General features: G+C 35.9%; 41 protein-coding genes and 7 pseudogenes (2 of these 48 running past the window's edge). 15 read left to right on the top strand and 33 right to left on the bottom strand.

Annotated elements, in window-relative coordinates:
- From ACFIM1_RS03020 to ACFIM1_RS03000, 5 genes are all read left to right on the top strand, one after another.
- Positions 1–766, top strand: the final stretch of a protein-coding gene (locus ACFIM1_RS03020; protein WP_375609212.1) for a BID domain-containing T4SS effector. Its footprint begins 890 nt before the window's first position; 766 of the gene's 1,656 nt are visible here — the last part of the coding sequence; its start codon lies off the left edge, out of view; it ends in the stop codon at positions 764–766.
- Between the two features lie 778 nt (positions 767–1,544).
- A complete protein-coding gene (gene murJ, locus ACFIM1_RS03015; protein ID WP_375608076.1) occupies positions 1,545–3,116 on the top strand; it encodes a murein biosynthesis integral membrane protein MurJ in 1,572 nt (523 codons plus the stop codon).
- A 60-nt stretch (positions 3,117–3,176) separates the two neighbouring features.
- Positions 3,177–4,247 carry a tryptophan--tRNA ligase gene (gene trpS, locus ACFIM1_RS03010; protein ID WP_375609211.1) on the top strand — a complete coding sequence of 357 codons (1,071 nt, stop codon included), beginning with the start codon at positions 3,177–3,179 and terminating at the stop codon, positions 4,245–4,247.
- A 62-nt stretch (positions 4,248–4,309) separates the two neighbouring features.
- The gene (locus ACFIM1_RS03005; RefSeq protein WP_375607238.1) at positions 4,310–4,801 is read left to right on the top strand and encodes a universal stress protein; all 492 of its coding nucleotides are present in this window, start codon (positions 4,310–4,312) and stop codon (positions 4,799–4,801) included.
- Between the two features lie 59 nt (positions 4,802–4,860).
- Entirely contained in the window at positions 4,861–5,439 is a 579-nt protein-coding gene (locus tag ACFIM1_RS03000; protein ID WP_375607237.1) for a NifU family protein, read from the top strand.
- Between the two features lie 444 nt (positions 5,440–5,883).
- On the opposite strand, the pseudogene ACFIM1_RS02995 reads toward ACFIM1_RS03000, so the two are convergent.
- The 3 genes and pseudogenes from ACFIM1_RS02995 to ACFIM1_RS02985 form a co-directional block, all read right to left on the bottom strand.
- Positions 5,884–5,966: pseudogene (locus tag ACFIM1_RS02995) on the bottom strand (DUF4102 domain-containing protein); the annotation flags it as partial.
- A 1,052-nt stretch (positions 5,967–7,018) separates the two neighbouring features.
- The gene (locus ACFIM1_RS02990; RefSeq protein WP_375607236.1) at positions 7,019–7,354 is read right to left on the bottom strand and encodes a zinc ribbon domain-containing protein YjdM; all 336 of its coding nucleotides are present in this window, start codon (positions 7,352–7,354) and stop codon (positions 7,019–7,021) included.
- Positions 7,355–8,632: 1,278 nt separating this feature from the next.
- Positions 8,633–10,261 carry an alpha-D-glucose phosphate-specific phosphoglucomutase gene (locus ACFIM1_RS02985; protein WP_375609210.1) on the bottom strand — a complete coding sequence of 543 codons (1,629 nt, stop codon included), beginning with the start codon at positions 10,259–10,261 and terminating at the stop codon, positions 8,633–8,635.
- 216 nt (positions 10,262–10,477) lie between these two features.
- Between ACFIM1_RS02985 and ACFIM1_RS02980 the strand changes: the two genes are divergently transcribed.
- Positions 10,478–11,002, top strand: coding sequence for a peroxiredoxin (locus ACFIM1_RS02980; protein ID WP_375609246.1), 525 nt, complete (start codon positions 10,478–10,480; stop codon positions 11,000–11,002).
- Between the two features lie 551 nt (positions 11,003–11,553).
- Here ACFIM1_RS02980 and ACFIM1_RS02975 read toward each other — a convergent pair.
- The 3 genes from ACFIM1_RS02975 to pyrF form a co-directional block, all read right to left on the bottom strand.
- A complete protein-coding gene (locus ACFIM1_RS02975; RefSeq protein ID WP_375608074.1) occupies positions 11,554–12,099 on the bottom strand; it encodes a replication protein in 546 nt (181 codons plus the stop codon).
- A gap of 1,117 nt (positions 12,100–13,216) precedes the next feature.
- Positions 13,217–14,710, bottom strand: a complete 1,494-nt coding sequence (hisS, locus tag ACFIM1_RS02970) for a histidine--tRNA ligase (protein WP_375609209.1) — start codon at positions 14,708–14,710, stop codon at positions 13,217–13,219.
- Between the two features lie 513 nt (positions 14,711–15,223).
- Positions 15,224–16,069: an orotidine-5'-phosphate decarboxylase gene (gene pyrF / locus ACFIM1_RS02965; protein ID WP_375608072.1), complete on the bottom strand. Its 846-nt coding sequence runs from the start codon at positions 16,067–16,069 to the stop codon at positions 15,224–15,226.
- Positions 16,070–16,589: 520 nt separating this feature from the next.
- Between pyrF and ACFIM1_RS02960 the strand changes: the two are divergent.
- Positions 16,590–16,739, top strand: a pseudogene (locus ACFIM1_RS02960) (transcriptional regulator); the annotation flags it as partial.
- A 444-nt stretch (positions 16,740–17,183) separates the two neighbouring features.
- Here ACFIM1_RS02960 and ACFIM1_RS02955 read toward each other — a convergent pair.
- Both ACFIM1_RS02955 and ACFIM1_RS02950 read right to left on the bottom strand, forming a co-directional pair.
- Positions 17,184–17,374 (bottom strand): annotated as a pseudogene (locus ACFIM1_RS02955) (helix-turn-helix transcriptional regulator).
- Positions 17,375–17,471: 97 nt separating this feature from the next.
- Positions 17,472–17,603: a hypothetical protein gene (locus ACFIM1_RS02950; RefSeq protein WP_375609208.1), complete on the bottom strand. Its 132-nt coding sequence runs from the start codon at positions 17,601–17,603 to the stop codon at positions 17,472–17,474.
- Positions 17,604–18,467: 864 nt separating this feature from the next.
- Here ACFIM1_RS02950 and ACFIM1_RS02945 point away from each other — a divergent pair.
- Both ACFIM1_RS02945 and ACFIM1_RS02940 read left to right on the top strand, forming a co-directional pair.
- Positions 18,468–19,131: pseudogene (locus ACFIM1_RS02945) on the top strand (lysozyme).
- Positions 19,128–19,354: pseudogene (locus ACFIM1_RS02940) on the top strand (hypothetical protein). The pseudogenes ACFIM1_RS02945 and ACFIM1_RS02940 overlap by 4 nt, the downstream one beginning before the upstream one ends.
- Before the next feature lie 636 nt (positions 19,355–19,990).
- Here the strand turns inward: ACFIM1_RS02940 and ACFIM1_RS02935 are convergent.
- Positions 19,991–20,275 (bottom strand): annotated as a pseudogene (locus ACFIM1_RS02935) (integrase); the annotation flags it as partial.
- A gap of 332 nt (positions 20,276–20,607) precedes the next feature.
- On the opposite strand from ACFIM1_RS02935, the gene ACFIM1_RS02930 reads away from it, so the two are divergent.
- Together ACFIM1_RS02930 and ACFIM1_RS02925 are read left to right on the top strand one after the other, a co-directional pair.
- Positions 20,608–20,787 (top strand): hypothetical protein, encoded by a 180-nt coding sequence (locus ACFIM1_RS02930; protein ID WP_375608070.1) that lies wholly within the window; start codon positions 20,608–20,610, stop codon positions 20,785–20,787.
- A 180-nt stretch (positions 20,788–20,967) separates the two neighbouring features.
- Entirely contained in the window at positions 20,968–21,240 is a 273-nt protein-coding gene (locus ACFIM1_RS02925) for a hypothetical protein (RefSeq protein WP_375608069.1), read from the top strand.
- Positions 21,241–21,579: 339 nt separating this feature from the next.
- On the opposite strand, the gene ACFIM1_RS02920 is transcribed toward ACFIM1_RS02925, so the two are convergent.
- The 3 genes from ACFIM1_RS02920 to ACFIM1_RS02910 all read right to left on the bottom strand — a co-directional run bounded on the left by ACFIM1_RS02920 (position 21,580) and on the right by ACFIM1_RS02910 (position 26,497).
- Positions 21,580–21,777, bottom strand: a complete 198-nt coding sequence (locus ACFIM1_RS02920) for a hypothetical protein (protein ID WP_375608068.1) — start codon at positions 21,775–21,777, stop codon at positions 21,580–21,582.
- Positions 21,778–23,100: 1,323 nt separating this feature from the next.
- Complete coding sequence (lldD, locus tag ACFIM1_RS02915) at positions 23,101–24,252, bottom strand: FMN-dependent L-lactate dehydrogenase LldD (protein ID WP_375608067.1); 1,152 nt, start codon at positions 24,250–24,252, stop codon at positions 23,101–23,103.
- Between the two features lie 1,156 nt (positions 24,253–25,408).
- Positions 25,409–26,497, bottom strand: a complete 1,089-nt coding sequence (locus tag ACFIM1_RS02910) for a 2'-deoxycytidine 5'-triphosphate deaminase (RefSeq protein ID WP_375607382.1) — start codon at positions 26,495–26,497, stop codon at positions 25,409–25,411.
- Between the two features lie 278 nt (positions 26,498–26,775).
- Between ACFIM1_RS02910 and mutL the strand changes: the two genes are divergently transcribed.
- Entirely contained in the window at positions 26,776–28,629 is a 1,854-nt protein-coding gene (mutL, locus tag ACFIM1_RS02905) for a DNA mismatch repair endonuclease MutL (RefSeq protein WP_375609206.1), read from the top strand.
- A gap of 109 nt (positions 28,630–28,738) precedes the next feature.
- Positions 28,739–28,975 (top strand): DUF2093 domain-containing protein, encoded by a 237-nt coding sequence (locus tag ACFIM1_RS02900; protein ID WP_375608064.1) that lies wholly within the window; start codon positions 28,739–28,741, stop codon positions 28,973–28,975.
- Between the two features lie 19 nt (positions 28,976–28,994).
- On the opposite strand, the gene lpxK is transcribed toward ACFIM1_RS02900, so the two are convergent.
- From lpxK to ACFIM1_RS02870, 6 genes and pseudogenes are all read right to left on the bottom strand, one after another.
- Entirely contained in the window at positions 28,995–30,035 is a 1,041-nt protein-coding gene (gene lpxK, locus ACFIM1_RS02895; protein ID WP_375609205.1) for a tetraacyldisaccharide 4'-kinase, read from the bottom strand.
- The gene (waaA, locus tag ACFIM1_RS02890) at positions 30,025–31,347 is read right to left on the bottom strand and encodes a lipid IV(A) 3-deoxy-D-manno-octulosonic acid transferase (RefSeq protein WP_375608062.1); all 1,323 of its coding nucleotides are present in this window, start codon (positions 31,345–31,347) and stop codon (positions 30,025–30,027) included. The genes lpxK and waaA overlap by 11 nt, the downstream gene beginning before the upstream one ends.
- Before the next feature lie 675 nt (positions 31,348–32,022).
- Positions 32,023–32,586: pseudogene (locus ACFIM1_RS02885) on the bottom strand (integrase); the annotation flags it as partial.
- Between the two features lie 1,032 nt (positions 32,587–33,618).
- Positions 33,619–33,864, bottom strand: coding sequence for a DUF4170 domain-containing protein (locus ACFIM1_RS02880; RefSeq protein ID WP_375607340.1), 246 nt, complete (start codon positions 33,862–33,864; stop codon positions 33,619–33,621).
- A gap of 45 nt (positions 33,865–33,909) precedes the next feature.
- Complete coding sequence (locus ACFIM1_RS02875; protein WP_375607339.1) at positions 33,910–34,713, bottom strand: 3'(2'),5'-bisphosphate nucleotidase CysQ; 804 nt, start codon at positions 34,711–34,713, stop codon at positions 33,910–33,912.
- The gene (locus ACFIM1_RS02870; protein ID WP_375607338.1) at positions 34,700–36,031 is read right to left on the bottom strand and encodes a TldD/PmbA family protein; all 1,332 of its coding nucleotides are present in this window, start codon (positions 36,029–36,031) and stop codon (positions 34,700–34,702) included. Before ACFIM1_RS02870 ends, ACFIM1_RS02875 begins: the two co-directional genes overlap by 14 nt.
- An 802-nt stretch (positions 36,032–36,833) precedes the next feature.
- Here ACFIM1_RS02870 and ACFIM1_RS02865 point away from each other — a divergent pair.
- Positions 36,834–36,959 (top strand): hypothetical protein, encoded by a 126-nt coding sequence (locus tag ACFIM1_RS02865; RefSeq protein WP_375617358.1) that lies wholly within the window; start codon positions 36,834–36,836, stop codon positions 36,957–36,959.
- A gap of 184 nt (positions 36,960–37,143) precedes the next feature.
- On the opposite strand, the gene ACFIM1_RS02860 is transcribed toward ACFIM1_RS02865, so the two are convergent.
- The 3 genes from ACFIM1_RS02860 to ACFIM1_RS02850 form a co-directional block, all read right to left on the bottom strand.
- Positions 37,144–37,593: a hypothetical protein gene (locus ACFIM1_RS02860; RefSeq protein WP_375608061.1), complete on the bottom strand. Its 450-nt coding sequence runs from the start codon at positions 37,591–37,593 to the stop codon at positions 37,144–37,146.
- Positions 37,594–38,137: 544 nt separating this feature from the next.
- Complete coding sequence (gene rsmD / locus ACFIM1_RS02855) at positions 38,138–38,704, bottom strand: 16S rRNA (guanine(966)-N(2))-methyltransferase RsmD (RefSeq protein ID WP_375607336.1); 567 nt, start codon at positions 38,702–38,704, stop codon at positions 38,138–38,140.
- A complete protein-coding gene (locus ACFIM1_RS02850; protein ID WP_375607335.1) occupies positions 38,685–40,085 on the bottom strand; it encodes a pseudouridine synthase in 1,401 nt (466 codons plus the stop codon). The genes rsmD and ACFIM1_RS02850 overlap by 20 nt, the downstream gene beginning before the upstream one ends.
- Before the next feature lie 269 nt (positions 40,086–40,354).
- Here ACFIM1_RS02850 and ACFIM1_RS02845 point away from each other — a divergent pair, with 269 nt between their 5' ends.
- Positions 40,355–40,801, top strand: a complete 447-nt coding sequence (locus tag ACFIM1_RS02845; protein WP_375607334.1) for a nucleoside deaminase — start codon at positions 40,355–40,357, stop codon at positions 40,799–40,801.
- A gap of 648 nt (positions 40,802–41,449) precedes the next feature.
- Here ACFIM1_RS02845 and ACFIM1_RS02840 read toward each other — a convergent pair.
- The 12 genes from ACFIM1_RS02840 to mutM form a co-directional block, all read right to left on the bottom strand.
- A complete protein-coding gene (locus ACFIM1_RS02840; protein WP_375608058.1) occupies positions 41,450–41,935 on the bottom strand; it encodes a hypothetical protein in 486 nt (161 codons plus the stop codon).
- A 177-nt stretch (positions 41,936–42,112) separates the two neighbouring features.
- On the bottom strand, positions 42,113–45,028 hold the full coding sequence (ileS, locus tag ACFIM1_RS02835) for an isoleucine--tRNA ligase (protein ID WP_375607332.1): 2,916 nt from the start codon (positions 45,026–45,028) through the stop codon (positions 42,113–42,115).
- Between the two features lie 249 nt (positions 45,029–45,277).
- Entirely contained in the window at positions 45,278–47,068 is a 1,791-nt protein-coding gene (locus ACFIM1_RS02830) for an outer membrane beta-barrel protein (RefSeq protein WP_375609204.1), read from the bottom strand.
- Between the two features lie 1,239 nt (positions 47,069–48,307).
- Positions 48,308–48,436 carry a hypothetical protein gene (locus tag ACFIM1_RS02825; protein ID WP_375609203.1) on the bottom strand — a complete coding sequence of 43 codons (129 nt, stop codon included), beginning with the start codon at positions 48,434–48,436 and terminating at the stop codon, positions 48,308–48,310.
- Between the two features lie 343 nt (positions 48,437–48,779).
- The gene (locus tag ACFIM1_RS02820; RefSeq protein ID WP_375609202.1) at positions 48,780–49,658 is read right to left on the bottom strand and encodes an outer membrane protein; all 879 of its coding nucleotides are present in this window, start codon (positions 49,656–49,658) and stop codon (positions 48,780–48,782) included.
- A 183-nt stretch (positions 49,659–49,841) separates the two neighbouring features.
- Positions 49,842–49,973 (bottom strand): outer membrane protein, encoded by a 132-nt coding sequence (locus tag ACFIM1_RS02815; RefSeq protein WP_375608053.1) that lies wholly within the window; start codon positions 49,971–49,973, stop codon positions 49,842–49,844.
- Positions 49,974–51,028: 1,055 nt separating this feature from the next.
- On the bottom strand, positions 51,029–51,874 hold the full coding sequence (locus ACFIM1_RS02810; RefSeq protein WP_375608052.1) for a porin: 846 nt from the start codon (positions 51,872–51,874) through the stop codon (positions 51,029–51,031).
- A gap of 337 nt (positions 51,875–52,211) precedes the next feature.
- On the bottom strand, positions 52,212–53,045 hold the full coding sequence (locus ACFIM1_RS02805) for an outer membrane protein (RefSeq protein WP_375608051.1): 834 nt from the start codon (positions 53,043–53,045) through the stop codon (positions 52,212–52,214).
- A 969-nt stretch (positions 53,046–54,014) separates the two neighbouring features.
- The gene (locus tag ACFIM1_RS02800) at positions 54,015–54,344 is read right to left on the bottom strand and encodes a hypothetical protein (RefSeq protein ID WP_375608050.1); all 330 of its coding nucleotides are present in this window, start codon (positions 54,342–54,344) and stop codon (positions 54,015–54,017) included.
- 782 nt (positions 54,345–55,126) lie between these two features.
- Entirely contained in the window at positions 55,127–55,747 is a 621-nt protein-coding gene (locus tag ACFIM1_RS02795; RefSeq protein ID WP_375608049.1) for a ribonuclease D, read from the bottom strand.
- A complete protein-coding gene (locus tag ACFIM1_RS02790) occupies positions 55,740–57,134 on the bottom strand; it encodes a M20/M25/M40 family metallo-hydrolase (protein ID WP_375608048.1) in 1,395 nt (464 codons plus the stop codon). Before ACFIM1_RS02790 ends, ACFIM1_RS02795 begins: the two co-directional genes overlap by 8 nt.
- 85 nt (positions 57,135–57,219) lie before the next feature.
- On the bottom strand, positions 57,220–57,671 hold the 3' portion of the coding sequence (gene mutM, locus ACFIM1_RS02785) for a bifunctional DNA-formamidopyrimidine glycosylase/DNA-(apurinic or apyrimidinic site) lyase (protein WP_375606811.1). Its footprint extends 424 nt past the window's final position; 452 of the gene's 876 nt are visible here — the last part of the coding sequence; the start codon falls outside the window, past its right edge; it ends in the stop codon at positions 57,220–57,222.

Here is a 57,671-nt window from a genome sequence, read left to right as displayed (position 1 = left end):
TTATGGCAATCGTCATACTTTGCGGGAAAGAATTGAGATGATCCATGAAAATCATACTGAAGGAGAACAACTCTCCTATCAAATTTCCACCTCCCCCCAATCTATTTCTAAGCTTTCTGGTAGCAATGTATTTGGCATAAAAAACAACGCGCGCGCCCATGCTGAAGCAAATATTTTGCCCCTCTGTAAAGCCATTGATCGTTATATCAATATTTCTAAACAAACAGAAAGAGACATTCTCCATACCCATCATGTAAAACAAAGGCGGTGTGAACAGTCGGTAGAAATACCTAAAGCTTGGATAACAAATCTCTTTTCCGTGTCAAAAACACAACAGCAAGAAACGTTATCAAACTCTCCCGAATTAAGGGGGGAGATAAGGACTTATATCAAAAAAATCAATGAGCGCTTATCCTCAAGCGAGCATGAAGCTATAAAAGAAAATAATCCTGAAAGACTTGCGAAGAGTCTTGGCACATCAACCATCAAAGCAAAAGAGATTATGGAAATAGTCAAGCAGATAAAAGAGATAGAACAGCATATACAACCCATGTATTTTTATAATCATAAATTCGATGAGCGTTTCGCACCAAACCAGCATCAATCTATAAAGAAAAACAATGAAAAAAAATGTTCCAACACTCTTGATAAAGAGGCAATTAAAGTGCAAAAAATGACAGAAAACGTCAATCAGAATCCCAAAAGACAAGAAAATATTCAACCTCACAAAACGGCACACGCAAAAGCAATGGCAATGAATGTCTAAAAGGTTCATAAACTTTAACTTTTTCGCCCCCTCTGGTAAAAATGATAGCCTTTATCCCCCTTGCCTTCATCGGCAAATCAATCGCACCTCAAAGAGAATGGAAACCATGAGAGAGTAATTTTTATCTTATTTCCTCAGATTTTATCCTCATCAACTGTGAAAAGAAACCTGAACAGGAAAAATGCTGTTGAAAGATCATGTCTTCCTATCCTCTTGTTTATGTAATCTCTAAAATGGGAGGGCCGGCAAATTTGGGGAAAACATAAAGCCGTAAAAGTGAAAACCAATCACCAACTTTACCATTACCTTTTAGCTCAGCCTTACGACTTTTTAAAAGATCTAAAGCGCTGTTTTCTTAATAATGAATAAATAATGGAAATGGCGCATTGCTCCACGCTTTTATTTTATTGGAGTTCTTTTAATAGGGTCACACCCCTCACATAAAACAGAACGGTATTGGCTTACACTATTCACGATATCACACCATAAAGGGAAATGATCATTATATATCCCTTCAAACTGTTATGATATCACTCGCATATTTCAGTTTGAAAAAGAAATTTTAATTATTTTATGGCAACAATAAAAATTTTAATGCAACAGTAAACAAGGAGCATAAAAAAGTCTTCAAGCACCATTGTTGACAGAAAGATAAACACCGTCGTAAAACGCTTTCAAAAAGTCTCCTTGATTAGGATAGAGATCAGATTTTTACGATTTAAAACAGTTTATTTCTCCTGTCATCGCTTCTCTTTTACAACAAAGTTGATATATCTTTATGACATTGATTAAAAAAATTGCGACAGTTGCTTCCGGAACCCTCATGAGCCGTATTTTTGGCTTCGTACGCGAAATGCTTATGGCAGCAGCCCTAGGGACAGGTCCTGTTTCTGATGCCTTTAACGCTGCTTTTCGTTTTCCCAACACATTTCGTCGTTTTTTTGCTGAAGGTGCCTTTAACGCTGCTTTCATTCCTCTTTTTGCAAAAAAAATCACTGAAGAAGGCCACGAAACGGCATGCAAATTTGCAGAAGAGGTCTTTGGCGTTCTCTTTTCACTGCTCTTACTGTTAACGATTGCGATGGAACTCAGTATGCCTTTTTTGGTACGAACCATTATTGCTCCAGGTTTTACAGAAGATGTAACAAAATTTAACGCTACAATTCACTTTACTGCAATCATGTTTCCCTATTTAACCTGCATGTCGCTTGCTGCCATGATGGGGGGTATGCTTAATGCTCTACGACGCTATTTTATTGCCGCCATTGCTCCACTCTTTTTAAACATTGTTCTGATTGGTGTGCTTGCCTATGCTTGGATCTATAAACTTGACGCTTGGCATATCGGTTTAAATCTCTCTTGGGGTGTGTTGGCAGCAGGGCTTCTTCAACTCACCTTAATTGCCCTTGCTTTACGTCAAAGTGGAATGAAAATTTCCTTCCGCCAGCCCCATTTTAGTCCTAATGTTCGCAAGCTGTTAACTTTAGCATTTCCAGCAGCCATCACGGGTGGCATCACGCAAATTAATTTGCTCATTAATACCAACATTGCTTCTAGTCAATCAGGTGCTGTTTCTTCTTTAATGTATGCGGATCGTCTTTATCAATTGCCTTTAGGCGTAATCGCCATTGCCGTTGCAACGGTTCTTTTACCAGAGTTAACACGCGCTTTGCGGAGCAAAAAGCATAAAGAAACCCACCATTTACAAAACCGCTCTATTGAATTAACATTGTTGTTAACACTTCCAGCATCCATCGCTTTTTTGCTGCTCTCCACTCCCATTGTCAGTTTGCTCTTTGAACGAGGACAATTTACCAGTCAATCAACACACCATGTTGCACAATTACTGGAGCTTTATGGACTAGGACTTCCAGCTTTTGTTCTTATTAAGGTCTTTATTCCTAATTTTTTTGCCCATGAAGATACCAAAACACCGATGATTTTTACAGGTATTTGCGTTTTTATCAATATCGGTCTCGCCTTAACATTATTTCCTATTCTATCTGCACGAGGCATTGTTATTGCTGAAATTACCTCTGGATGGGCCAACACCCTGTTGCTGTGGAGTGTCCTTATCAAACGCGGTTATTGGAAATACGACTTCCAACTAATAAAGCGAATATTATGTCTCATGATGGCAACTCTTTTGAGTGCACTAGCCGTCTATTACGGATTGAATGTATTTAGTTTTTTGTCTTTTCCTTTATCCTCACAAGCATCCTTTTTCTTGCGCGCGATCACCTTAGCTGGGATCATGATTGGCATATTTTTGATCTATTTTAGTACCTATTTTTTATTCAACACCCGTTCCTTTTTTCACACGCTTAAAAATTTGAAAAAACGCTCATAATATCTATACTTTGTCAAAAACAATAAAATGAATAACCTTAATTGAAGAAAGAGCACTCCTATGGATACCTTCACACCACTTGTCTTTTCCGGCGTACAACCGAGTGGTCATTTACATCTTGGCAATTATCTTGGAGCCATTCAGCGTTGGGTTGAACTGCAAAACTCTCATCACTGTCTCTATTGTGTTGTGGATATGCATGCGCTCACAGTCAACCCAGATCCCCTTACTTTACGCGAATCCACCAGAACAGTGACAGCAGCTTTTTTAGCCGCCGGTATTGATCCTCAAAAACACATTATTTTTAACCAATCACGTGTTTTTCAACATGCTGAACTCGCCTGGATTTTTAATTGTGTTGCCCGTATCGGCTGGCTTCAACGCATGACACAATTTAAAGATAAAGCGGGAAAAGATCGCGAAAAAGCATCCATCGGGCTTTTTGCTTATCCCACTTTGATGGCTGCTGATATTTTAGTCTATCGTGCAACCCATGTTCCAGTAGGCGAAGATCAAAAACAGCATGTTGAACTCACACGCGATATTGCACAAAAGTTTAACAACGACTATGCACAGCGTATTGCCGAATTAAATTTTGGCGTCTCTATGCAAACGGATGAAGAAAAAAGACAAGGCTTTTTTCCTCTTCCAGAAGCACTGATTGGAACAACAGCCACACGCGTTATGTCTTTGCGCGATGGGACGAAAAAAATGTCAAAATCAGATCCTTCAGATTTTTCACGCATTAATTTGACCGATGATGCTGATCTTATCGCAAAAAAAATACGTAAAGCCAAAACGGATTCGGCCCCTCTTCCCGATACCCTTGCCGCTTTAAAAGAACGACCAGAAGTAGATAACCTGCTTGGTATTTATGCCGCCTTTGCCAAAGTTAGCAAAGAAAAGATTCTTTTAGAATTTTCTGGTCAACAGTTTTCGCATTTTAAAAAAGCTCTAGCCGACCTTGTTGTCCATAAGCTTGCCCCTATAACAGAAGAATTACGTCGCCTTCATAAAGAAAGCGGTTATATCGACTCTGTTTTGCATGATGGCGCTAAACGTGCTAGTATGCTTGCAGAAGAGAATATGAAAAAAATTCGTGAAATTGTTGGATTTTTGCACGATACATAAAAATAATAAAACTAAAAACTGTAGAGAGCAAAAAAATCGTTTGTACAAAATAGAGAAAGTGCATGATTTCCAAACCCCAAAATCCGAAAAAAGAACCAAAGAAAAAAAACTTAGTTATTATCGATGAAACACCAGAGTGTCGGCGTGCCGTTGCGTTTGCCGCACAGCATGCCCAAAATACCAGTAGAACATTGGTATTACTTTGTGTCGTTGATAGTGTAGAATTTCAACATTTTCTGGGTGTAAACAACCTTATGCGTACAGAATCAAAGCAAAGTGCTCATAAAATATTAGGAGACATTGCCAGTGAAGTCCGCACCACCCATGCGCTTGAAACAGAAATAGTAGTGCGTGAAGGAAAAAAAATTGATGAGATTTCTAAACTGATCGACGAAGATAAAAGGATTGCACTGATTGTTTTAGCAGCCAGTGGACATACAGAAGGACCAGGACCCCTTGTTCAATTAATCGGGAATAAAGGGACAGCTTTTTCAATCCCTGTCATTGTTATTCCTAGCAATCTTGCCGATGAAGATATTAGATCTATTGCCTAAAAAATATAATTTTCTACAATGTAAGATCTTCCCAAGCCTTCATTATAAAAGGAGAATCTATGTTTATTCAAACTGAAACCACCCCAAACCCTGCAACACTTAAATTCCTGCCAGGACGCGTGGTTCTTTCTGAGGGCGTATTAGAATTTCGTGACCGTGAAGAAGCAGCTAAAAACTCACCTTTAGCGGCTAAACTGTTTAATATTCCCAATATCAATGGTGTCTTTTTAGGCTATGATTTTATCACCGTGAGCAAAAAAGAAGGAGAATGGCAACATCTTAAGCCCGTCATTTTAGGCACAATTATGGAACATTTTCTATCCAATGAGCCAGTGATCACCACCAACGCCACAACACAAGCACAAACCCATGCCCTTAACGAAGAATTTTATGACGAAAAAGATGCTGATATTGTCTTAACCATTAAAGAGCTCCTTGAAACGCGTATCCGCCCCGCAGTTGCCAATGATGGTGGAGACATTACTTTTCGTGGATTTGAAAATGGTATTGTTTATCTCAATATGCGCGGCGCCTGCGCTGGATGTCCCTCTTCAACGGCAACCCTCAAACATGGTATTGAAAATCTTTTACGTCATTTTATCCCTGAAGTTTTAGGCGTTGAAGCCATGCCACAATAAATATTGACCTCAATAGGTAAAACAACCACATTGATTGCCCTTCTTCAACAGCGCTCAAACATGGAGTGCAAAAATCTTACATCATTTTATTCCTGAAATTTTAGAAGTGAGCTATGCAGCCATAAAAATACAGTACTGTAAAAAAATCTAAACAAAATGATCCCTTCGCTCACCTTTCACCTCCACATATGCCTTAAAAAGCTTTCTGCCCCTTAAGAGCATAAGTTGTTTCAATAAACCAATCGCATAGACAGAAATAGAACGCATAGGGATGTGCATTTTAAATTTATTTTGTTTCATAATCTTGTCATGCAATTTTAACTAGGAAAACACGACCTCGTTACAAAAAAAGAAAACCCCAAAAAAAACATTGCAAGATAGAGTGCCCATTTGCTTCATCTTTCTCAGCTCTCCCAACGACAAAATCATGCAAAATACTTCTTGTAGCAAACCGGCACCATCATTATATCTGCCAGCCCCCAATGTTGCGACAGCCCTTGGCACTTAAGACGATTCATAAGAGCCATTTTTAATCCTTTCTTGTACAGTTTTTACCCACACGCCAGCCCCACTTGTGGTGTGCAAATAAGTGATTTTAATTGATTCAACATGGAACAGATTTGAAATGAGAGAATCCACGTTATTCGGGATTCTAATTCAATATGAATAACGCTAATTTATTATTATAAATCAATATGTTGTAGCATAAAATTGACAAAGATCATATTTTGCAACTTGAATGAAAATTCTGACATTCTTCTTATTTCAATTCTGTTTTTATTGCATCAATGAAAATCGTCCGCTTACACAGCACAAACTGGATAATAACAAAAACTATTTTTAATAGCGCTTATAAACACTTTTAAATATAAGAACTGTTGCAACATTGAGAGCTGGAAAAAAATGCATGATGATGCTACCTTATCAGTATCTCGTACCGATCTTTTCCTATTTTTGAGTCAAAAATTCCCCTCTAGCACCTTGAATCTGATCTCCATAAATATAGCGAGGAAGGTGTGTACAAATACTTGTAAAAATAAATAAATGTAAAATCAGATCTATTATGGTTGTTTTGGAAGTCATTTGAGAAAATGTGGGAATATTTTTTCAATTCAGCAGAAATAAGTTTGTTACTTTACGGCATCGTTCTCTTCATAAAGCGCATACCTTTATTGTTGCTTGTAAATCAACATCTACCCCTTCTCATCACAATATGTTTAAAAGAAAAGACAGTGTCAGTATTTCTCTACTATATATATTTTTCCAACCCTCAAGGTTGCAATAGCCCTTGGCACTTGAGATGGTTCATAAGAGGCCTTTTTACTACTTTCTTGTACCATGTCACTCCACACGGATCTCCCCGCCTGTAACATGCAAGAGACATGATTTTGATTGATTCAACACGGAACAGATCTGGAGCTCTCATTCAACATGCAAAATAGTGAATTATCTTTATAAATCAAATTATTGCTGTACGTATCTTTTATACCCCAATAAGGGCATATATTGCATCTATCTGATTGGCATAATCAGTGAAATAAGAAAAGAAATACAAAAACAATTGCAATAGGATAAACGTCTAAACTTTTTTCACAAACTCCGACTTTAAACTCATCTGCCCAATCCCAGGAATTTTGCAATCAATATTATGATCCCCATCTACCAAGCGAATATTCTTTACCTTCGTCCCCCCTTTTAAAACAGATGAAGCGCCTTTTACTTTCAGATCTTTTATCACCATAACAGTATCGCCATTTGTCAAAATCTGACCATTGGCATCATAAACAGTATCGGAAAGAACAGCGGCATCGTTCTTTTGTGGCCATTCATGTGCGCATTCAGGACACACAAAATTTTCACCATCTTCATAAGTATAAAGACAATCACAACGAGGACATTTGGGATATTGGGTCATAAATTCCCCTTTTTTAGAAAAATCATTCATTATGACGGTCATAAAACAAGAAATGCTTATTGTCCATTATTTTAGAAAAATACGTCCCTTTGTTTCATTCCCCATCTGCCAACTATGTTTGTCAATGCGATCACCACAGACAAGACGTTAATTTATAAGAATGATTTATCATTGTACACCTTAAATAAGCCCCTACCTATCATAAAATTTACTCCCTTCATTCTCTCTTATAAATCAATCAAAATCATTTTCTTATCCGTCACAAATGAAATTAACGAATGGATAAAAAATGAAAAAAGGAACATCTCTTAATAAATTCTCTCAAAGAGCGAAGCACGATTGAATATTGCGAGAAAAGAAAGTGATGCCTTAACTTGACCTTTTATTTTAAGTAAAAATAACGGTTATAATATTAGAGAATATGTTGATTTATAATCATCATCAATGGTTTTGTATGTTGAATAGAACACCCGAATATTTTAAGATTTTCTTATTTCAAATCCTCTTTTATTGAATCAACCAAAGCCTTGCTCTTGCATGTTACAAGTGGAAAGATGCATATTGGGAACTAGTCAATAAGTGTGATGGAGCTGGGCTTACTATCTCATAAAAATGGTGGTGCTCAATGTTGTCACTGCCCTTGGCACAAAAGATGATTGATTCATAAGAGGTGTTTTTAGTTCTTTTTTGTACAGTTTTTATCCACACGGCTCTCCCCGCTTGTTATGTGCAAATGAATGGTTTTAATTGATTCAACATGGAATAGATTTGAGATGAGATAATCTTACAATATTGGAAAGCTCTCATTCAAATTGAATAATACTAAATTATTATTATAAATCAATTTATTATCCAATATATATCGACCATTATATTCTTCACGAGGATTTACCGTTATCTCCTACATGAACAGCATTCCATAAAGAAGGGCGTAAGTGTATTGAGAGAGGCTTTTTAAATTAAGCATATGAAATGCGCAATAACGACAGTGTTCTGTTTTGCATGAGGAACATCATCCTATTAAACAAACACTTCTATCAAACCATCAGAAACCATTGGGCATAAATGCTCCGATTATGCTGGATTATAATTGCCTACAGCATTCGGTTTTAAGAAGCACGCAGTTTTAGGAATCGGATCGATATGTAAAGGTGAAAAAAACAAAGCGAGCTTGAAAATGGAGTTAAGCTCTTCCTTATGGCAAATAAAATCATGCCCCTAAAAACATACCCCATGTGATCAATCATCATACCTTTACAAAAAAACATTCCAATGATCTTAGGTAATAATATCAGGGTGGTCTCGTCCCAATACTTGTTGTATGTTTAGTAGTTTTAGTGCCACCTGTTGCAAAGGTTGGAGAACTTCTTGCGGATTAAAATTGTGTTTGCGTGGATCACTTTCATACTGTTCAAAATAAAGTCGTAAAGTAGCACCCAGTGTTCCTGTTCCCGACAAACGGACTACCAACCGTGCTCCATTCTTGAAAAAAATACGGATACCTTGCCGCGTGCTAACGCTCTGATCAACAGGATCATGATATGTAAAATCGTCTGCTTTTTTGACGAAAAATCCAGAAATTTCAGTTCCTGAATGTGGTAAGTGTGCACGCAAATGTTCTATAATTTCCAAAGCTTTATCGGCTTCGATTTCTTCATAATCATGCCGTAACGTGTAAAAACGCCCATAGGTGTACCAATGCTGTTGAACAATTTGTGCGACAGTTTTTTCTGTTACCGCTAAAAGATTTAACCAAAATAGGACAGCCCATAAACCATCTTTTTCACGGATATGATGAGACCCAGTTCCAAAGCTTTCTTCACCACAAAAGGTTACTTTCCCCGCATCCAAAAGCGTTCCAAAAAACTTCCATCCCGTTGGTGTTTCAAAAAATTTTAATCCTTTTTTTTCCGCAACCAGATCAGCAGCACGCCCCGTCGGCATAGAACGCGCTATCCCCACAACACCTTTTCTATATCCTTTAATGAGGTGTGCATGTTCAGCCATAATAGCCAGAGAATCTGACGGCGAAACAAATTGCCCACGACCAATAATGAGGTTACGATCTCCATCACCATCAGAGGCTGCGCCAAGATCTGGTCCTTTCTCTGACATCAATAAATCATAAAGAGCCTTAGCATAAACCAAATTGGGATCTGGATGACCACCTCCAAAATCTGGCAAAGGAATACCATTAACCACCGTCCCTTCAGAAAATCCTAAGCATTTTTCAAAAATTTCATGAGCATAAGGCCCTGTTACCGCATGCATGGCATCAAACCGTAAAGTAAGACCTCGAGCAACAGCCTTGGCAATACAGTCAAAATCAAAAAGCTCCTGCATCAAAGCAACATAATCAGCGACAGGATCAATAATATCAATCCGCATGGCTCCCATAAAGATCGTACCTTGCCTATCTAAATCAATATCTGGTGCTTCAAGAATTTTATAAAAAGAAAGACGTTGCGATGTTGCAAAAATAGCATCACATAAAGAATTAGGAGCGGGTCCCCCATTAGAAATATTATATTTAATACCACAATCTCCTTCTGGACCACCAGGATTATGGCTTGCAGAAAGAATAAGTCCACCATGGGCATGAGTTTTACGAATAAGATGCGAAACGGCAGGTGTAGAAAGAATACCGCCCCTTCCCATTTTAATAAGAGAGACACCATGCGCCGCTGCCATCTTCAACACAATCTGAAGGATAGTACGATTAAAAGTGCGCCCATCCCCCCCAAGAATCAACATTTTCCCTTCAAGAGGCCCAATGTTATCAAAAAGAGACTGTATAAAATTTTCCACATAATGAGGTTGTTGAAAAACAGACACTTTTTTGCGCAAACCAGATGTTCCCGGTTTTTGCCCCTCAAAAGCAGTGGTCAAAACTGTCTTTATGGTCATATCCATACCTTTATATTCTTTCCTATAATTTTAAGGTGAAGAGTATCCAAAGTCGACCATTAATTCTACTTGACGGAAGTGTGAAATATTTGCACACTCGTTAGAAGTAAGAATTTTTTAAGAAGCCCTTTTATTTAAAACGCTTTTTCCCATATGTTTTAAATACGAAGGCTGTTTTAAAACAAAATTTTCGTAAAAGAATACAGGAGCATCATGATGATGAAAAAAACAGTTCCCAATGTAACATTCCACACACGCGTACGCGATGAATCAATGGCTGGAGACAATCCTTATCGGTGGCAAGAAGTTAGCAGCGATGCTTACTTTAAAGGAAAGCGTGTTATCCTGTTTTCTCTTCCTGGAGCTTTTACCCCTACTTGCTCAACCTTTCAGCTGCCTGACTTTGAAAAACTCTATGATGAATTTAAACAAGCTGGTATTGATGAAATTTATTGCCTTTCCGTCAATGATGCTTTTGTCATGAATGCTTGGGGAAAAACACAAAATATCAAAAACGTGAAATTAATTCCCGATGGCTCTGGTGAGTTCACACGCAAAATGGGTATGCTGGTTGCAAAAGACAATGTTGGTTTCGGCATGCGATCATGGCGCTATGCAGCTGTTATTAATGATGGTGTGGTTGAACAATGGTTCGAAGAAGCAGGTTTTTCAGATAATTGTGCAACAGATCCTTACGAAGTTTCTTCACCACAAAATGTTTTAAAAGCTTTAAAAAGCTAATTTCAACCAAAAGTTATATATTTAAATTCTACGACACAAATTCCTTTTAGAGAGGGGATTTGTGTTTTTTGTATCTCTTGAAACATCTATTCGACATTTTAATTTACATAGCGTTTTTCAATTTGAATTAGCCCCTTGAATATCGTAATATTCCTTTATTTCAAATTTTTCTCTACTGAATCAATTATGATTACTTGTTTGCACATCATAAGCGGGTGTGGCGTGTAAGTAAAAACGCTTAAAGCACTAAAAACGCTTCTCCTAAGCGCTCCCGAATGCCAAGGCATTAATAATCCAAGGTTCACAAAAGCATCAAAAGAAAAAATACAGATCAAACATTTATTTAAAAAGGCACACACTTGAAATTGAGTTATGTCTCATAAAACAATCGAATATAGCATAAAAACTGCTCTGGATAAATAACCGTTGAGGAAAAGAATTGAATCAAAACAGATCCCGTAAACATTCCAGTTCACATACCATAAACAGACTCATTGCTGTTCTCATAGCAATTTATTCTAAGCTTTTATTTTTCTCTAAGAGAAAAACGGTTAAAGAAGTCGTTTATTTGGATATTCTACCATAAAGTGTGTTTTCATTTCTTCCTCTTCTATCTCTTCCTCTTCATCGAGCTCAAAATCTTCATCACATTCAGGAAGACCAAAAATATCTGGATTGATGAAATAACAATCTCTTTTTGTCCCCTTCGCTACAATTTTATTCTTTTCTAATTCTTTGATACCTTCTTTAAAACTTTCAAAATTAAGATATTCTGGTTCTTGAGTTGAAAGATCGCAAGTCAAAAATTCCTCAAGAATATCATGATCCAATGTTATCTGATCAAACCATAAATCCACATCATCTTCATCTGACATTTTCCCTACTTGCCACAACATCACAAAAAAAGCTTTCATACCACTAAATGATAGTGCAAAAATCATACGTCGACACGACGAGGCGCCTGAAAAAGTGATTTGCGGAAGATCTTCAAATCCAAAATTTGAAGGAGGAAGTTTAAATGACTTTCCAATCTCTTCAGGTTTTTTCAAAATAAAGGGATTTCTTTCATGTAACACTGTAAAATCATATTTGGCCATTTTCATTTCTCCGTAAAAAATTTATTTGTTATAATAAATGAATAATTTCAAATGGTTGTCACTATAATTTCTTATAATGCCTCTCATATTTTCCCTTTAAAAATTGTCTGATTTAAGTTATTCGTTGTTTCTGAAACTAAAAAAATCTTCCAAAATAAAACTTTTGAGATCTCTTTCATCTCTCATGGATGTGAGATTGCAGACTGTTGACAATAAAACAGTAGAAAATATGATACCAGCAAATGAGAATTCAAAAATTAAATCTATATGAATGATCAATATTTCTATAGACTAATGGATTTTTATAAACCTATTGGTCATCAATTTTTCTAAACATGGTTGCGCAAGTCCTCAAGCACTTCACTTTCCAGTGTTTTTCTTCACGAAGATGTTCCCATCAAACCCTCAAAAAAATGCATTTTATCGCCTTCAAAAACATTCATTTTATTGAATACAAAATGTTTTTACCTTTTAAAAGAATTTTCTTTTTATGCCATACGAACTTAAAAAATAACGCAATTTGTTGCTTTTCAGTTTCTAGATATGCGTTAAAATGAAATGATTTATTAGGTATTAATTCATTAAAATTGTACAGACAAACAGAAAATTTCTCTTTTTTTTGCTTGTCATTTTTTTAATTCTCTGCGAATTCCTCCAACACTTTCAGTATTCACAAGTCCAGAAGAGATGCATTCATCCATTAATTAGGTACCTAAAAAAGTCCTAAAATGTGAGTTTTCATATTTAATTACATCTATTTTAATTTTATCGTTCGCTTTTATTTTTTATTGAATCACCCAATGTAGCTCCTATTACAAACCTCTATCGAGAGCGGAGAGCTGTTTTTTTAATTGTCTGGTGTATTTTTTCCTGTTCCTAAGATTTTAATTAAGTACCATGTTTTATCTTTTTTAATGCGTTTAATACCATTTGTTTTCACTAGGTACTCTAAACCTTTCAACGATTTCAAAAAAAGTCACGCAAAGCTGTATAAACTGTTATGAAAAGAACACGACCATTATCAAGATAAAGATATATCTAAACAAGTAAAAGACAAATTCTGAAAATTGAAGAAGAAAATTTCAAACTTTTCCCCGCAATCGCTTTCACAAAACTTTTACCATACCCCTTTTTGGGCTGCCAAAATATCTTGTACTGTTTGAACCAATTGCTCTTCATCAATCATCACTTGCGCAGGACGGCTTTCACGCCATGTTTGATTATCCTTAATTTCATGAGACAAACGCGCCCCTTCAATCAAATCTTTGATCTGTATTTTTCCACTCTCACGTTCTTGTGAACCTTGGATAACCACACAAGGAGCTTGGCGACGATCTGCATATTTCATCTGCGCTTTAATTCCCGATACTCCCAAATAGAGTTCAGCACAAATTCCCGCATTTCGCAATTTCATCACCATTTTTTGATAGCGCGCAACAGCTTCTGGCTCTTTATCCATCATCAGCACCACAACGGGTCCAAGAGTATTTTTTACCGGCAATTTTCCAAGGTTTTGCAAAGCAGCGATCAAACGTGAAACCCCCATTGAAAAACCTGTTGCCGGAATATTTTCCCCACGAAAACGCGCAACCAACCCATCATAGCGCCCGCCCCCACCAACAGAGCCAAAAACAACTTTTTGCCCATCATCATTGAAAACATCAAAAAGCAATGCCGCCTCAAAAACAGGTCCCGTATAATATTCCAATCCGCGGACCACCGAAGGGTCAATTTTAATGCGATTATGATAACCATTAGCGGCAAAGATTGCTTGCATTTCTTCAAGCTCGCGAACCCCTTCTAGCCCTTGAGCACTCTGACCAACAACTTGTCTGAGAGCATCAAGCGTTTCTTCTGCTGTTTTAGCATTTACCGTGAGTAAGGAAAGAATACACTCAATCTCTTTATCCTTAAGCTCGGCCCCTTTTGTAAAATCACCACTGTCATCCAAACGCCCCTTACCTAAAAGCAACCGTACGCCTTCAGGACCAAATTTATCAAGCTTATCCATTGCTCTTAAGACAGTTAAGCGCTTTTCAATCTGCTCTCCTTCATCTAAACCAATCAACTGCAAAACACTTTCCAGAATTTTTCGGTTATTCAAACGAATGGCATAATCATGTTGCTGAATTCCTAATTTTTCCAAACTATCCGCTGCCATCATGCAAATCTCAGCATCTGCCGCAACGGTTGGTGTTCCAACAATATCAGCATCAAATTGCATAAATTGCCGAAACCGCCCCGGTCCAGGCTTTTCATTGCGAAAAACAAACCCCAACCGATAACTGCGATAAGGTTTTGGTAACGTATCAAAATTTTCAGCAAAATAACGAGCAAGAGGAGCAGTCAGATCATAGCGCAAAGACATCCATTGTTCATCATCATCTTGTAGCGAAAAAACCCCTGCATTGGGACGATCTGAATCAGGTAAAAATTTCCCCAACACATCCGTATATTCAAAAATTGGTGTTTCAAGCGCTTCAAAACCGTAAAGTTCATAAACTTCACGAATTTGCGCAATCATGGTTTCAGTTGCATACAATTGTGCACTTGTGCGATCAACAAAACCACGCGGTAAACGGGCTTTGGTTTTTTCTTTTTTCAATGACATGTTATTCTCTAGCAACAATCTGTGTTCACAGATAACCATTATCCCATAGAAACAAACGCTGCAATGACTTTATCAACCTAGAAGCTTTTAACAACATGTTAGAGGTTTTTATTTTACAAAAGCACTACCCTTATCAGGCAATAGTCTAAAAAAATTTCCCTTTAAAGGAATCAGAGCCATAAAACGAAAACACTCTCTAAATTCTCTTAAGCCTCATTTTAGCACGGTTAGCGTCCTTTTTATATTTTCTTGCCTATCTTGTCTTCTTAAAACAATTATTCATATATTTTCCAAAGTTTCTGCATTTTCTTCAAACACTTGACTTAGGTATTTGATCCCCCAATTCCAACAGAAAATGAGAAATATATTGTGCCTCTTTTTGAGAAGATAAAAAGCAACTCTTGGCTTTGAGATAAAGCAAAGTCACTTCTTGAAAGCAGTGTCTTCCTTAAAATTTGATAAGCCTCCCCTTCTTTATAAGAGCTTTCTCTCTTTGATGGCTTAGCAAAAAAATTAAGACAGAAGTGTATTTTTAGATTGCTCAGCAAAGTTATGAATGACACTTTTTAAATTAACACTATTTCGGCCCGCTTCTGTAATAGATCTTGAAATTGAAGGAATAATATTTTGCCATAACCTTTGAGGAAACTGTTGAGTTAATTGTGTTATTGTTCCCCCTTGAGCACCAATGCCAGGAACGAGAAACAAGCTATTTTCTAACTGTTCGATTGTATCTTTTGCTTCATGACCCAATGTTGCCCCAATAACTGCCCCGATAGGGCCAACCTGATGAGACTGACTTAAAGATTGGTTATTATATTCAAAAATACGCTGCGCCAAATGAACCGAAACAGTTTGATCACCAATGCGCGCATTTCGAATTTGCTTTCCCTCTGGATTAGAAGACTGAACAACCATAAAAACGGCTGTTTTTGTTTCTTCTGCAATCTTTATCAAAGGAATGAGAGCATCAAATCCTAAAAAAGGATTGACGGTTATGGCATCCGCTTTGAATGGACTATTGGGGCCAAGCCAAGCTTTACCATAAGCTTCAGCGGTAGAACCAATATCTCCTCTTTTTGCATCAACGAGAACTAATAAACCTTGTTCGTGCGCATTTTCAATGAGTTCTTCCAAAGCTTGAAGCCCTTCCGCCCCATATAACTCAAAAAATGCGGCTTGCGGCTTTATTATCCCCACTTTGCCCACAACGGCTGTTAAGAGAATATTACAAAAATCTTTTAGACCTTTATAATCACAGCTTAAATTCCATGATTGCAAAACTTTATAACTCGGATCAAAACCAACACAAAGGGGTCCATATTTTTCACTATTTTTCAAAAAAACTGAACAAAACATTTTATATCCTAACATAGCCTCTCTTTAAACTTTCTAATACAATCAAAAAAAAGCATTTGTCAAAATAATACAATACTGAACAGTGACACAGCAACTATCGAATTTTTGTGATAAAAACGTATCATGAACTGTTAACATGATAGCTGCTTTTCATTCCATTTGAACGTTTACATGCATTATAATGTTTGCATCATAATTTGCTTTTATAGTCTGTTCTATACACGGCAATCTTTTATAAAAAATGGTCAATTGAATCATGCATAAAAGTGTGAATTCTAAAGGAATTTATATAAAAATAAATTGATTCAACCTACTAATTTTATTGCATTTTTATGTAAAATTCTCCTATGCTAAATTGATAGCCTTTTAAAGCCGATATCAAAGCAAATGATCTTGTCTTCTCGGCGTCTCATTTCCCCCAACCCGCTCGTACCAAAGCATTTCCTGTAAAAATTGGTATAAACTCTTTCAGGACAATGCTACTCTCTTCTGTCGTCATCTTGCATTCGCAGAATGAGTGGCAGAGCTTTATAGAAAGTTGCAAGAGCGTGTTCAAAATATCAACGATATGGAAGAAGTAAAGCTTACTTTGCCTCTTCTAAAATTGCATTTAAAGTGTCAAATAGAGACTGAAAATGCACATCTACAAACGACACAAAACGCGGCTTAATTCCCCTAATATGCAAAATGAAAGTGGAAGACTTTTTACATGAAAATTATACAACCATTTGATTTATAAGTATATATTTCATCAAAAAATAGATAATCACCAACAAATGAAAATCTTTTTTGCTTTTTGGATCATTTGGCGTTGATTTTGATGCAAGACTTCACTTTTTGTTTAATTTTTCTCACAGGGTCTTCAAAGATGATTTTCTGGGCTTTCAAAGCATTTTCAAAAACCTTTCAAAGCTTTCTCTTATTTTACCATTGAAACGCTCTTTTTTTTGATTTTCGGTAATTTTTACAATTTTAGATGACAAAATCTAATTTGAAAAAACGAGCATTTAATGGTAAAAATTGTGCATAAAAATAACCAATTAACAAATAATCCCCCTAATTTCACCTCTTTCCACATACTTGTCACACTAGAATAATTTTACCTAATTTGCTCTCATTTATCCCATATTTTTTCTTTAAAGTACGTGCTAAAATCTCTTTTTTTACACTTCACTGCTTTACCTATCCTATACGGTTTTGGATATAGTCCTTGAAGAACCAAGTTGCGAATTATTGTTGTGGATACGCTAAAAAGCTGTGCACATTCATGGTTGCGATATATCTATCGCTATTATTAAAAATCATCTCATTTAGCTTTAGTGAAGGACTTTTTCCTTATTTTTCTTTTTTTATATTACATAAATGGGTGGAAATGCTGGGAGGACAAAGCCTCCCCATAACTTCAAGCGGATTTCGTCAAAATTCTTTGCGTCTCTTCTGCTATTGCTCCTAAAAAGATTTCAACAGCTTGATTGATTTGTTTAAGATGTTGCGAAAAGGTAGCCAATACAACACCAGACAAAGATGCCACCATTGTCCCCGCACGCTCCACAAAACACTTCATATGAAGAAGACGAAGGCGTTATTCATATGAAAAAGAAAATACATGAAACGGAACTCATCGTTCAAGTTTATTACAAGACAATATTCTTTACAAAACTATCAAATAGCATTGGTCTATATGTTGAATATGCTCTAATGATATATTGTTTCAGTTAGAAATAGACTACTAAGAGAGGGAGAAAATATTCATTATGTTTTATGTAATAGTTTATTTCACATCCTTCATAAAGGTATGTTTTTAAGTAAATTAAGCAATTAGAGAAAAAAATAAAGCATAATTAAATTAACTATAGCTTTTTTGATTAAACATGTATAATATATTATGTGTTAAGTATTGTTGTTATCTAAGATAATTGGTAGATGTATAACGCTTGATTATAATATCTCTTTTTTTATAAAAATTTCTACTACGTAAGTTATAGATTATATAATTATTTAAAAACCAATATCTATTATTTTTTCATTATTACATTTCTTATTTTTATTGAAAAGAACTTGCCTTCACTAGAAATATTGGAAAATATTGATTTTTTCAAGTAAGATTCCTTTAAATCATTCTAGATCAACTATTAGAGTTTGTGAATGGAGTTTCGTTGATTATAAATTTGGTTTATTAAAAGTTCTTGTCTTTTAAACAGAGAGGAGATCAATTACTGAAAAATAAATAGTGATTAGCGCAATTTTTGTTCCAACAAAAAAACGATATGAGTTTTTATAGGGCCTATTATAGTGATTTTAGTGTTATGAGACCCTTTCAATGTTTCGTTTTTTTAATGAGTAAATGTAAGTTTTGAATTCATATCCTGATTTTTGTAGTTTTTTATAGGATAGAATAATGCGAAAAATATCAAAAGAAGAGCTTACACTGATTAAGCAATTGGAAGGCTTACGTTTACGAACCTATAAAGATTCTGGTGGTGTATGGACAATTTGTTATGGACATACAAGTACAGCTAGTGCACCAACTGTCCATAAAAACATGCAAATTACGGAAAAAGAGGCTTTAAAAAATCTTTCGTCAAGACTTGAGAGAATGTGAAGCCGTTGTTGAAAAAGCCATTACCGTTATTTTAAACGATGAACAATTCGCGGCATTAGTATCATTTTGCTATAATGTAGGAATAACAGCCTTTTGTAATTCTACACTTTTAAAAAAGCTCAATAAAGGTGAATATGAAGCGGTACCAGCAGAATTGCAAAAATGGACAAAAGTAGGAGGAAAACGTATCCCAGATCTTGTCAATCGTCGCGCGGCCGAAGCCGGATTATGGGCAAAAAGAGTTCACGTTGCTCCCAATTATCATGTAGTAGAATCAGAAGGTGTAACAGGTATTTGCAAAGTAGAAGCTCTTGCACCAATCATAGGTTCTTTTTCAGGGCTTGGAGGGATTTTTGCGGGAAATGGCCCTGTTTAATGGGTTTTAGCAGGTATTATGGTTTTAGCAGCTTGTACAGCTATGGTCTATATTGCTAAACGCTTTCAGGAACACCCTCTCTGATCTTATGGATAAAAAAATATCTGACAATGACGTCAGCGATCATAGCAGCTTTTCTTATAGCTTTAGTGAAAGCCTTTTTCCTTGGAAAAAAGTTGAGAAACAAAAGCAAACAAATGAAGCTTTCAAGATAGCGAAAACACGGCTTGAGGTAGAAAATGAAATTAACAAGAAAAGTGATGCTGATGTGCGCACTAAGCTTTCTAACTGGTTGCGTGACGAATGAACGAACTTCTTGTATTGGGTGGCTGCCCATTTATTTGAATCGATAAGATATCAATGTCATTAGTCTAAATTTGGCGAGAGATATTCTAAAACATAACGAACAAGGTGAACATTTATGTGGTTGGAAACATAAACAGAAAATAAAATGATAAAAATACAATTCCTCTGAGACATTACTCGATGAAAAAATTTGAAAGAGGTGAAGGCATTCAGATTAAAAGCAGCAACACTTAAAGGATTAGAGCACTTTGATGGTTCATTGATTTAATTGAAATGACAAAGGTGCTCAAATGACAACCAAAGGATTTAAGCGGTTATATTTGCATAAAATGATTGAGTGTATCGATATATTCTAAGGGTATCCCTGTTATACTCTCAAAACAAGATGATAAAGGATTTTATGGATTACTTCGCTATCGCCGTATAAAGACGTGATGATACAAAAAAGGGGGTGCTTTCAATAAAAATAATATCTAGAGATCTGGCACCCTTGAGAAAACTAATCCACGGAACTGTACCATGAATAACGGTATTGGTTTTTTATGAGATTTATGAATGATGTTATTTGAGCTTTCTAACTGTAATGACATTGAAGATAAAGTAAATACTCTCACACTGAAGCTGCCTTTTCATGCTAAAGTGGTGCAAAAGCATTGTGAATAATGTTGGCTGTTAATTTTTCTATAGGTAAGCTACCCTCGTGAAAAATAATAGGCAATTCTAGTGAAAAAAAACAACCATTTTTTCCTTCACTTTTTAACCCAGCTTTTTTACTTTCAATAATCACTCAAACAACTTCTTTAAAGATATTGCTTTATTGTTTTAAGATAATTTGTTCCAGAAATAAGATGAGATCATTGCTTTCTTTAAAAATATCACTGTCATATCTTGCAATCTCCCGCGCTTTTTTTAAAGAAAGTTTGTAACAGATAAATATTGATTTATATAGATAATTTAGCGTTACTCATATTGAATTAGAACCTTAAGTATCGTAAAATTCTCTTATTTCAAATCTGTTCATGATAAATCAATCAAAACTATTCACTTTCATGTCACAAACGGGATGAATGTGTGAGTAAAAAACACTGAAAGAAAAGAGTAAAAATACCTCTTTATGAATCTATTTAAATATAAGGACTGTTGCAATGTTGATCAATAAAATAACAATGCTGACTTGTTCATGACAAAGAGTAAATAGTCCATACAATTGCAATTTGAAGTGATTATTTTGTAATTCTTCTAAAGGGGGAGAGTATGGCTGATGCAACCTATAAATCGGATGTTCATGATGTAATTTATGCTCCTGATCTGTATCTTAAAATACTTGAATTCATTAGAAAAGCAAAATCCGGTCATACAACGGCAATTCCCTTCTATATTGGTATAATATCTTATACAAATATTTCTTCAAATAAACCCAATGCGTATTTATGATCTCCATCGCGATTGATATATTCAAAGTAAAGGACATACGGTTGAAATATTGTATATTATCAGAAATAGGATATTTTGGTCCTAAACTTTTTGATACTTATTTATAATTTAGTTCAGATTTTATTGGACATGTAACTCAAAAAGTCCCTAGAGTTGAGTAAAATACGGATTCTCTTAGCCATGATTTATATGACTTTTTCTGGACAGCTTAATTTTCAATCCTACCGTGCGTTCGTGCTTCTTGGCGATAGAAAAATGATAGAGGAATCTGTTTGGGAGGCTGCACTTTTTTCGGCATATTATATACTCAGCCATCTCATTGCGATTGTTGATAGAAATCGGTTTCAAATTACGGATAAAACAGATGCCTTAATAAAAACAGAACTCTTCACAGATCAATTTACAAGTTTTAGATGCCATATTGTAAAAATTATTGGACACGATATAACATAGATTAAAAAGGGGGTTAGGATTACTCTCATTTTATCAAGATAAACCAACAAACCATATTTATGAATACACTAAAGAGATGTCGTATTTCCTCCATGGAAAATGATATAAACTGACATCATAAAGTTCCAATAAATGAGAAATATAATATTTCTATCAATGAAATTGAGAAAAAATTCAATTTATGAGAGAATGCGTTTGTATACTCCTCATCATTACAGCACAAACTTCTATGAAATTTTTCAACCTTGAAGATCTTAATAAGATTCTTAATAAAATAGCGCAATTTGATAAGGGTATTACTGTTTTTACGGCGGATTCAAGAATATCTGGACAAATTGATCAATTTGCAAAATGATCTCTAGAATATATTGTAGAAGCTGGAATTGCCAAACCAAATTTAATCGGCGTTGCAGCGGCTCTTGCCTCCTGTAAAAAAACATTTGTTGTTTCGCTGGCTTGTTTTTTGACAACACGTGCACTTAAATAAATAAAAACAAATGTTGTTTCTTGTGAAATCCCTATTTGACTGATTGGCATTAGCGCTGGTATTCATTATAGGCTACTGAGAGCTACACATCATGCTATTTCTGATTTTTCTTCGCTTTGTACTATTATAAACATACACATCATTACTTCTGCCAATAATAAAGAAACAAAAGCTGCAATTTTTTCTACTCTCAGTCATCCTATAACCCGTTTATATACATTGAGAAAAGCGCGCTGTTAAAAATATTCATAATGATGCTTTAAAAATCGCTATTCATGAAGCTTTTGTTATAAAAAAGAGAAAAGATATTCTCTTCCTTGCTACTGGAGAAACTCGCCAGATTTGTTTTGATGCCGCTGAAAAACTCTAAAATTATATCAAAGGTTATAAGCGTAGCAATAATTCGATTTTTAGATAATATATCTGTGTTAGAGTTATGTAAATGCTATAAATCTGTAGTTATTTGTGAAGAAAATAATATCAATAGAAGGCTTGCAGTTGTAATGACTGTATTGTTTATGGAACAAAACATTAAATGCCAATTTGTATTATTAAATATACCAAATAAGCCTATCTATAATGGAAACTGACTAAAGTTTTTAACAAATTATGGAATCAATAAAGGAAGTATAACGAAAATAATATTAGAAATGACATAATATATACAAAATATTAAACTTTTCTCTAATATGCTCACCAGTTCAAAAACAGCATAAATCATTAAGAATGCAAGAAAATAAGATAGGTAAACCTATTAAGTCGCGCAGCTTTTCTCACAGTAAACGAGCTTTTCTAAAGACAGTACACTTTTTCATTACTTAAAACATACTACATAAAAAATATCATATCTATATATTATTTATTAGATCAATTTTTTATTATAATTATAGATTACAATAATACATATTGACACTTTTAATAATTTTAGTATATTAATATAATTAATATTATTCCATATTTATTTAAAACTAAATGAAGTTTATAAATTTGTGTTTTGTGCTAATGTGGAAAATAATTAATTAACATATTATATTTTAATGTTTTTATATAGGAGGGAAAAATGCTTACAGCATTATTTATATCTATTTTTTCTATATCAACAGTTGTTTTACCTTTAATAGCAGCGTTTGTTCCTTTTTATCCATAGAATGAGTTTTTAACAAAGTGAATACAAAGTTATATGTGTTTTTTCTATGTTGATTATTATTAAGCTTTTTTTATTATTGTAGTGGTTGGGTATTTCCTGTCATTTTATAGAAGAGATGTTTTACCTTTTCTATTTAATGCTTATGGTCAACATATCTGTAAAATACACAATTATGCTCATCTATAAAAAGACTTTCTTTCTCTAAAAGCAGCATAACATACTGCTTTTAGAGCTTAAAAATATCTGTATTCACTAAACTCTTGCGTGTAATATCTTTGATTGTCTGAGTACCGGTCAGTGTCATAGCTACCCGCATTTCGTTGGCAAAAAGATCAAGGAGATGCATAACACCTTTCTTACCAGCTGCTGCAAGCGCATAAACAAAAGCACGGCCAATCATAACAGCATCCGCACCTTGTGCTATCATGCGTACAACATCAAGACCAGAACGAACACCAGAATCCGCTAAAATAGTCAAATGATCCTTTACAGCATCTGCAATTTCAGGCAACGCTCGTGCTGTTGATAATACACCATCAAGCTGGCGTCCACCGTGATTGGAAACAACAATACCATCAGCACCAAATCGTACGGCTTCTCGCGCATCTTCTGGATCAAGAATACCTTTCAGAATCATTTTTCCTTTCCAAAAATCGCGAATCCATTGTAGATCATGCCAACCAATTGAGGGATCAAAATTTGCACCAAGCCAACCAACATAATCATCCAATGCAATCTTCTTTTTGAGATAAGTGGAAACATTTCCAAGATCATGAGGGCGCCCCATAACACCAACGTTCCAAGCCCAATATGGATGAGTCAAAGCTTGTAAAAAACGACGTAAACCAGCATAAGGACCAGACATACCCGAATGCGCATCACGATAACGTGCACCAGGAATTGGCATATCAACTGTAAAAACCAACGTGCGTACACCAGCCAACCAAGCCCGTTCTAGTGCATCACGCATGAAACCGCGATCTTTGAGAACATAAAGTTGAAACCAAAATGCACCTCCAATCGCTTCTTGCACTTCCTCAATGGAACAAACTGAAACCGAAGATAGCGTAAAAGGGATCCTTTTTGCTGCCGCAGCACGCGCTGCTTTTACCTCACCACGACATGCATACATGCCCGTTAGCCCAACAGGTGCGAGCACAATCGGTAGACCAAGTGTCTGATCAAAAAGCTTTATTGAAAGATCAACTTCACCAACGTGGCATAGAATCCTTTGACGCAGTGCAAGTGCTTGAAGATCTGTACAATTACGTCGCATCGTTTCTTCAGCATAAGCCCCACCATCAATATAGTGAAAAAGAAAGGGGGGAAGACGACGCTTTGCTGCCTTACGATAATCAAATGTTGAAGAAATAATCATTGATGGCCCATTATTCCTGAATTAAAAGGGAAAATACCCTAAAATGCATAAAAAAAACCGTGTACCTTCCTCTTCAATGTTCTCCCAAAACGCTCTATTGAATTGATAAAGGTAACAGGAATTGCACTTTTCTAAAAAAACTAATTGATAAAAACAACGTCTTTATTTCTCTTTTCCCAATTTAAAATCTCATAGTATAGGAGCAGCATTAATACCGTACCACTTATACATTGTTCATATACAGTTGAAATGTTATACTCTCTTTAAACAAATACCTCTTCGTGAGCAATTGCTTTACAACTTAGTGCGTTGTCATTTAAAGTAGTTTTTCCCTCCAAAGAGTCCTTATCGTTTATAAAAATAGAAAGTCTATACTCATTAAAGATAAACCATCCCCCCCAAAAGATGAAAAAAACCTTTAATTAATACTTTAAATAAAGTTGTCGCGTACATCTAAAAATCTTCTCATATCAATATTCAAAACTGAAACCTGTTACTTGTCATGAAATTTTATAAAAATATACCGTGCCTAATTTACATAAAGTGTAAAAAACTTTTAATGTTCATACTCATGAAGTGCTTTACCTTTAGTTGAAACATTTTCTAGCTATATTATATCTTGAGGCTATAAATGTCTTCCTAAAATTAGAACACTATTCATTAAAAAAATTGTTCCTGAACTATCGTGAAAAACTTATTTATCTTCTCTTAATGATAATTTTTATACAAAATAAAATGTACTGGCACTTAAGAGCTAAAAAAATGAAGCAAAGTGCAACATCCAATCTTGCATATTTTCTTTGAAAAGAAAACAATCTGCTGTTATATCGAATAAGTAAATTATTGATTTATTATCACAATACATATGCATGACATATTGAATAAAAATTGATTATAGCCAAATTATTTCATTTTAGATTTTTTCATAATAAAATAAGCAAAACTATTCTTTTCCGCATCATAAACGAGAATTTTTATGGATAAACACGCTTGAAAAAAGAAATAAAAATGCCTATCATATCCTCTCAAATACAAAGCCCTAATGTTGGAAACTGAAAATAGAATGCATGGCGACGGTTTTTTAAAGAACAAAAAATTTTCTTTTATTCACAATATATTTCCTGCGTACATGTTATCAAAATTCGTGGTTTCCAACTCATTTAAAATGCTTAGACAACTTTAAACCCTGTGCTTGATAATGTGATCCAACATCATGTCCATAAAGGGTTGAGGGCCGATTAAGCATATGTTCATAGACCAAACGACCAATCATTTGGCCATGCTCTAAGATAAAAGGAACTTCATGGCTTCGCACTTCTAAAACCGCTCTTGCTCCTTTTCCACCCGCTTCCATATGCCCAAATCCTGGATCAAAAAAGCCTGCATAGTGCACCCTAAACTCACCAACTAAAGGATCAAAAGGAGTCATTTCTGCGGCATAAAGCGGAGGCACATGAACAGACTCTCGTGAAACTAAAATGTAAAACTCATCAGGATCAAGAACTAGCTCTCTGTGATCTCGATCAAAAAGAGGTTCCCAAAAATCTAAAACGTGAGCAACGGCGCGTTTATCAATATCAATAACGCTTGTATGATGTTTACCACGATAACCTATAAGCCCGTTTTCATCTCCCTTTAAATTAATAGAAAGTCCAATACCATCAGCACTAATATTAGGAAGATCCTCCGATATCAGTGTTTCTTGCCTTTGCAAAGTGTGCAACTCAATTTCATTTAAATAACTTTGCCCTTTTCTAAACCGAAGCTGTGATAAATGTGAGCCAGTACGCACCAAAATTGGAAATGTTCGTGGACTAACTTCCAAATAAAGTGGACCATGATAACCAGCACAAATTTTATCAAATTCCTGAGCATTATCCGTAATGACACGTGTAAAAACATCTAACCGCCCCGTAGAACTTTTGGGATTGGCAACAGCAGATAAAAATTCTGGTAAAGCTAAAGTTTCCAAAAGAGGAACAATATAAACACACCCCGTTTCTAAAACGGCTCCGTCTTGTAAATCAAACTCATGCAACTTTAACCGTTCAAGCTTATCCAAAACTTTTGCATCAGAACCCGGCATAAAAGAAGCACGTATACGATAAGCTTTCTCCCCTAAACGAAGATCAAGGCTTGCTGGTTGTATTTGAGATCTATCAAATGGATACTGAGCCTTGAGAAAGTTATTATCAATCAAAGCTTGTATATCACTATCTGCTAAAATACCGCTTATACGCGCCATATATTGCCTTCCCTTTTTACTGTATTTCTTTTTGACCTAGATGATCCGTTGGTGCAAGCCATTTTTAAGGTGATAAAAACTATTTTTTTGTTTTTTCAAACTGATTTGTTAACATAAAATAAAATACTTTGAATAATGAAGAACATTTTGCCTCTCTTTAAAAGTAAACAAGAGGTATTGTAAAAATAATATTTTCATGCTCTCTTATTCTTGAATGTCGCGCAAATGGTGTTATCATAATTTCTTATAAACCCTTAAGATTCCTGTTAGAATTTATTATGATTATACGCCATCTTAGCGAAAATATTATTAATCAAATCGCCGCTGGTGAAGTTATTGAACGACCAGCAAATGTTGTCAAAGAACTTGTTGAAAACGCTATTGATGCTGATGCAACGCGCATTGAAATCATTACAGCAAATGGTGGAAAAAATTTTATCAAAGTTAGTGATAATGGTTGTGGGATTCCTGCAGATCAATTAACTCTAGCAGTTTCTCGTCATTGTACCTCAAAGATTACCGATGATGTACACAATATCTGCTTCCTTGGGTTTAGAGGAGAAGCCCTCCCCTCTATTGGTTCTGTTGCAAAACTTAAACTCACTTCACGAACAAAAAATGCTGAGAGCGCTGCTGAAATTTCCGTTACTGCAGGAAAAATTGTAGGTCCCAAGCCAGCTGCTGCAAATCCTGGAACAATTGTTGAAGTTCGTGATCTTTTCTTTGTCACACCGGCACGATTAAAATTTATGAAAACTGATCGGGCTGAAACAAATGCTATTAGCGATATGATTAAGCGAATTGCTATCGCATTTCCACATATCCGCTTTTCTCTTTCAGGACTAGACAGAACTTCTATAGAACTGTCTGCTACAGAAAATAATACTCAAGGACAATTACAACGTATTACGCAAATTATGGGAAAGGAATTCGCCCCTAATAGCATTGCACTGAATGCTGAACGCGAAGCAGTGCGCTTAACGGGTTTTGCTTGTTTGCCATCTTTTAACCGAAATAACAGCCTACATCAATTTGCTTATGTTAATGGGCGTCCCGTGCGTGATAAATTTCTATGGAGTGCACTCCGAGGTGCTTATGCTGATGTTATGCCCCGTGATCGTTATCCTGTCGCTATTCTTTTTATTGATCTCCCACCTGCTGAAGTAGATGTTAATGTTCACCCAGCTAAAGCTGATGTACGATTCCGTGATCCAGGATTAATTCGTGGTTTGATCGTTGGAGCTATTCGTGAAGCATTGCAGCAATCTGGTATTCGTCCGACTTCAACCCGTTCTGAAGCAACGCTAGCTGCATTTCAAATACAACAACCATTGGCACAACAACCATCAGGCAATTTTAAGAACACTCACCAGTTCTCTTCTTATAGCCCACAGCCTCATCATTTTACCAGCGCTTCAATGATTCACAAACCCTTAGATATTACTAGTTCTTTTGGTTTAAAAGAAGATGCTACTCCTATTATGGAGGGCTTAAATATACCAAGTGGAGATGCATACATTCCAAGCACGATACCTTCATCAGAAGAGTTATCTTATCCACTAGGAGCGGCCAGAGCACAAATTCATAAAAACTATATTATCGCCCAAACACAAGATAGTTTGATCATTGTCGATCAGCATGCAGCTCATGAACGATTAGTTTATGAAGCACTCAAAAATGCACTTTATTCCAAACCACTTCCTTCACAGTTATTACTTATTCCTGAAATTGTAGAACTCTCTGAAGAAGATGCAACATGCCTTTTAACGCATAAAGATGCTTTGCAAAAATTTGGATTAGGAATAGAATCATTTGGACCAGGAGCAATTGTTGTGCGTGAAACCCCTTCCATGTTAGGAGAGATCAACGTCCAAGCTCTTATTAAAGATCTTGCAGATGAAGCCGCTGAGTATGATACAACAAACAATTTAAAAGCAATGCTTGATTATGTTGCAGCAACGATGGCCTGTCACGGCTCAATACGGTCAGGGCGCCTTTTACGCCCCGAAGAAATGAACACACTATTACGACAAATGGAGGCAATACCTAATACAAGTACATGTAATCATGGACGCCCTACTTATATTGAACTCAAATTGGCAGATATAGAACGGCTTTTTGGCAGAAAATAAGCTCTTCATCATTTTTACAAGAAAAATATTTTAAAATTAACTCTCGACTTTATAATATATTTTATGGCACTTTTCTTGAATCTCTTGTATCAAGTAAAAAGGAGTTATAATGTTTCCCAATGGTGAACGCGAAGCAAAAATTCATTATTCTAATAACGGATATGACATTATAGAATATGGTACCTATACCATTTGTGCTGTTAGCGGGCAAAAAATCCCTATAGATGATTTAAAATATTGGAATCATCACCGCCAAGAAGCATATGCTAGTTGTGAAATATCCTATCAGCGTGAACTTGAGTGCAACCCATATCTCAAGCAATTATTAAAAACAAAAGAAAAATAACCCCTCGAAAGCTACAAATTTAGCCTTTGCCTTTTAGACAAGAAAATTCAAGGGAACGTTTTCTAAAGCGGGTCATGACCTCTTCAAGGACCATACGACAGAAGTCTTTTTGAACAAAATCGACATTCACATCAAAGACAATAAGATTTTTCAAACCTTTTTGCGTGTGAATTGTCTGTATACGGATATAATCTTTAGCTGTTGTTGCTAGCCATAAATTGTGCATTTTAGCCTTTTGTATAAGGCTTTTTAAATTTTTATCTGTGAAAAAATAGTGGTCTGGATATATGTAAGTTTGCACCACATGACCGGACAATTCTTTAATAGATTTAAAAAATTTATCTGGATTGCCAATACCAGCAAATGCCAAAAATGATTTTCCTGAAACCTCATCAGAGGCACTGGCTTTAAGATGAGCACGATATAAAGGCTTTCCAGTACGCGAAACAAGAAAAGCGACATTATCAGGCGCATCGGAATGACCAATCAATAAAACACTATCCATAAAAGAAAACTGCGTTTTTAATGGTACGCGCAAAGGTCCTGCTGGAAAGACAGCTCCATTACCAAAACCGCGCATCGCATCAACAACGAGTAACGCATAATCCATATAAAGACGGCGACTTTGAAATCCGTCATCCATTAAAATAAGATTACATCCCTCTTGTTTAAGCCGTTGTGCTGCTGCATAACGATTAGGTGATACAGCTACAAAAGCATGCTGTGCAAGTAAAAGTGCCTCATCTCCGACACTATATGGAGTATCATATTTCTCATTTACAAGATGTACCCCTTTAACTGATCCACCATAACCACGAGATACAATACCAGGTACAAAACCAAGTTCTTTAGCCACTTTTGTAAAAGCAATAACAACCGGCGTTTTACCCGCACCGCCACATGTAAAATTTCCAATACACAAAACTGGCAGATCAATCACGGGAGGCTGTCTTGTCATAAAACGACTTGAAAAATAACCATACCCCCATGAAACTGGAGCTAACACAAAACGCAAAAAGCTTTTATTTTTCCACCAAAAACGAGGGGCGCTAATATGCATATCTACCCTGACGCTGACGTAAACCTGTTTGTATTACAAGGGGTTGTAAAAATGGATCTAAAATCTTTAATGTGCGCTCAAATGCACCTGCCATACCTGTCGCCACTTCATGAGCCTTATCAACCATTTCTTGCCGCAATGTTTCATTTGTTAAAAGCCTATACACCTGAATAGCAAGCTGTTTTGTATCTTGAACCATATATGCTGCATCATGTGTTAGAAATTGTTTGAACATCTCTTGAAAATTTGAAACATGGGGTCCTGTCAAAATAGCGGAACCAAGCAAAGCCAATTCCAATGGATTGTGTCCACCATTTCCACATAAGGATTTACCAACGAAAGAAACTTTCGATAAGCGAAGAAAAAGTCCCATTTCTCCAATGGTATCTCCCCATAAAATATCGGTATTCATGTTTGGAACAGCATCTCTACTCCTACGAATAAAACTTAACCCCTTATTATCGCATTTTCTGATAAGATCTTCTGAACGTTCAGGATGACGAGGCACAATAATTGTTAATAAATCTGGCAAATAATTTTTAACAATTTTATGGACCTCAAAAGCAATCTCCTCTTCCCCTTCATGCGTTGAAACAGCAGCCCAAACTGGGCGATTGCCGATAGCATTACGATAACGTGCAAGCAATTCTTGATTTTCAATCAGAAAAACATCAGCCTTGAGATTACCAGAAAACGTAACAGATTTTACGCCAAGTGTATGGTAATAAGCTACATCTCTTTCATTTTGACCAATCGCCAAATCAATATCCTTAAAAATATGTTTGGCAAGAATACGCCGTTTTTGCCAAGCTTTAAAAGAACGTTCAGACATATGGGCATTAACCAAAATCTGCGGAATACGCATTTTTGCAAGTTCTTTAATACGGAGAGGCCAAATTTCTGATTCACAAATCAAGACGAGATCAGGCTTCCAATGACTAATAAAACGCCGCACTGCAAAATCTAAATCCAAGGGAGCATATTGATGAATCAATCGATGACCAAAATGTTTTTTTACAAGAGTGGAAGATGTCACAGTCCCAGTTGTTAATAACACATTGATTTTTAATGATAAAATATAATCAATAAGTGGAACAAGCGCAAGTGTTTCTCCAACACTTGCTGCATGCAACCAAACTAACGAACCTTGGGGACGGGCATGAGAACTTTTGCCTAAACGCTCTTTTTTGCGACACCACTCTTCTTTTCCACGGATAGAACGAAAAAATAAATAAAAAGGAACAACAGGACATAAGCAAAAACCAATTATTCGATAGGTTAAAAGAGCCGCATGTGCCTTTAATTCTACCATTTAAAATCACCTCATCTAGCTATTTTGAGATATCTATATGCTTATTTTGTTAAAAAATTCATCAACACTATTGGGTGCATCAATTATTTTAAATACCATCCGTATCTTGGATAAAAAACGCTTCACCCATGAAAAATGGAATACACAAAGAAAAAAGAAACATAATTTTATCCCACGTTTTTTCAAAAATCTTCTTATAAGAATAACATATACACATTATTTGAATTCCCTTTAATGAAGTTTTTTCAATTATATCGATTTATCATTTCAATTTGCACCCTATAAAAAATTTACTCAAAAATAACAAAACTATATTTCAGCAGATTATAATTTTGAAAATATAACCAATAAATACAATACAACTTGTAATATAGGTTGTATCAATTTTTCAGATTACTTAACAAATAATTCTTATAATTTTAGTGAATTATTAAAATATATCTTAGGGAAAAAACACATGATTTTTTAAAGAAAACAATTTATTGTAGTGCTATCAAGATGCATTTATAGATTTTAATGAGACTTTGAATTTTGAAAGTTAGTATTTTGGGAAAAAACTTATTTTTAAATACGTTAGATGTTATCAATTTTTCAAAAAAAACAACAGACATTACAACCTGTATAAATACAACAAATAAAATATGTTTAAGCGGTAGCTCAATCTTTATGATTTTATCCCAATGCAGCAGCATGTTTAAAACAAAATTGAGGCGGTTCAATGCAGTACGAGCTACTCCAAGCTTTTGTATGCCAGATAGGGGCAAGTGTATTGTGTATCTCTGTTTGGGTAATCTCTGAAACGTGAAAATAGCCTAATTTAGGGAGAATATGAAAACGTAAAGGTGCAAACCAGTTTCCATCTTTACCATCATTTTTTAATTCAGCTTTAGGATTTTCAAAAGTATCTAGAGTAATGTCTTTTCAATAATGGAGATTACGCATTGCTTCATGCTTTTGTTTTTCACGTTCTTTAATAGAGTCACATCCGTTATAAAGAACAAAACGCCCCAAACAAATAATACACTTGAGTTGCACATTCCCAGGCTTTTTTTAAGAAACATATCCCAACGCCCGCTCCCAAGCCCGTTTCACAACGACTCCCGTGAAAGGCATAGCGTAAAATCTATTGAGCCTCCCATCTTTACGCTTGTTGCAATAGCACGCCGGCATCATCACACTATTTTTCAACTCCTAATGTCGCGACACCCCTTAGCTCCTAAGACGGTTCATTATAGGCATTTTTGCTCCTTTCTTAAACAATTTTTATTCACATGTTGGCCCCACTTGTGGTGTGCAAACACGTGATTTTGATTGATTCAACATAAACAAGTTCGGAATGAGAGAATCCTACGATATTCGGGACTCTCACCCAACTTGCAAAACGATAAATTATATATATAAATCAAATTACTATACCGATAAAATGAATATGTAAAACTAATCTTTAAACAAAACTTTTGAAAAATATAGAGCTATCATTTTAAATTGTGAAATATAATCTCTTAAAGGTGATCTCGAAAAATCTAATCTTGTTTAATAGAGAGTTTCTTACAAAGTATTAAAACAATTTGAATAAGAGTTTTCAAAACTTTAAATTCTCTCTTTTGAAAAGAAAGTGCAATATATGATTCCTTTTAAGATTGTATATCGTCAAAACAAAATGATTAACTTATAGATTGTAGTTTTAAACGAGTACTCAAGAAACCCTTATGAGGTAAGTTAACTTCATAAATCTATTCAGTTTCTCTAAGTTTCTAATTTTGGTAAAGTTTCTAACGACTTTCATGGTTTCTAAGCTTATAGTAATAACTCGTTGAAAAAATTCCAATATATAAGTAAAGTTGTAAACGTTCTCAACAGAGCAGTGATTAGCATCATTAGTAATGCTGTGCTTTTTATCAGCCGTAACTAACGCATTAATGTCTTATACCTCATTCAAGCGCAGAGTGACTATTCACACTATAATTATGAGCTTTGAGCAAAACCTGTCATGATAATATTGCTGTTGTAAATAGTTTAATGGAGCTGTCTTACACTTTATATTAAGCGTAAAGATAATAATGCGAAACAGATTTTATATCTTGACACGGGAACCATTATGAAATGACCTGAGAGCTTTGAAAGATATTTCCTTAAGAAAACATATAGGTTTTAAACAACATGAATATTCTTTTCTACGGCATCTTTTTTACCCGAATAACAATGCCATGGAAGGGACGATCACAAAAGTATGAAGCAATCTACAGGCTATAATGACCAAATATTTAAGCTTTATTCTGCATTGCTTGATTCAGCATCAAGAAACTGATGCAAATCTACAATGTAATAACGTTGCAATGCATTATCTACACTGCTTTGTGCCTTTGCCTGCCATGCTTCTTGAGCGGATTGATAATCTGAAAAAATACCAACCACATCTAAATCATCAGGATTCTTAAATTGATTACTGTTAAGATTTTTTAATTCCCCACCAAATACAAGATGTAAATATTGTTTTTTTTCCTTTGTTTCAGTCATATGTGCCTCCATATCATTCAAATGATTTTAGCGCTTTTTATGTGATTAAACTAACTTTGCTTGACGAACAACATCTATCATATCCTGACAGCAATTATTTTTACCAGCAATTAAAAGCCCATATTGGTAAGGTTCAATTCCATAAGATAGTAAAGGAGTATCAAGTGATAAAAAACACCCTCCACACTCCTGCAAAATAAGATCAGCAGCGGCAATATCCCATTCATGACAATTTGGACGAACTAATACGATATCAATTTCATCTTGAGCAACAAGAACAATACGATAAGCAAGAGAAGGAAGATAATGGTAAAGACTGACTTGATTGAGAAAATCATCTGGTAATTTTTGTGCGAGCGATTTATCAAGTGAAATTTTATATTTTCGATGAACCTCAAAGGCTAAACGAGGAAGTTTTATTCCATTTAATGTTGCTCCTTCACCCGTTACAGCTGCATAAACATCCCCTTGAGCCGGACATTGTAAAACGCCCACAATAGGACGCCCATTCTCAATAATAGCAACAGAAATACACCAATAAGTACTGCCAGAAAGAAAACCACGTGTCCCATCAATAGGATCAACGACAAAGGAGCGCTTATAATCTTGTTGTTCTCGATTATCTTTTGTTTCTTCTGAAATCCATCCATAATTTGGACGTGCTCCAAGAAGCTTCTCTTTCAAGAAATGATCGACAGCAAAATCTGCCTCACTGACCGGGGAATTACCTTCTTTAATCCAGACATCCAACGTGCATCCAAAATACCGCATTGCTAAATCTCCTGCCTCTCGACAAACGTCACGCAAAAGATTTAAATCAGAAGAATGATGCATGTTATTTTCCTGCAAGTGTCATCCCTTCAATTAACAATGTTGGAGCTGCTGTACCATAACGCCGATCAATATCATTGGCAGGTGTTAAATGTGCTAACATATGAAGCAAATCAGAGCCTAGGGTTACTTCACTCACCGGATAAGCAATTTCACCATTTTCAATCCAAAAACCGGAAGCCCCACGACTATACTGACCAGTAATAAAATCAATGCCATGACCGAATAATTCGGTCACATAAAATCCATTTCGCAAATCTTTTATCATATCGCAAGGCGATACTAAACCCGGTTCAATAGCAAAATTTGTACTGGTCGGCTGCACTAATGATGCCGAACGCATACCGTGTCCATTTGTTTTAAGTCCCAATTCACGCGCTGTAGATGATGAAAGAAGCCAATTTTTTAAAATACCATTTTCAATAATATTGAGTGTTTTCCCCTCTACCCCTTCTCCATCAAAAGGATGAGAAGCATTTCCACGTAATCGCAAAGGTTGATCGGTTACATTAACATTAGGCTTCATCACTTCCTTGCCTAGGAAATTCTGTAAAAGACTCGTTTTTCGAGCCACAGAGGCTCCATTGACCATAGATGCGATATGCCCTGCAATTCCACGAGCCGTACGCGGATTAAAAATAACATCAACGCCCCCAGTCGCCGCACGAACTGCACCCAAACGTCGAACTGCACCAAGCCCTGCATTCTTTCCCACAGTTTCTGCTGCCTCTAAATCAGAAAAATGTAAGGCTGTTGTATAATCATAATCCCGCTCCATCTGTGTTCCTTCACCTGCAAGAGCACTACAAGAACGTGAAAAACAACTGGAACGATAGGCTCCACAAAAACCATCACTGGTCACAAGAATAAGTCCACTACGGCCATAAGCTGTTGCAGCGCCACCAGAATTGCTTACACCTTTAACATCAAGAGCTGCTGCCTCCGTTTTTAAAGCATCTTCTGTTAAAAAATGACTGCTGGGTATAAAATCATCAAAAAGGTCAAGATCTTTAGGGTTCTTAACCAAACACTCTTTATCTGCCAAACCTTCAAATAAACTATCGGGAGAAGCTTTAGCCATTGCAATAGCACGTTCCGCAAGTTCTTGCGGATAAGATCCTAAATTAGCAGAAACACTTGCTACTTTTTTTCCAACAAAAACCCTTAGAGTAAAATCATTGCTCTCTGCAGATTCTGTCGATTCGACTTTCCCAAAACGAACAGATACACTGGTGGAATGTGCATGAACAATAACAGCATCAGCAGCGTCGGCCCCAGAACGCCTTGCTGCTTCAACCAATGAAACAGCTTTCTCAATCTGGTTCTTGTCAGTCATTATAGACTCCCTAAAATATTTTATTATTTACATTGATAAGCATTCTGACAAAAGATTATGCACATTTCATGCATTCTTTTTCTTTTAATGCATTAAATCATTTCCTTTTTCGCTTCTTTATGAAAAGATGCAATATGTCGTAAAATCTCTTTAGTTGCAAGATTGCTCATTGGACCTTATCATTTTAGAAGCCAAATCTCCACTGACAATCAAATCAACAGAACATTGACAATTAACAAAAGTCTTAGCAATAACACTTGAATTTAAGCCAAAATCCTCAAAAATTCGAAAAGCATAAAATGATCTAAATCACAGGTCTTCCTTCCTCTGGGTAGTAAAAAACCTACCTCATCTCTTTCCTATAGCATTCTTTAATTTCCAAGCAAGAATCAAGAAAATGCCTTATATTTGTATACACTTCTTTTCTTCTATAAACTCTCTCATAATGAGACGGCACTCTTGTAAATGAAACAAAACTTAAACAGAGTAAAAAATATTTCCTTCCATTATGGTTTCAACAAAATGAGCAGTCATAAACTTCTTTACCCTAATGGGCGTAATATCATAAAGAACTCATTTTTTATATTTAAAAGTAATCAAAGAAATTATATTGTAATCTTTCAATAAAATTAATATTTTGATTTATACTTATAATTTATTGTTTTGTAATTTGTATAAAAAAGCCTAATAGCATAAAATTCTCTTTGTTTCGAACCTATTCATGTTGAGTCAATCACAACTATTTGCGAGCATATCATGAATAAGGGGCATATGAATGAAAACTATTTAAGAAGAAAACAAAATGCCTCTTATGAAGGTTTTAAATGCAAAAGCTATCGCAACATTAGAAACCAGCAAATATCATGACGATATTGGCCTACATCATAAGAGAAACAATGAGCTTCTGAAACTTTCTCATTTTCAATGAATTTCATAAGATTTTTAGCGCAAAATTAATCCCGTAAGATGATTTGAATCGATTTCAACAGCTAACTAAAAAATGCTCCGTAGCTCATTGGTTTGCCGTATACTCATAACTGATTCCGTTCTAATAATAAGTTACAATTTCTGCACCTTTTTTAAGGTGTTAACTTCTTTATAAACGCACACCCTTACAAGATGGTTTTGTTTTCAGTAAGAGCACGCCTGCTCATTTCAATCATTGCATCGCGAAGATGTAACTTAATTTTTGATCCAATAATCATTCCAAATAAAGGAGCAAGTAAGCCAGAAATAATTACAGTATGACGAATTTTGTTATTTGAAGAACCCGATTTTGTTGAACAAATATATTCATGATTAAAACTCATACGTGTAAAAGGAAGTTTAGCATAATCAGAAAAGCAAATATTTTTTATAACTTTATCAAGTGTAAAAGTTACTGTAGGTCCTTTTTTAGGTTTCATGCGTCCTATAGCGCCTTCTTTGAAAGGACCAGAAAGTTCTACCCACTCAAGTTCACTATCCCAGCAAGGCCATGATGCCACATCTTCCCATATAGCCCAAATTTTCTCAGCACTTGCTTCTGTACTAATTTCTTCACTATATATCCATTTAAACATGATAATCTCCCCTTTTTTATAAATTACTTATCTTTAGTGATAAAAAATAATATAAAAAAGTATCCTTAAAGCTGCACAACGATAAGATACTTAATACTCTAAGATCTACTTAATATGTAATGATTAAATCAACAAGCGATACTACTAAACTAAACACACAAATATTCAGGATAAATGAACAATATTTTCAATACTAAACAAAATATCTTTTTTAAGTTTAGACAATAACAAAAAATAAAAGTTACGCATCATTAAAATATAAATGCAGACTGCATAGCTTAAAGCTTTCAACTGCTGATGAAATGTAATGATTAAGGTATAGCAGAAAGAAATTAGACAAAAAAGATCATAACTATTATCGAGGATATATATATCCTATTGGAGAAAAAACATCCTTCTGTAGTAAAGCTAATAAAACTTCATCAATTCCTTTAACATTAGAATCTTTTATTTACTTTCTGCTTGACCTTTTAAAAACCATATAAAATGAAGAAAACTGTGAAAAAACATTTTTTTATCTTATCGGATAAAAACAAGAACTTTCTCAAGATGTAAGCAATCGTAATTTATAAAGACGTATTGCTGTCTCACCATAAAAACGCTCATCGTCTAGATAAAAAATATCTGGTAAATGAATAATCGTATCTTTCTTTTCTTCGAGCACGAAGAGTGTATCAGCTTTTGCCCAACCTCCTCGCAAAGCTTCTACAAAAGCACGTTCACCTAAACAACGGCTATAGGGAGGATCAGCGCAAATAACATCAAATGGAAGCATTGTTCCAATATTGCCAAGTTTGGTTGCATCACGACGCAAAATCCGTCCAATCCCTTGCAATTCAAAAGCTTCGATATTTTTTTGAAGTACTCCACGCCCCTCAACTGAATTTTCAACAAAAACAGCAGCCTTTGCTCCACGTGAAAGTGCTTCAATGCCTAAAGCCCCCGTACCAGCAAAAAGATCAAGAATGCGTTTATTGGTCCAAAATTGTTCTTCACGGCTAGAAAGAATATTAAAAAGGCTTTCACGTGTACGATCACTCGTTGGGCGAATCGACTGATTAACAGGCGAAAATAAAACACGACCAGCAAATTTACCGCCTATAATCCGCACGTGGACCTCCAAATCGCTTCGAAGTTTTTGCACCATCACTCTGTGATTTAGATTTTTTCATAGAACCACCAAATGTTTTTACTTTTTTCTTTCTCTCAAAAGAACGCTCATCATGACCACCTTTTATCATTTTCTCTTTATCCTTTAAAAAGCGATCTTTCTTACCAAAGGGATGCGTCTCGTCATAAGATATTTTGCCACGTTTTTGAACAAAACTTTCCCTCTTCTCTTTGTGTGACGAACTTTCTTTTAGTTTTTCCTTGCCTCGATGAAAGGACTTTCTACCATCCAAATCGCTCTTATAACCATGCGATTTCTCCTCACTATAGGAAGGCTTTCTACGTGCACTTTGCGGACGTGCACCAGGAGCCATCCAAACATTAGCACGGCGAGAACGCGGTAGAAAACGCTCTACTTTTCCTTCTTCACTTTTCTCCTTTTTTACATTTTCATGAGATTTTGTACTTAATCGTGCGCGACTATGTTCAACAGAACCATCTCTTGAGCGACGTCGTATCACCCTTTCACTTGAGAAAACCCAACCATCATTTGCAACAGAAAGATCTTTCTGGCTTTTCTTTTCTGCAACAACTGCAGAATTTGAAAATGGCTTAAGAATAGGAGCATCAAAATCTGCATTGGCTTGCATAATCAAACGCTCTCCCAACTGATCTCGTAACATCCGCCCTTTTAACTCTTGCACAGCTCCTTCTTCTAAATCAGAGAGATGAAATGGACCATAAGATACACGTATTAATCGATTAACTGATAATCCCAATGCCCCTAAAACATTCTTTATTTCACGATTTTTTCCTTCTCGCAAAGCAACAGAAAGCCATATATTCGACCCTTGTTCGCGTTCAATTGATGCTTCAATTGAACCATAAAAAATACCATTAATCGCAATACCATTTTTAAGGTTATCCAGCGCACTCTGTTTTACTCTTCCATGAGCACGGACGCGATATTTGCGGACCCACCCCGTGACAGGAAGTTCTAATACACGCGCTAAGCCACCATCATTGGTTAAAAGCAAAAGCCCTTCCGTGTTAATGTCAAGCCTTCCTACAGAAAGAACACGCGGCATTCCTTTTGGTAAATTACTAAATACTGTAGGTCTGCCTTCAGGATCACGGTTCGTGGTGACAAGACCTGCTGGCTTATGGTAAAGCCATAAACGCGTTCGTTCTATAGGAGGTAAAGGTTTGCCATCAACTTTAATAACATCAGAGCGGCTAACATTAAAAGCTGGCGTTTTCACGACTTTACCATTCACAGAAATACGACCTGAAACAATCATCATTTCTGCATCTCGACGCGAAGCAACACCAGCACGCGCTAATCTTTTAGCAATTCGTTCACTCTCATTATTTTCATTCATTTGCGTTTCAAACCAATCTTTGCAAGTATGTTCAGAAAATTATTCACATGCACCATACCGCTTATCCTGAAAAATGAAGTAGCATAATCATTTATCATTTTCTATCCTTTAACGACAATAATGTATCTGTTGACTTGCAAGTTTGTTTTAAACTCTTAAAAAAATAGAGGTATTCTTTTCATTATAAAAGCGTAATAAATTATTCATTCCATAGCATTCCTTATCGAGATAACCTTTAGATTTTCTATACCTTCAGTAGGAAGAATATTATGACTTTGACGCCCATGGAAATAGCCCTTTTAGAAGCGCAAGAAGCTGCAAAAAAAGATGAAGTTCCCGTAGGTGCTATCATTACACGTGGAAAAGCTATCATTGCACGCGCTGGTAACTTTATAAAATCTGCATATGACCCTACAGGACACGCAGAAATACGCGCAATCCGTATGGCTTGCAAAACATTGCAAAGCGAAAGGCTTCCTGATTGCGATCTTTATGTAACACTTGAACCTTGTGCTATGTGTGCTGCTGCCATTTCATTTGCACGCATACGACGTCTCTATTACGCAATAAATGATCCCAAAGGAGGTGCTATAGAAAATGGTCCACGTTTTTATCAGCAACCAACCTGTCATCACAAACCTGAGATTTATTCTGGTTTTAAAGAAAAAGAAGCAGCTCAATTACTTAAAGATTTTTTTGTACAAAAGCGATACTAAAAACAATTCTTCTTCCATAACTTTTACTCTTTAGAAACTATCCTATTTCTTAAAAAAGATTATTCATCCTTCTGATATAGCGAAAGCTATTTTGAAGCATTTTTTTCTCTTTTAATCCTGCATATGCTTCTATAAAATGATACATTCATTCATAAGAATAATTCATTATTTTGTATATAAAATATAAAGTCCAAAATATCGTAGATATACTCTTATTTCAAATTACATTGAAGCAATAAAAATCTCTTTCTTGGCACTCATAAGTGAGGTTACTGTCTAGATAAAAAACGTTTTAGAAAAGACTAAAAATGTCTTTTATGAAAGCTCTCAAATGCAAAAATTGCCACAACATTGAAATCTGGAAAATAAAATGATGGTATAAGCTCTCTCCTTCATAAGAATAAAGCTGCTAATTTTCAATGGCTTTCACGTTATACTATCCACACAAACAACGTTGTGAAATGGACTTAAAAGATATTTCTTGTTAAAAAAGCAACGCTGAACCACTCTCTCGATGCTATCGCCATATTGCTATTTCATGGAAATAACAACCAGCTTGCAGCAGCATTATAACTCTGCGTGAACTGAGAACTTGGTGTCATAATTAATGAGAAGAATACCTCACATACTTTATATTTTGTCTTTTTCTTATCGACCAATAGGTGCAATTTTTGCCGGTTGGCGATAACTTAAAGGTGGTTCAGTGAGATAGCGACGGTATTTTGAACTTCCAACTTGTGCTCTCTGACGACGTAAATATTCTTGTCGTTGCTTCGCACTCAACTGTGAAGGATTTTCTGAACCAGCGCCATTAACTAATGATCGCTTGTGAGGAAAAGGAGTACTTTCCCGATGCTGCTTCGATGCTGCTATTTTATTGACAGATTTATCTTGTTGTGGCACCGGTAAAAACCTGCGTGAACTAGGACTTGGTATTATAAGCTTTGGATGGGGTTTCATAACAATCTGGCTGCTGTTATTTGTTGGTGTTAATGAAGTGATATTAGCAACATCTTCAAAAAACTGTATCGAAACTGGTTTATTGGTACCATAGGTAGGCGCATTACATCCCGTTAAAACAAAGCATATACCTAAAATTCCTATTGGAAATATTTTTACTTCACATTTTCTCACTGCTTATCCCATTTCCTAAGTATATGGCTGATTAATATTCCCGTTATTTATGAGAGAACGGTCCATATACAAATTTCCCCCCTGCAGATAAAACAACGGAATTTTTTTCGTACCACAAAAAACTATATTCATCAATACGAGAAATATACTTGCATTTCTTTCCTTTGATCTAAAACTTTAAATCTTGCCAAGAATCCGCAATTCCCGCAAAGCAGCTGCATCACGAGCAGATACATCCGGATAAGCTGGATCACTTCCAACATCTTGTGTATAACGCCATGATCGAGCACATTTTTTTCCCAACGCTTTCTTTGGATATACACCAACACCTTCAACATCATCCAAAGTAAACGCATCGGAAGGCATTGTATCCTGCGTAATTGTGAGTGCGCTGGTAATACAGATCTCCGCCATATCCACATTTTCTAATGCCTCTCGTAAAACCAGATTGGAAATAAAAACAATAGGCGCAGCTTCCAAAGAGGATCCAATACGCTTATTAGCACGTTCAAGTTCTAAAGCACCTGTCACAACTTTACGGACCTGCCGAATTTTTTTCCAACGCTCAGCCAAAGATTGGTTTTGCCATTCTTCTGGTACAGAGCGAAATTGTTCCAAATGCACTGATTGGCTTTCTGGGTAACGCTCTAACCAAGCTTCCTCCATAGTAAAAGGCAACATTGGAGCAAGCCATGTTACCATACGCTCAAAAACCTCACGGACAACCTGCAAGGAGGCCTTGCGTTTTTTTGATGAAGGCGCATCACAATAAAGAGAATCCTTTCGGATATCAAAATAAAATGCCGATAACTCAATGATTGAAAAATCCAATAATGCACGCATAATCTTTTTAAAATCAAATTCATCGTAAGCGCGATTAATCAACTGATCAAGTTCAAAAAGCCTATGCAATATAAATTTTTCAAGATCCGGCAGTGCACCATAAGATATTTCTTCTCCATCATCATGTGCTAAAGTTCCAAGCATCCAACGAATTGCATTGCGTAGTTTACGATATGAATCCACATTTGTCTGAAGAATTTTCTTGCCTAAACGCTGATCTTCCCAATAATCTGTTGTCATCACCCAAAGACGAAAAATATCAGCTCCAGATGTTTTAATGATCTCTTGCGGAACAACCGTATTGCCTAAAGATTTAGACATTTTCTTACCATTCTCATCCAAAGTAAAACCGTGTGTGATCACTGCCTTATAAGGAGAGCAAGCACGCGTACCACAGCTTTCCAAAAGAGAAGATTGGAACCATCCACGATGTTGATCAGAGCCTTCAAAATAAACATCTGCAGGCCATTTTAAATCAGCCCGATCTTCTAATACAAAGCTATGGCTTGCTCCAGAATCAAACCAAACATCCAAAATATCATGAACCTGCATCCAAGGCTCATGCGCACGGTCACCTAAAAAACGTTCACGTGCTCCTTCAGCAAACCATGCATCTGCCCCTTCTACTTCAAAAGCCCGTAAAATACGTTCGTTCACGCTTTCATCTTTCAAAACAACACCATCCTCATTCGCAAAAATACAAATAGGAACTCCCCAAGAACGCTGACGAGAAAGAACCCAATCAGGACGATCTTCTATCATAGAGGCTAGGCGGTTTTGTCCAGAAGGTGGTATAAAACGCGTTTTTGAAACAGCATCCAAAGCCCGACTGCGTAAAGTTGAACCATCCCCAAGATCTTTATCCATTGAAATAAACCATTGCGGCGTATTACGAAAAATAACGGGTTTTTTCGAACGCCAACTATGGGGATAGGAATGTTTCAAACGACCGCGTGCAAATAATCGATCTGCTTTAATTAAAGCGTTAATGACCCCTTTATTGGCATCACCCATTTTCCCATTATCATCAATAACACGTGCTGCTCCCCCTTCACGATCCGGTCCCAAACCCGGAACATCTTTCGTATAGAAACCCGCATCATCGACAGGAAATGGTATAGATGAATCAATCCCTGCTTGCTCCAATAGAGGCTTATAAGCATTCCAAATTTCAAAGTCCTCACGCCCATGACTTGGTGCTGTATGGACAAAACCTGTACCAGCATTCTCTGTCACATGCGATCCCTCAAGCAATACTATCTTATAATTATACCCTCCCGCCAAACCTTTGAGTGGATGAGAAAGAACAAGAGCTTTCAATTCATCAGCAGAAATAACACGCAAACGCTTCAAAACAAGTTTGGCTTTTTCTGCACAACTCATCGCTAGAGCATCTGCAAAGAGAAGCTTTTCTCCCACTTGAGGACCAAAATCATTTTCAGCACTTTCAACTTCGTAAATACCATAAGAAATCTGCGAAGAATAACTCACTGCACGATTGCTTGGGATTGTCCACGGTGTTGTTGTCCAAATGACAACATAAGCACCATATAAATCATCAGAATTTGCTTCAAAAACAGGAAACTTAACCCAAATCACCTCTGATTCATGATCATGATATTCAATCTCAGCCTCTGCCAAAGCCGTACGCTCCACAACAGACCACATCACTGGCTTGGAACCACGATAAATCTGATCTGACATAGCAAATTTTATCAATTCACTAGCAATGCGTGCTTCTGCATGAAAAGCCATTGTAGTGTAAGGCGTGTTAAAATCTCCCACAACACCAAGGCGTTTAAATTCTTCGCTTTGAACGGTTACCCAATGTTGTGCAAATTCACGGCATTCTTGACGAAACTCATTCAGAGGTACCTCGTCCTTATTTTTTCCCTGTGCTCGATATTTTTCTTCAATTTTCCATTCAATTGGAAGCCCATGGCAATCCCAACCAGGAACATAATTTGCATTAAAACCGCGCATTTGGAATGAACGAACAACCACATCCTTTAGAACTTTGTTTAAAGCATGCCCGATATGAATATGACCATTTGCATAAGGTGGACCATCATGAAGAATATAAAATGGACGATCTTTTGCTTGTTGGCGCAATTGCGCATAAAGCCCTATATTTTCCCAATGCGCCATCAATTCAAGCTCTTTTTGTGGAAGACCTGCACGCATGGGAAAATTTGTCTGTGGGAGATAAAGAGTTTTTGAATAATCTATTGTTTCATTTTTCACAGTCATTGTGAAATATTCCTGTCCACTTTTACGAGTTTACTTTTGCATAACTTCCCTGAACCCTGCAACTCTGGTTTTTATCTATAGGGAAAGCCGAGCTTATCATTCGTATTAAGCAGCGATCAGGAAAATATATCATCACACTCTATGGGCTTTATCATGAAATTCACAAGAAAAGAAACCAAAAAGTGATCTTTAAAAAAATAAAGGCTCCACTAACAGTGGAGCCTCTTAGAAATTTACTCTTAAAAAAGATCAAAATTTGTAAGCTACACCAACACGGAAATCATTGGTTTTGTAATTAACTTCAAGTTTTTCTTTTGCAAATTTCTTTTTACCAAAATCGGAATAACGATATTCTGCACGTACAATCACATTATCCAACATCGCGAAATCAATGCCACCACCCAGAGTGTAACCAATCATAGTTTTTGTCTCATCAGTTAAGTTTTTAGAAGAAACGACACTTCCATCCTCACCCTTAACAGATATTGATACAGTGTCTTGGAACTGCCCATAAGCAATACCACCAGCAAGATAAGGCATAAAGCGATCAGCAGCAAAACCGATACGTACCCGTGTAGCACCACCCCAATTTTGTTTGAAAGTATGGTTTAAAGCTTCAACTTCATCTTCTTGATCCAGAGCAAGTTCAGAAGCAACCTTTTTGATTTGTTCTATACCGTATACACTGGAATTGCTCTTATCTGCCGCTTGGGGACTTTGTGCACCGTGTCCAGCCATATTCTGTCCACCATGAGGATGAGAAGTATGTGGGTGAGAACCATGCGGATTAGCACCAGAGCCGTATCCACCGCCGTGAGGTGCACCATGTGGATGAGCATGTCCACCTCCATTAGAAGCAACGCGCGAATGAGAGTTATTACCAATATAACTCTGAATACTATGATGACCTCCGCTTGTTCCATTAGAAGCCTCTTTCTCAGATCCAGATGATCCTGATCTCGCTAGTACAAGTGATGAACCCGGTACCGTTTTCTCTACTGCTGATGGCTGTACTGATGTGGGTGCTTTTGCTACTGACTCATTTGATTCTTTTATTGAATGAGAGGATACTGGTGTTTTTTCAACCGTTTGTGCGGATTCTGATTTTACAGACGCTTTGGGTTCACTTACTCTCGCTTCTGATGGTTGCTCTCCTGTAGATGACCTTGCCAAAGAAAGCGGTTCTGACGCTTTTGATATCGATCCTGTCTGTACACTGGGAGATGCTGATTTTGCTACTACTTTTGATACATTCTCTCTTAATGATGTTTCTCCTGTATCTGATCTTAATAATGAAGGTGATACTGGTTGCTCTGAGTTTGTCCCCGTGGTGGAAGATGTTTGTTTAGATCTAGCTGTTTGCTTTAACATTGCTGTTGGGCTTGACCTTCCTGATACTGATTTTACTGAATTAGTGCTGCCAGCTGCTGGTGATTGCACAGTTTTCTCTGATTCTAATAACGTTTGTGTTGTAGAATTTTCTGGCGCTTTTGGATTAGCGTTAGTCTCTGTTAACCCTTTTGATTGTTGTATTCCTCCTTCTGCTTTTGTTTGTACATTTAGCGCTGATGGTACTGATACTGTTGATATTGATGCTTTTGGGGTTACAACTTCTGCTGATCTGCGGGCTCTTCCTACTGCATTCTCTACTGTAGCGTTATTAGATGCACCTATGGTTATGGTTTTTGTGTGTTTTTTTCCAGATAACATTAAATCCGTATCAATACCAAAAACAAAGCTGTCACCGAGATCGATATTAGACCCTGCATAAAAACCACCTGCAAAACCTGAAAGTTTAGGAGAGAACTCTTTATCCAGCGAGAAATTCTTTTCTTGATCAATAAGAGCCATATCTGCTTTGCTCGAAAAACCACCGGCTTGGACACCTAAATAAAGACCTGTCCATGAAAAAGTAGGAGCAACAATGGCAGAAGAAGTCGATGATGCTGGCTGATGAGGAATCAGAACATCAGCAGCTAACGCTGTAGATGCCGAAATTAAAGAAAAAATAGACGCTGTTATTAAACGTTTTGTGTTCATAAAATCTCTCCAAATATCCAAAATGAAATGTATATAGAGTATCTTCTTTGAAATATCTGTAGCAAAAATAACACACTCACAAAAAAATAAAGGATTTTTGAAAATAAGCTTTCTTAACTATTTAGTTTTGTTTTCAATGAGGATTTGTAAATTAAATCACACTAAAATTATGTGTCTTAAAATTGGATTTATTTCCATTAAATTTTCGCGTGACGGTTAATGACAACATTCTTTACAAATTTCTTTTTACAGAAATCTCAATAACAATATTCTGCACACAAAAAACATTGTCTATCACTCAAAAAATCAACGCCAGTGCAAACCGTAAAATCAATCATTACATTTTTTAAAACCAAGCACCATAAAAGTTTCATGAAATAAAACATTCACAAAAAAACTTTTAGATTTTTTTCAGAAATATTGTCGTCCTAACACATCACTTTGATTTATAAAGATAACTTATTGTTTGTATGTTTAATAAAAAAATCTAATACCGTAGGATTCTCTCGTTTAAAACCTGTTCCATGTTGAATCCATCAAAACCATGTCTCTGTGTATGTCATAAACGGGATGGAGCATGTCAATAAAAAATATTAAAGACAAGATTAAAAATACTTTTTATAAAAGCTCTTAACAGCTAAGGTCTGTCTGAAACATTGGTGGCTATTACAGTGTATGATGGTGCCAGTTTACTCTTTTTATTAAGCATAAAGGTCGTAGTACTCAATGGAGTTATTATATTGGGGGATTATCGCTTTATACTATTCACGAATCTTGACATGAAACAGATATGATATGCCCTGAGAAATATTTCTTTAAAACAAGCGTGTGAATACGTAACAACGATATAGTCCGTTTGGGGCATTTTGTTTTCATAAGAGGTGTGATCCCATTAAAGAATGCAATAAATAAAAGCGCAAAACAATACATCATCCTCACTATTAAAAAAACATTGCTCTCAATGCTTTTGAAAATCATAAAACTCAATTAAAAGAAGAAGGTAAAGTTGAAAACTGATTTTTATCTTTATAATTTCATATGCTTCCCTAATGAGACTGTATTTCCGTTTCAGAGAGTACTCTAACAGGATATATGTAGCACGATCGTTCTAAACTAGCATATAAAAGGCGGCTAAAGTTAATCACTGGTTATGATCTTTTCCTGTTTTTGAGATTAATTGAACGCTTTTCACTTAGGTGTGAAATAGCAGCAGTGATATAAGATTTTATTAATCAGTAATTATAAAATCTCTCTATATATGTAACCAATCCGCTTATGGAGAAGCAAATCGGCACCATCACACACTTTGCCAGCTCGTGAATACTGCTCTCTCCCTTTCCTTGCATTAAGATGGTTCATAAGAGCCATTTTTAATCCTTTCTTCTATAGTTTTTATCCACACACTCATCCTACCTGTGATGTGCAAGCAAGTGATTTTTATTGATTCAACATACACAGATTTGAAATGAGAAAATTTTACGGTATTTGAGGATCTAATTCAACATGAATAATATTAAATTATCTTTATAAATCAATATGTTGTACGACATTTATAATAGACGACTTTTTTCTTTAAAGCTTTATAACACAAAATGAAATAATAAAAACAAGAAGGGTTTAAGAAAGATTAAAATAAAGGGCTAATAAAATAAAGGCCTCGTTAAACGAGGCCTTAGTATCTTTTTGTGCTTATAATTTCATTTTTACGAAATTAGAACTTGTAAGCGACACCTACACGGAAGTCATTGGTTTTGTAGTTGAATTCACGTGTATCGTTTGCGAATTTCTTTTTACCAAAATCGGAGTAACGGTATTCTGCACGTAAAAGAACGCTTTCTGTCATTGCAAAGTCAACTCCACCACCAATAGTAAAACCAACCATTGTCTTCGTGTCATCAGCCCAAGTACCACCAGTCAAATCTACATTTTGCTTAACTGGTGGGTTTTCCATCACATCAGCTTTCTGCTCAACTTTAGCTCTCTCTCCTTTTCCTGCAACTGACTGAATGCCCTGTACCTGCGCATAGGCAATACCACCAGCAACATAAGGCATAATACGGTCAATAGCAGCAAAACCGATACGAACGCGTGTAGCACCAGACCATTTTTCTTTATAACTGTGTTTTTCCGTTACTTTGTCACCTATTTCAAACTGCTGATGATCTTTTAGTTCAACCTTAGTTTTTTCAAGGGCATTATTAAAAAATGCCACATCTTCTTTAGTAAGAGTCAATTCACGGGCTGTTTTTGATTCTTCACGGTCTGCCCAAACTGCATCAGTTTCAACACCCAGAATGAGACCATTTCCGAGGTCTACGTTAGATCCTGCATAAAGACCACCCATGAAACCAGAAGGACTAGGTATATTATCTTTTTTGAAAAGTTCTTTGTCTGCTCCTGGAACAGTTAATTTCGTTTTACTCGAAAAGTTACCAACTTGACCACCAAGATAAAAGCCTGTCCAAGAAAACGAAGGGGCTGTGATAACTGCTGGTGCGACTTCATGAGGAATCACGACATCAGCTGCATATGCTGCAGAAGATGAAATCAAAGCGACAACAGAAGTTGCTATTAAAAATTTTGTATTCATAATTTTGCTCCTAAATTAACTACAAGATGATCCTACAAGATTATAAACAGAAAATCTGTAGTAAAAATGTCACAATTGTACAAATAAAAATCTTAGAAAACAGGGTTTTTGTAAAAGTCAAGATCTTTTGGAAATTTAATTTTTTATTAATACTTTGTATTCATAATTGCGCTTTTGACAAAATTAGAACTTGTAAGCAATACTTACACGAAAGCCATTGGTTTTGTAGCCTAGTTTACCCTCATCCTTTGCAAATTGCTTCTTACAAAAGTCCGAGTAATGGTATTCTGCACGCAACAGAACATTGTCTGTCATTGCAAAGTCAACACCTAGGGTGAAACTAACCAGTGTCTTTGTCTTCATCATGCAAATTATCAGAAGCGATCTTTTGATCAGTATTATCAGCCAGCCTCTTTTTTCACTTCAATTGTGGAAATGCCCTACATTTGCGTATAAGCAATACCATCAGCAAAATAAGGTATTATACGATTAGCAACTACAAAACTAATACGGGCCCATGTTAAACTAGACCATTTTTCTTCTTCAGTAAAAATTATAAACTATTGTATCATCATCGTGAAGCTTTTCTGCATCAGCCAAAGTAACGCCAGCATTTATAAGATTTTGGCTAAATTTTTATATCTCATACGCCTCAAGATCTTCTAAGTGCGTTTTTGTTTTTCCACGGTCATGCCCAAACTGCATCTGTTGCAACACCTAAGATGAAGACATTTCCAAGATCAAAGTTAGACCCTGTATAAAAACCGCCAATCAAACCTGAAAGTTTAGGCAATCCATATTTGTATGGAGTTTTTTTTATCTCTAAATCAAATAGATCAACTTGGCTTAAAAAGTTGCCAACTTGACCACCGATATAAAACCCTGTTCAAAAAAAGTAGGAGCAGCAATACCTGTTGGAGCTACTTCACCAAGAATGATAGCATTAGCAGCTTGTGTCGCAAAGCTGTAGTTATAATGATAACAGAAATTATGATTAAAGATTTTATATTCGTAAACTTTGCTCCTAATTTATTTAGAACAAAGTATTATACAACTACAGAAAAAACGCTGTAGTCAACATGATACAACCATAGGAAACGAAAGACGAACCCAATATAAAATCATTTCATAACTTCACTTCGTACAAAAAACTGTAAGTTATAAATATATACATAAGATATTGATTTTACACCGTAGTTATTGTCTCTTGTTTATGAAAATCTTTTTAAGAAAATCCGAATAATATCTTTTACATCCCCAACAAATATAAGGTATGTGATAATATATCAATAGAAAAATAAAAGAGGCTCCGTCTTTAACAGAGCCTCATAACAATTTATTTTGTCTTCATCATTTCGTTTTTGACGAAATTAGAATTTGTATGCAACACCTACACGGAAGTCATTGGTTCTGAAATTATATTCTTTTTCTTTTGCAAAAAATTTCTTTTTACCATAGTCCGCGTAACGGTATTCTGCACGCAACAGGACATTATCAGTCACTGCAAAATCAAGACCGCCACCAATAGTGAAACCAACCATTGTTGCTGTTTCATCAGATGAACCTGAAACAAAAGTTTTATTACCTACCTTCACTTCTCCATAAGCAGCCTCTAGCTGTGTATAGGCAACACCTCCAGCAACATAAGGCATAATGCGGTCAGCAGCAGCAAAACCAATACGTACTCGCGTAGCACCAGCCCATTTCTGTTTAAAACCAACACCTTCTGATACATCCACAATTCCTTGTGCAGCTGTATTTCTAACACTTAAACTCTTTACAATTTCAGTTCCACTAGCTGGAGGAGTTTCAGTTCCACTAGCTGGAGGAGTTTCAGTTCCACTAGCTGGAGGAGTATCAGTTTTAGAAACTACTCGCACATCCTTTTTGCCAGACCAGATCATATCTGTTTCAACACCTAATATAATGCCATTTCCAAGATCAAAGTTAGATCCTGCATAAAAACCGCCAATCAAACCTGAAAGTTTAGGTGACAAGTCTTTAAAAACTGAAGTATCTTTATCTTTATCTTTTAATTCAACTTTACTTGAAAAACCACCAATCTGACCACCAATATAAAAGCCTGTCCAAGAAAATGAAGGGGCTGCGATGACTGCTGGGGCTGTTTCACGAGGGATGACAACATCAGCAGCTTGTGCTGCAGAAGCAGCCGCCATAGCGATAATAGAAGTTGTTACTAAAGATCTTATATTCATAAACTTTGCTCCTAATTTATTTATGAGACAGTGCTACAAAATTAGAGAAAGAAAAGCTGTAGTAAAAATGATACAGTTACAGAAAATAGAGGGATCATCCAAGACGAAATGATCTCATAGCTTCGTTTTGCACAAGAAACCGTAAGCTGTATAATGTAATAACTTATTGATTTTAAATGTAATTATTCTTTATTGTTTATGAAAAACTTTTTAAGAAGATCTGAAGAATATCTTTTCATATCCACAATAAATTATGTGTTGTGTGATAATATAGCAACAGAAAATAACAGAGGCTCTGTCAAAGACGAAGCCTCTTCGTTATTTAACTTACCATCTATTAAAATTTGTAAGCAACACCTACACGGAAATCATTGGTTTTGTAAGAAGTCTCATATTTATCATTTGAGAATTTCTTTTTACCAAAATCTGAGTAACGATATTCCGCCCGGACAATAATATTATTGGTCATTGCTAAATCAACACCAGCACCAAAAGTGTAACCAACAAGGGTCTTTGTTTCATCAGAAAGAGTACCAGAAGCGATTACTTTGTCTGAATCTTTATCTGTTATTGAAATCAACGCACTATCTTGAAGCTGTGTATAAGCGATACCACCAGCAACATAAGGCATAATGCGTTCAGCTGCAAAACCAATACGCACGCGCGTTGCACCAGCCCACTTTTCTTTAAAAGTGAAACTGTGGGTTCGTTTAGCACCAGCTTCAAGCGCGTCTTTACCAATATTAATTCCAGATTCTGTTAATATCTTCTTAATATAATTTATGTGATTTGGAGCAATAATGTATGTTTTTCCTGTCTTCGTGTCATCTTTATTAGACCACATAATATCCGTATCAACACCTAAAATAAGGCCATTGCCGAGATCAATATTGGAACCTGCGTAAAGACCACCCATGAAACCAGATAGTTTAGGCAAATAATCGTCATCTACTGGAATCTTTTGTCCACTAGCAAGAATATCCATCTTTGTTTTACCCGAAAAACCACCAAGCTGCCCACCAAGATAGAAACCTGTCCAAGAAAAAGTTGGAGCAACAATAACGGGAGCAACAGGAGTTGGACGCGGGGGAACAATAACATCTGCTGCCTGCACCGCTGAAGCTGAAACAAAAGCGAAAGCAGAAGCTGTTATTAACCATTTTATATTCATATTTTCTCTCCATAGCTGAATATTTATTTGAACACGTCATTTCATATAGAGCCCTATCTCTAGATATCTGTAGCAAAAATGATACACTCATAAAAAAAACAAAAAGCCTCTCCCGCCACCCTTAATTGCTTGATCTGTAATAAATAAGAATTAAACTATGCCCACAAAGGATCTCTTTTCGTCACATTTTCTCTCCTTTATGAATTTTGCAAAAAATCTACACTATCCCCTCCGTGTAAAGCATGTATTATTGGCTATGAAAGATTGTCTTTTATAGCTTACCTGCACTATTGAAGATGCTCTCATTTATATTTAAATAACGAAAACCATTCCCCTGCACATCACAAAAGAGCAAATGTGTGTGGATAAATAAAACTATTAAAGGCTAAAATGCCACCTATGAATACTCTCAATATCAAAAATAGCGAGAACTGTTAAAGTATTGAAAACAGCCAAATGCAACCGTTCTATTTAAATTCATACAAACAAAATTTTTAGCTTCACCCTTCGCATGACCAAAATGCAAATAGCTCTCTGATTGTTTTTTTAGATTGTAAAGGACACTTGTATCGCACAAAATAAGACTCCCAATATTCCATAAATTGCAACAAAATCACAGGTAATTTATCACACATGCTCTTTGTTTTAATTAGTCATTTATTATTTTTTGAAATACTTACGCTTCTGCTTAACTTTCTAGAAAATCTTTTCCAGAGCTTTAGCCCTATTTGTAGGCTATCATTTCATACTCTTTTTAGTTAAATTGAAAAAATACCTCAAGAAAGACACCAGCTATGATAAACATCAAAACTTATATAAAAACACTCCTTAATGCTGAAAAAATGAAAGATCTTTCTTAAAGCCTTCAAACATACCTTTCTTAAAAAATCATAGATTTAGCAGAAAAATATCTCTCTTCTTCAACTCCCTCACACATATATACATCTCTTAATGTTGTTTTTTCACTTTTTAATAACTCATTGGACCTCGTGCAAATAGGTTTGGTCGTCTTCTTTTCCCTGATCCTTTTTTAGGATAATGATCTCTTTTTTTACCAGAATGTAACACAGGGACTAACTGAGCTGCTGTTATGCATTCGCTGTTATTTGTGCAAGAAAGTTCTATCTGAAAAACTTCTGATAAGATCTTTCTAGATCGTTCACTAGAAAAAAGATCTATAGGAGGAACAATCGCAGATATGTCCTGTATTAACTTTTGAGAAAACAAAACAGAAGAACCCTGCGCTACAGAAATTGAAGCAAAAGTAGCAAAAGTTGTCATAAAATATTTTATATTCATAAATTTAACCTCACAAAATATCCACAATGGATTTTATTTAGTATCCCCATTGAAAATTTCCAGAGAAAAATAACATGTTGATAGATGAAAGGTGAGAATTCTAAAAAACAAAACTTTGGAGCATTCTAATTTTAAAATAAATGCAAATTCCCCTGCTCTGCCAACATAGAAATCATTTGTTTGGTAGTAAATAAAGACATGAAGTATCGTCTAAAAATAATAAACAACGGGAATTTTACATCAACATATTGATTTATAAAATACCCCCATGAATGAACGCTCTAAATATCGTAAGATTCTCCCATTTCAAACTTGATCATGATGCATTAAGAAAATTTTTCGCTTACACATCATAAATGAAGTTGATTCATGGATAAAATTCTTAACAAAGGGGGACTGTTGAGCTGTTTAAATACAAAAACTATTGTAACATTTTGACTAGGCAAAAAGCACTACTGCTGTCTTGTTTTTTGCGCACTTTTCTAAGAGTCATTTTTTGTATCGTTCAGAGTTATCGTGATCATCTTTATATATTAAGCCTTCCAACCTACCGTATGTTTCCAGCCTCTCCTCAAAATTGCTTTGTTTCAAATAAAAGCTGTTACAAAAATAAAAAATATGAATGCAAAAATACTTTTATTGCCTAAATTTCAAATGAAATAGCACTTAAAAATTTATTATAATTCTTATCAGAAAAAATGAGAGGATAAAATGCCCATAATGTACAAGCATTTTGCCCTCTCACATCAATAATTAACTCCATTTAAAAGCCAATTTTAAAGTTAGCTATGCGCAAAAATATCAACTTCCGCCCATCCTAAAAGATCAAGCCTAGCTCTCATAGGCAAAAATTGAAAGCATGCCTTGGCAACATTTTCTCGCTCTTCACGTCTTAAACGTTCTTCAAATATAACCTTTAAACGATGCAAATATAACACATCCGACGCAGCATATTCAATTTGTGCCTGTGATAACGTTTCTGCTGCCCAATCGGAAGATTGTTGCTGTTTAGAAATATTCACATTCAGCAATTCATTACAAACTTCTTTTAAGCCATGACGATCCGTATAAGTACGCGTGAGTCTAGAAGCAATTTTTGTACAAAAAACAGCTTCTGGCATAACACCAAATGTATGCGCTAAAATAGCAAGATCAAAACGCCCAAAATGAAATATTTTGGTAACCGCGTTATCTTCAAGAAGCTTGACCAAATTAGGTGCACTCTTTTGTCCTTTAGCAATTTGTATAATATCAGCAGTACCATCTCCGGCAGAAAGCTGCACAACACATAAACGATCACGATGCGGTTGTAAGCCTAAAGTTTCGGTATCAATCGCAATAGCATCAGTTTTATAATTGTCTAAGTTTGGTAAATCACCTTGATGAACACGAATCTCAGCCATTTACCCTCCTATTTGCTAAAGCTGCAAGAATACGCGCCCAAGATCGCTGCCCCTTATGAAACGATTTTAAATTATACTTTTCATTGGGAGAATGAATACGATCATTATATAATGCAAATCCAACCAGAACAGATTCCATATCAAGAATTGACTGAAAATCTCCCACAACCGGAATTGATCCCCCCATAGCGTCGAGTATAGCAGGATTGCTCCATTCTTGCGACAAAGCTTCTTTTGCGGCCTTGATAAAAGGTGAATCATAAGGAATTTGAATTGCAGAAGAACCACCATGCCCCTTAAATTCAACAGTACAATCAGCAGGAATAAGACCGCACACATAATGACGGAAAGCTTGGCGTATCTTCTCTGGATCTTGCTTATGCACTAAACGAAAAGATACTTTCGCATTCGCTTGAGAAGCAATAACTGTTTTTATTCCTTCTCCTTCATAACCACCACTAATCCCGTTAACTTCTGCTGTAGGACGCGCCCATACAAGTTCTAAAATGCTCCGTCCTTTTTCACCAGCAGGAATGGAAAGTCCTATAGGACCAAGAAAATTTTCAGCAGTACAATTCAGGGCATTCCATGATTGCAAAATCTGTGAAGGTGTTTCTTCAACTCCATCATAAAAACCTGGAAGCGTTACACGACCATTGTCATCATGAAGTCCTGCTAAGATTTTTGTTAAAATATGAATAGGGTTAGCAGCTACCCCTCCATAAGCACCAGAGTGCAAATCACGATCGGCTGCTGTAATCGTAACCTCTTCTCCTAAAATACCCCGAAGAGCAATACAAACAGATGGTGTATCGGCATCCCACATTGCTGTATCACAAACCAATGCACAATCAGCCTTAAGTTCATCCCTATTTTCTTTTAAAAAAGGAACAAGAGAAGGAGAACCACTTTCTTCTTCTCCCTCAAATAAAACAGTAACCTTAATGGGAAGTTGCCCCGTTTCTTTCTTAAATGCACGACATGCCTCAACAAAGGTCATGAGCTGACCTTTGTCATCAGAAGCGCCACGAGCACAAATAACTTTTTCTCCATCTTTTTCCTTTAATGAAGGATTAAATGGATCATCTTCCCATAAATTTAATGGATCAACAGGTTGAACATCATAATGTCCATAAAATAACACATGCAGACAATCATCTGAAGGCCCTGGATGATGTCCAACAACCATTGGATGACCTGGTGTATCACGCCGTGAAGCCTCAAAACCTATTGTTTTTAAATCTTCTACCAACCAATCAGCTGCTTTACGACATTCATCCTTATAAGCCAAGTCTGTAGAAATCGATTGGAAACGTAAAAGAGAAAAAAGGCGTTCAAGGCTCTTTCCTATATTCTCATCAAGATGTGTTAATACTTTATTCAACATAAAAAAACCTCTCAAGCCTCGTATATTCGTATAATTGTAAGAACCTGACTTTAAGCCTCTTGTAGGATTTTGCAAGACACCTTATTCATTTTTGACACTGTGAGCAGTAAAAACTTGAACGCCCAGCCTGTAAAATACGTATAATAGGCGTTCCACATTCCAAACATTCCTTGCCTTCTCGTCCATAAACTGAAAAAGCGTGTTGAAAATAACCAAGTGAACCATCTATATGCATATAATCACGTAAAGAAGAGCCACCGGACAAAATGGCTTCAGAAATCACATTGCGTATATTTTGTGCTAAAGAATCTGCAAATTCACGTGCACGTGTCGTTTTTGATGCCAATGTAAATGCACTACGTTGTGGAGATAAACGACTCCGCCAAAGTGCTTCGCAAACATAAATATTCCCAAGACCCGAAACAATAGACTGATCAAGTAAAACGCCCTTGAGAGACATTTTTTTATTAACAAAAGCCTTTTGTAAATAACGACCAGAAAACGAATTACTCATAGGTTCAAGCCCTAGCTTATTTA

Origin of the sequence: Bartonella sp. AC158YNML (genome assembly GCF_042196725.1) — a bacterium.
Classification (GTDB): Bacteria; Pseudomonadota; Alphaproteobacteria; order Rhizobiales; family Rhizobiaceae; genus Bartonella.
Note: the sequence above shows the minus strand (reverse complement) of the source record. Positions and strands in the feature narration are given on the sequence as shown.

What these genes read in the sequence shown, in the direction of transcription:
- ACFIM1_RS02900 (WP_375608064.1), top strand. Translation starts at nt 28,739, where the DNA reads ATGTTTCCCAATGGTGAACGCGAAGCAAAAATTCATTATTCTAATAAC.
- ACFIM1_RS02990 (WP_375607236.1), bottom strand. Translation starts at nt 7,354, where the DNA reads ATGACCCAATATCCCAAATGTCCTCGTTGTGATTGTCTTTATACTTAT.
- ACFIM1_RS02820 (WP_375609202.1), bottom strand. Translation starts at nt 49,658, where the DNA reads ATGAATACAAAATTTTTAATAGCAACTTCTGTTGTCGCTTTGATTTCA.
- ACFIM1_RS02880 (WP_375607340.1), bottom strand. Translation starts at nt 33,864, where the DNA reads ATGACTGAAACAAAGGAAAAAAAACAATATTTACATCTTGTATTTGGT.
- ACFIM1_RS02975 (WP_375608074.1), bottom strand. Translation starts at nt 12,099, where the DNA reads ATGGCCAAATATGATTTTACAGTGTTACATGAAAGAAATCCCTTTATT.
- murJ (WP_375608076.1), top strand. Translation starts at nt 1,545, where the DNA reads ATGACATTGATTAAAAAAATTGCGACAGTTGCTTCCGGAACCCTCATG.
- hisS (WP_375609209.1), bottom strand. Translation starts at nt 14,710, where the DNA reads ATGTCATTGAAAAAAGAAAAAACCAAAGCCCGTTTACCGCGTGGTTTT.
- ACFIM1_RS02830 (WP_375609204.1), bottom strand. Translation starts at nt 47,068, where the DNA reads ATGAACACAAAACGTTTAATAACAGCGTCTATTTTTTCTTTAATTTCG.
- ACFIM1_RS02810 (WP_375608052.1), bottom strand. Translation starts at nt 51,874, where the DNA reads ATGAATATAAGATCTTTAGTAACAACTTCTATTATCGCTATGGCGGCT.
- ACFIM1_RS02850 (WP_375607335.1), bottom strand. Translation starts at nt 40,085, where the DNA reads ATGAATGAAAATAATGAGAGTGAACGAATTGCTAAAAGATTAGCGCGT.
- mutL (WP_375609206.1), top strand. Translation starts at nt 26,776, where the DNA reads ATGATTATACGCCATCTTAGCGAAAATATTATTAATCAAATCGCCGCT.
- ileS (WP_375607332.1), bottom strand. Translation starts at nt 45,028, where the DNA reads ATGACTGTGAAAAATGAAACAATAGATTATTCAAAAACTCTTTATCTC.
- ACFIM1_RS03000 (WP_375607237.1), top strand. Translation starts at nt 4,861, where the DNA reads ATGTTTATTCAAACTGAAACCACCCCAAACCCTGCAACACTTAAATTC.
- lpxK (WP_375609205.1), bottom strand. Translation starts at nt 30,035, where the DNA reads ATGCATATTAGCGCCCCTCGTTTTTGGTGGAAAAATAAAAGCTTTTTG.
- ACFIM1_RS02845 (WP_375607334.1), top strand. Translation starts at nt 40,355, where the DNA reads ATGACTTTGACGCCCATGGAAATAGCCCTTTTAGAAGCGCAAGAAGCT.
- ACFIM1_RS02795 (WP_375608049.1), bottom strand. Translation starts at nt 55,747, where the DNA reads ATGGCTGAGATTCGTGTTCATCAAGGTGATTTACCAAACTTAGACAAT.
- ACFIM1_RS02950 (WP_375609208.1), bottom strand. Translation starts at nt 17,603, where the DNA reads ATGGTGGCATCTTTGTCTGGTGTTGTATTGGCTACCTTTTCGCAACAT.
- ACFIM1_RS02870 (WP_375607338.1), bottom strand. Translation starts at nt 36,031, where the DNA reads ATGACTGACAAGAACCAGATTGAGAAAGCTGTTTCATTGGTTGAAGCA.
- ACFIM1_RS02860 (WP_375608061.1), bottom strand. Translation starts at nt 37,593, where the DNA reads ATGTTTAAATGGATATATAGTGAAGAAATTAGTACAGAAGCAAGTGCT.
- ACFIM1_RS02805 (WP_375608051.1), bottom strand. Translation starts at nt 53,045, where the DNA reads ATGAATATAAAATGGTTAATAACAGCTTCTGCTTTCGCTTTTGTTTCA.
- ACFIM1_RS02815 (WP_375608053.1), bottom strand. Translation starts at nt 49,973, where the DNA reads ATGACAGACAATGTTCTGTTGCGTGCAGAATACCATTACTCGGACTTT.
- ACFIM1_RS02985 (WP_375609210.1), bottom strand. Translation starts at nt 10,261, where the DNA reads ATGACCATAAAGACAGTTTTGACCACTGCTTTTGAGGGGCAAAAACCG.
- ACFIM1_RS02865 (WP_375617358.1), top strand. Translation starts at nt 36,834, where the DNA reads ATGCCTCTTATGAAGGTTTTAAATGCAAAAGCTATCGCAACATTAGAA.
- ACFIM1_RS02925 (WP_375608069.1), top strand. Translation starts at nt 20,968, where the DNA reads ATGATTTATATGACTTTTTCTGGACAGCTTAATTTTCAATCCTACCGT.
- ACFIM1_RS02910 (WP_375607382.1), bottom strand. Translation starts at nt 26,497, where the DNA reads ATGGCGCGTATAAGCGGTATTTTAGCAGATAGTGATATACAAGCTTTG.
- ACFIM1_RS02980 (WP_375609246.1), top strand. Translation starts at nt 10,478, where the DNA reads ATGATGAAAAAAACAGTTCCCAATGTAACATTCCACACACGCGTACGC.
- ACFIM1_RS02930 (WP_375608070.1), top strand. Translation starts at nt 20,608, where the DNA reads ATGGCTGATGCAACCTATAAATCGGATGTTCATGATGTAATTTATGCT.
- ACFIM1_RS02920 (WP_375608068.1), bottom strand. Translation starts at nt 21,777, where the DNA reads ATGCCAATCAGTCAAATAGGGATTTCACAAGAAACAACATTTGTTTTT.
- ACFIM1_RS03005 (WP_375607238.1), top strand. Translation starts at nt 4,310, where the DNA reads ATGATTTCCAAACCCCAAAATCCGAAAAAAGAACCAAAGAAAAAAAAC.
- lldD (WP_375608067.1), bottom strand. Translation starts at nt 24,252, where the DNA reads ATGATTATTTCTTCAACATTTGATTATCGTAAGGCAGCAAAGCGTCGT.
- ACFIM1_RS02800 (WP_375608050.1), bottom strand. Translation starts at nt 54,344, where the DNA reads ATGAATATAAAATATTTTATGACAACTTTTGCTACTTTTGCTTCAATT.
- ACFIM1_RS02825 (WP_375609203.1), bottom strand. Translation starts at nt 48,436, where the DNA reads ATGGCTCTTATGAACCATCTTAATGCAAGGAAAGGGAGAGAGCAGTAT.
- trpS (WP_375609211.1), top strand. Translation starts at nt 3,177, where the DNA reads ATGGATACCTTCACACCACTTGTCTTTTCCGGCGTACAACCGAGTGGT.
- pyrF (WP_375608072.1), bottom strand. Translation starts at nt 16,069, where the DNA reads ATGTTTTGTTCAGTTTTTTTGAAAAATAGTGAAAAATATGGACCCCTT.
- waaA (WP_375608062.1), bottom strand. Translation starts at nt 31,347, where the DNA reads ATGGTAGAATTAAAGGCACATGCGGCTCTTTTAACCTATCGAATAATT.
- ACFIM1_RS02790 (WP_375608048.1), bottom strand. Translation starts at nt 57,134, where the DNA reads ATGTTGAATAAAGTATTAACACATCTTGATGAGAATATAGGAAAGAGC.